The sequence below is a fragment of the Streptomyces sp. NPDC003943 genome, assembly GCF_053605265.1.
This window is the reverse complement of the sequence record NZ_JBSGIW010000014.1, coordinates 55,876-108,556: the sequence shown is the minus strand read 5'-3', so window position 1 is coordinate 108,556 and position 52,681 is coordinate 55,876. Positions and strand designations below refer to the sequence as shown.

Annotated in this window: 67 protein-coding genes (2 of these 67 running past the window's edge); 16 read left to right on the top strand and 51 right to left on the bottom strand. The window is 69.7% G+C overall.

The features are described from left to right. On the bottom strand, nt 1-65 hold the start of the coding sequence (gene glmS, locus ACWEV0_RS09150; protein WP_453147780.1) for a glutamine--fructose-6-phosphate transaminase (isomerizing). The gene continues 1,783 nt to the left of window position 1, outside the view; the window shows 65 of its 1,848 coding nt (coding positions 1-65); its start codon is at nt 63-65; the stop codon falls past the left edge of the window. Nucleotides 66-104: 39 nt separating this feature from the next. Then, nucleotides 105-782, bottom strand: coding sequence for a hypothetical protein (locus tag ACWEV0_RS09145; protein ID WP_453147779.1), 678 nt, complete (start codon nt 780-782; stop codon nt 105-107). Nucleotides 783-1,011: 229 nt separating this feature from the next. Here ACWEV0_RS09145 and coaA point away from each other — a divergent pair, with 229 nt between their 5' ends. Next, nucleotides 1,012-2,016, top strand: coding sequence for a type I pantothenate kinase (coaA, locus tag ACWEV0_RS09140; RefSeq protein WP_403795501.1), 1,005 nt, complete (start codon nt 1,012-1,014; stop codon nt 2,014-2,016). A gap of 95 nt (nt 2,017-2,111) precedes the next feature. Further along, nucleotides 2,112-3,059 (top strand): DUF389 domain-containing protein, encoded by a 948-nt coding sequence (locus ACWEV0_RS09135; RefSeq protein WP_453147777.1) that lies wholly within the window; start codon nt 2,112-2,114, stop codon nt 3,057-3,059. 80 nt (nt 3,060-3,139) lie between these two features. Here ACWEV0_RS09135 and glmM read toward each other — a convergent pair whose 3' ends face one another. The 4 genes from glmM to ACWEV0_RS09115 all read right to left on the bottom strand — a co-directional run bounded on the left by glmM (nt 3,140) and on the right by ACWEV0_RS09115 (nt 6,324). Further along, nucleotides 3,140-4,498 carry a phosphoglucosamine mutase gene (gene glmM / locus ACWEV0_RS09130; RefSeq protein WP_453147775.1) on the bottom strand — a complete coding sequence of 453 codons (1,359 nt, stop codon included), beginning with the start codon at nt 4,496-4,498 and terminating at the stop codon, nt 3,140-3,142. Between the two features lie 213 nt (nt 4,499-4,711). After that, a complete protein-coding gene (rpsI, locus tag ACWEV0_RS09125; RefSeq protein ID WP_403795494.1) occupies nt 4,712-5,224 on the bottom strand; it encodes a 30S ribosomal protein S9 in 513 nt (170 codons plus the stop codon). A 44-nt stretch (nt 5,225-5,268) separates the two neighbouring features. Beyond that, nucleotides 5,269-5,712, bottom strand: coding sequence for a 50S ribosomal protein L13 (gene rplM, locus ACWEV0_RS09120; RefSeq protein WP_453147774.1), 444 nt, complete (start codon nt 5,710-5,712; stop codon nt 5,269-5,271). A gap of 204 nt (nt 5,713-5,916) precedes the next feature. After that, complete coding sequence (locus tag ACWEV0_RS09115) at nt 5,917-6,324, bottom strand: winged helix-turn-helix transcriptional regulator (protein ID WP_453147772.1); 408 nt, start codon at nt 6,322-6,324, stop codon at nt 5,917-5,919. 118 nt (nt 6,325-6,442) lie between these two features. On the opposite strand from ACWEV0_RS09115, the gene ACWEV0_RS09110 reads away from it, so the two are divergent. Then, nucleotides 6,443-7,387, top strand: coding sequence for an NADP-dependent oxidoreductase (locus tag ACWEV0_RS09110; RefSeq protein WP_453147770.1), 945 nt, complete (start codon nt 6,443-6,445; stop codon nt 7,385-7,387). 217 nt (nt 7,388-7,604) lie between these two features. Here the strand turns inward: ACWEV0_RS09110 and ACWEV0_RS09105 are convergent, their stop codons facing one another. Further along, the gene (locus tag ACWEV0_RS09105; protein WP_453147769.1) at nt 7,605-9,227 is read right to left on the bottom strand and encodes an ABC-F family ATP-binding cassette domain-containing protein; all 1,623 of its coding nucleotides are present in this window, start codon (nt 9,225-9,227) and stop codon (nt 7,605-7,607) included. Between the two features lie 56 nt (nt 9,228-9,283). On the opposite strand from ACWEV0_RS09105, the gene ACWEV0_RS09100 reads away from it, so the two are divergent. After that, on the top strand, nt 9,284-10,267 hold the full coding sequence (locus ACWEV0_RS09100) for a hypothetical protein (RefSeq protein ID WP_453147767.1): 984 nt from the start codon (nt 9,284-9,286) through the stop codon (nt 10,265-10,267). Here the strand turns inward: ACWEV0_RS09100 and ACWEV0_RS09095 are convergent. The 36 genes from ACWEV0_RS09095 to ACWEV0_RS08920 all read right to left on the bottom strand — a co-directional run bounded on the left by ACWEV0_RS09095 (nt 10,261) and on the right by ACWEV0_RS08920 (nt 35,142). After that, nucleotides 10,261-11,739 carry a glycosyltransferase family 39 protein gene (locus tag ACWEV0_RS09095; protein ID WP_453147766.1) on the bottom strand — a complete coding sequence of 493 codons (1,479 nt, stop codon included), beginning with the start codon at nt 11,737-11,739 and terminating at the stop codon, nt 10,261-10,263. The genes ACWEV0_RS09100 and ACWEV0_RS09095 overlap by 7 nt on opposite strands. After that, on the bottom strand, nt 11,736-13,265 hold the full coding sequence (locus tag ACWEV0_RS09090; protein WP_453147764.1) for a glycosyltransferase family 39 protein: 1,530 nt from the start codon (nt 13,263-13,265) through the stop codon (nt 11,736-11,738). The genes ACWEV0_RS09095 and ACWEV0_RS09090 overlap by 4 nt, the downstream gene beginning before the upstream one ends. Before the next feature lie 143 nt (nt 13,266-13,408). Next, nucleotides 13,409-14,488 carry a glycoside hydrolase family 26 protein gene (locus ACWEV0_RS09085; RefSeq protein ID WP_453147763.1) on the bottom strand — a complete coding sequence of 360 codons (1,080 nt, stop codon included), beginning with the start codon at nt 14,486-14,488 and terminating at the stop codon, nt 13,409-13,411. Further along, nucleotides 14,488-15,915 (bottom strand): glycosyltransferase family 2 protein, encoded by a 1,428-nt coding sequence (locus ACWEV0_RS09080; RefSeq protein WP_453147789.1) that lies wholly within the window; start codon nt 15,913-15,915, stop codon nt 14,488-14,490. The genes ACWEV0_RS09085 and ACWEV0_RS09080 overlap by 1 nt, the downstream gene beginning before the upstream one ends. Nucleotides 15,916-16,286: 371 nt before the next feature. After that, on the bottom strand, nt 16,287-17,144 hold the full coding sequence (gene truA, locus ACWEV0_RS09075; RefSeq protein ID WP_453147787.1) for a tRNA pseudouridine(38-40) synthase TruA: 858 nt from the start codon (nt 17,142-17,144) through the stop codon (nt 16,287-16,289). 94 nt (nt 17,145-17,238) lie between these two features. Next, nucleotides 17,239-17,712: a 50S ribosomal protein L17 gene (rplQ, locus tag ACWEV0_RS09070; protein WP_453147761.1), complete on the bottom strand. Its 474-nt coding sequence runs from the start codon at nt 17,710-17,712 to the stop codon at nt 17,239-17,241. A 157-nt stretch (nt 17,713-17,869) separates the two neighbouring features. Continuing rightward, nucleotides 17,870-18,892, bottom strand: coding sequence for a DNA-directed RNA polymerase subunit alpha (locus tag ACWEV0_RS09065; RefSeq protein WP_003966937.1), 1,023 nt, complete (start codon nt 18,890-18,892; stop codon nt 17,870-17,872). A gap of 142 nt (nt 18,893-19,034) precedes the next feature. Next, nucleotides 19,035-19,439 carry a 30S ribosomal protein S11 gene (rpsK, locus tag ACWEV0_RS09060; protein ID WP_003956432.1) on the bottom strand — a complete coding sequence of 135 codons (405 nt, stop codon included), beginning with the start codon at nt 19,437-19,439 and terminating at the stop codon, nt 19,035-19,037. 100 nt (nt 19,440-19,539) lie between these two features. Then, nucleotides 19,540-19,920 carry a 30S ribosomal protein S13 gene (gene rpsM, locus ACWEV0_RS09055; protein ID WP_015035595.1) on the bottom strand — a complete coding sequence of 127 codons (381 nt, stop codon included), beginning with the start codon at nt 19,918-19,920 and terminating at the stop codon, nt 19,540-19,542. A 189-nt stretch (nt 19,921-20,109) separates the two neighbouring features. After that, complete coding sequence (gene rpmJ, locus ACWEV0_RS09050) at nt 20,110-20,223, bottom strand: 50S ribosomal protein L36 (protein ID WP_003956441.1); 114 nt, start codon at nt 20,221-20,223, stop codon at nt 20,110-20,112. A gap of 63 nt (nt 20,224-20,286) precedes the next feature. Further along, complete coding sequence (gene infA / locus ACWEV0_RS09045; protein ID WP_003956442.1) at nt 20,287-20,508, bottom strand: translation initiation factor IF-1; 222 nt, start codon at nt 20,506-20,508, stop codon at nt 20,287-20,289. A 239-nt stretch (nt 20,509-20,747) separates the two neighbouring features. Next, the gene (map, locus tag ACWEV0_RS09040) at nt 20,748-21,599 is read right to left on the bottom strand and encodes a type I methionyl aminopeptidase (RefSeq protein WP_453147759.1); all 852 of its coding nucleotides are present in this window, start codon (nt 21,597-21,599) and stop codon (nt 20,748-20,750) included. Nucleotides 21,600-21,696: 97 nt separating this feature from the next. Then, on the bottom strand, nt 21,697-22,344 hold the full coding sequence (locus ACWEV0_RS09035; protein WP_453147758.1) for an adenylate kinase: 648 nt from the start codon (nt 22,342-22,344) through the stop codon (nt 21,697-21,699). Beyond that, nucleotides 22,344-23,663, bottom strand: coding sequence for a preprotein translocase subunit SecY (secY, locus tag ACWEV0_RS09030; RefSeq protein ID WP_453147756.1), 1,320 nt, complete (start codon nt 23,661-23,663; stop codon nt 22,344-22,346). Before secY ends, ACWEV0_RS09035 begins: the two co-directional genes overlap by 1 nt. A gap of 213 nt (nt 23,664-23,876) precedes the next feature. Then, nucleotides 23,877-24,332 (bottom strand): 50S ribosomal protein L15, encoded by a 456-nt coding sequence (gene rplO, locus ACWEV0_RS09025; protein WP_169088488.1) that lies wholly within the window; start codon nt 24,330-24,332, stop codon nt 23,877-23,879. Between the two features lie 2 nt (nt 24,333-24,334). Continuing rightward, complete coding sequence (gene rpmD / locus ACWEV0_RS09020) at nt 24,335-24,517, bottom strand: 50S ribosomal protein L30 (protein ID WP_005313525.1); 183 nt, start codon at nt 24,515-24,517, stop codon at nt 24,335-24,337. Next, nucleotides 24,517-25,122 carry a 30S ribosomal protein S5 gene (gene rpsE, locus ACWEV0_RS09015; protein WP_005313527.1) on the bottom strand — a complete coding sequence of 202 codons (606 nt, stop codon included), beginning with the start codon at nt 25,120-25,122 and terminating at the stop codon, nt 24,517-24,519. Before rpsE ends, rpmD begins: the two co-directional genes overlap by 1 nt. Nucleotides 25,123-25,167: 45 nt before the next feature. Next, nucleotides 25,168-25,551 (bottom strand): 50S ribosomal protein L18, encoded by a 384-nt coding sequence (gene rplR / locus ACWEV0_RS09010; protein WP_030759358.1) that lies wholly within the window; start codon nt 25,549-25,551, stop codon nt 25,168-25,170. Nucleotides 25,552-25,554: 3 nt separating this feature from the next. Beyond that, nucleotides 25,555-26,094: a 50S ribosomal protein L6 gene (gene rplF / locus ACWEV0_RS09005; RefSeq protein ID WP_265864050.1), complete on the bottom strand. Its 540-nt coding sequence runs from the start codon at nt 26,092-26,094 to the stop codon at nt 25,555-25,557. A gap of 20 nt (nt 26,095-26,114) precedes the next feature. Then, nucleotides 26,115-26,513, bottom strand: a complete 399-nt coding sequence (rpsH, locus tag ACWEV0_RS09000; RefSeq protein ID WP_132912404.1) for a 30S ribosomal protein S8 — start codon at nt 26,511-26,513, stop codon at nt 26,115-26,117. A 222-nt stretch (nt 26,514-26,735) separates the two neighbouring features. Next, on the bottom strand, nt 26,736-26,921 hold the full coding sequence (locus ACWEV0_RS08995; RefSeq protein WP_003956452.1) for a type Z 30S ribosomal protein S14: 186 nt from the start codon (nt 26,919-26,921) through the stop codon (nt 26,736-26,738). 5 nt (nt 26,922-26,926) lie between these two features. After that, nucleotides 26,927-27,484, bottom strand: a complete 558-nt coding sequence (gene rplE, locus ACWEV0_RS08990; RefSeq protein ID WP_265864084.1) for a 50S ribosomal protein L5 — start codon at nt 27,482-27,484, stop codon at nt 26,927-26,929. Continuing rightward, nucleotides 27,481-27,792 (bottom strand): 50S ribosomal protein L24, encoded by a 312-nt coding sequence (gene rplX, locus ACWEV0_RS08985; protein WP_030494259.1) that lies wholly within the window; start codon nt 27,790-27,792, stop codon nt 27,481-27,483. Before rplX ends, rplE begins: the two co-directional genes overlap by 4 nt. A gap of 2 nt (nt 27,793-27,794) precedes the next feature. Next, entirely contained in the window at nt 27,795-28,163 is a 369-nt protein-coding gene (gene rplN, locus ACWEV0_RS08980) for a 50S ribosomal protein L14 (protein WP_003956455.1), read from the bottom strand. Between the two features lie 105 nt (nt 28,164-28,268). Beyond that, nucleotides 28,269-28,550, bottom strand: coding sequence for a 30S ribosomal protein S17 (gene rpsQ / locus ACWEV0_RS08975; RefSeq protein WP_386863973.1), 282 nt, complete (start codon nt 28,548-28,550; stop codon nt 28,269-28,271). After that, entirely contained in the window at nt 28,550-28,774 is a 225-nt protein-coding gene (rpmC, locus tag ACWEV0_RS08970; RefSeq protein ID WP_265864047.1) for a 50S ribosomal protein L29, read from the bottom strand. The genes rpsQ and rpmC overlap by 1 nt, the downstream gene beginning before the upstream one ends. Beyond that, complete coding sequence (gene rplP / locus ACWEV0_RS08965; RefSeq protein ID WP_030494257.1) at nt 28,774-29,193, bottom strand: 50S ribosomal protein L16; 420 nt, start codon at nt 29,191-29,193, stop codon at nt 28,774-28,776. Before rplP ends, rpmC begins: the two co-directional genes overlap by 1 nt. Before the next feature lie 5 nt (nt 29,194-29,198). Next, complete coding sequence (rpsC, locus tag ACWEV0_RS08960; protein WP_128985132.1) at nt 29,199-30,026, bottom strand: 30S ribosomal protein S3; 828 nt, start codon at nt 30,024-30,026, stop codon at nt 29,199-29,201. After that, the gene (gene rplV / locus ACWEV0_RS08955; protein WP_030359020.1) at nt 30,026-30,373 is read right to left on the bottom strand and encodes a 50S ribosomal protein L22; all 348 of its coding nucleotides are present in this window, start codon (nt 30,371-30,373) and stop codon (nt 30,026-30,028) included. The genes rpsC and rplV overlap by 1 nt, the downstream gene beginning before the upstream one ends. A 44-nt stretch (nt 30,374-30,417) precedes the next feature. Further along, complete coding sequence (gene rpsS, locus ACWEV0_RS08950) at nt 30,418-30,699, bottom strand: 30S ribosomal protein S19 (RefSeq protein ID WP_030759378.1); 282 nt, start codon at nt 30,697-30,699, stop codon at nt 30,418-30,420. 12 nt (nt 30,700-30,711) lie between these two features. Then, nucleotides 30,712-31,548 (bottom strand): 50S ribosomal protein L2, encoded by an 837-nt coding sequence (gene rplB, locus ACWEV0_RS08945; protein ID WP_282694360.1) that lies wholly within the window; start codon nt 31,546-31,548, stop codon nt 30,712-30,714. Between the two features lie 39 nt (nt 31,549-31,587). Beyond that, complete coding sequence (rplW, locus tag ACWEV0_RS08940) at nt 31,588-31,905, bottom strand: 50S ribosomal protein L23 (protein WP_403795456.1); 318 nt, start codon at nt 31,903-31,905, stop codon at nt 31,588-31,590. Then, nucleotides 31,905-32,555 (bottom strand): 50S ribosomal protein L4, encoded by a 651-nt coding sequence (gene rplD / locus ACWEV0_RS08935; protein WP_403795454.1) that lies wholly within the window; start codon nt 32,553-32,555, stop codon nt 31,905-31,907. Before rplD ends, rplW begins: the two co-directional genes overlap by 1 nt. Before the next feature lie 4 nt (nt 32,556-32,559). After that, nucleotides 32,560-33,204, bottom strand: a complete 645-nt coding sequence (rplC, locus tag ACWEV0_RS08930) for a 50S ribosomal protein L3 (protein ID WP_189948240.1) — start codon at nt 33,202-33,204, stop codon at nt 32,560-32,562. Between the two features lie 13 nt (nt 33,205-33,217). Beyond that, nucleotides 33,218-33,526, bottom strand: a complete 309-nt coding sequence (gene rpsJ / locus ACWEV0_RS08925; protein WP_003948644.1) for a 30S ribosomal protein S10 — start codon at nt 33,524-33,526, stop codon at nt 33,218-33,220. Nucleotides 33,527-33,948: 422 nt separating this feature from the next. Beyond that, complete coding sequence (locus ACWEV0_RS08920; protein WP_453147750.1) at nt 33,949-35,142, bottom strand: hypothetical protein; 1,194 nt, start codon at nt 35,140-35,142, stop codon at nt 33,949-33,951. A gap of 131 nt (nt 35,143-35,273) precedes the next feature. On the opposite strand from ACWEV0_RS08920, the gene ACWEV0_RS08915 reads away from it, so the two are divergent. Continuing rightward, nucleotides 35,274-36,068 (top strand): RNA repair domain-containing protein, encoded by a 795-nt coding sequence (locus tag ACWEV0_RS08915; RefSeq protein WP_453147748.1) that lies wholly within the window; start codon nt 35,274-35,276, stop codon nt 36,066-36,068. A 76-nt stretch (nt 36,069-36,144) separates the two neighbouring features. Further along, nucleotides 36,145-38,136, top strand: a complete 1,992-nt coding sequence (locus tag ACWEV0_RS08910) for a PIG-L family deacetylase (RefSeq protein WP_453147746.1) — start codon at nt 36,145-36,147, stop codon at nt 38,134-38,136. A 24-nt stretch (nt 38,137-38,160) separates the two neighbouring features. Here the strand turns inward: ACWEV0_RS08910 and ACWEV0_RS08905 are convergent, their stop codons facing one another. The 6 genes from ACWEV0_RS08905 to ACWEV0_RS08880 all read right to left on the bottom strand — a co-directional run bounded on the left by ACWEV0_RS08905 (nt 38,161) and on the right by ACWEV0_RS08880 (nt 44,705). Beyond that, nucleotides 38,161-39,360 (bottom strand): N-acetylmuramoyl-L-alanine amidase, encoded by a 1,200-nt coding sequence (locus tag ACWEV0_RS08905; protein WP_453147745.1) that lies wholly within the window; start codon nt 39,358-39,360, stop codon nt 38,161-38,163. Between the two features lie 100 nt (nt 39,361-39,460). Further along, nucleotides 39,461-40,654: an elongation factor Tu gene (tuf, locus tag ACWEV0_RS08900; protein ID WP_365754583.1), complete on the bottom strand. Its 1,194-nt coding sequence runs from the start codon at nt 40,652-40,654 to the stop codon at nt 39,461-39,463. 157 nt (nt 40,655-40,811) lie between these two features. Continuing rightward, on the bottom strand, nt 40,812-42,938 hold the full coding sequence (gene fusA, locus ACWEV0_RS08895) for an elongation factor G (protein ID WP_453147742.1): 2,127 nt from the start codon (nt 42,936-42,938) through the stop codon (nt 40,812-40,814). 39 nt (nt 42,939-42,977) lie between these two features. Further along, a complete protein-coding gene (rpsG, locus tag ACWEV0_RS08890) occupies nt 42,978-43,448 on the bottom strand; it encodes a 30S ribosomal protein S7 (protein WP_389204802.1) in 471 nt (156 codons plus the stop codon). A gap of 2 nt (nt 43,449-43,450) precedes the next feature. After that, nucleotides 43,451-43,822, bottom strand: coding sequence for a 30S ribosomal protein S12 (gene rpsL / locus ACWEV0_RS08885; protein WP_003948652.1), 372 nt, complete (start codon nt 43,820-43,822; stop codon nt 43,451-43,453). Between the two features lie 424 nt (nt 43,823-44,246). Further along, on the bottom strand, nt 44,247-44,705 hold the full coding sequence (locus ACWEV0_RS08880) for a helix-turn-helix domain-containing protein (RefSeq protein ID WP_453147738.1): 459 nt from the start codon (nt 44,703-44,705) through the stop codon (nt 44,247-44,249). Between the two features lie 254 nt (nt 44,706-44,959). On the opposite strand from ACWEV0_RS08880, the gene ACWEV0_RS08875 reads away from it, so the two are divergent. Genes ACWEV0_RS08875 through ACWEV0_RS08865 form a run of 3 tightly spaced genes read left to right on the top strand, consistent with a single transcriptional unit; the run spans nt 44,960 to nt 46,273 of the window. Beyond that, nucleotides 44,960-45,301, top strand: a complete 342-nt coding sequence (locus tag ACWEV0_RS08875) for a WhiB family transcriptional regulator (protein WP_453147736.1) — start codon at nt 44,960-44,962, stop codon at nt 45,299-45,301. Nucleotides 45,302-45,350: 49 nt separating this feature from the next. Next, nucleotides 45,351-46,070: a hypothetical protein gene (locus ACWEV0_RS08870; RefSeq protein ID WP_453147785.1), complete on the top strand. Its 720-nt coding sequence runs from the start codon at nt 45,351-45,353 to the stop codon at nt 46,068-46,070. Beyond that, complete coding sequence (locus ACWEV0_RS08865; protein ID WP_403795431.1) at nt 46,064-46,273, top strand: MerR family transcriptional regulator; 210 nt, start codon at nt 46,064-46,066, stop codon at nt 46,271-46,273. Before ACWEV0_RS08870 ends, ACWEV0_RS08865 begins: the two co-directional genes overlap by 7 nt. Nucleotides 46,274-46,370: 97 nt before the next feature. Here the strand turns inward: ACWEV0_RS08865 and ACWEV0_RS08860 are convergent, their stop codons facing one another. Beyond that, nucleotides 46,371-47,210, bottom strand: coding sequence for a hypothetical protein (locus tag ACWEV0_RS08860; protein WP_453147734.1), 840 nt, complete (start codon nt 47,208-47,210; stop codon nt 46,371-46,373). 307 nt (nt 47,211-47,517) lie between these two features. Here ACWEV0_RS08860 and ACWEV0_RS08855 point away from each other — a divergent pair, with 307 nt between their 5' ends. The 4 genes from ACWEV0_RS08855 to ACWEV0_RS08840 all read left to right on the top strand — a co-directional run bounded on the left by ACWEV0_RS08855 (nt 47,518) and on the right by ACWEV0_RS08840 (nt 49,511). Beyond that, a complete protein-coding gene (locus ACWEV0_RS08855; protein WP_453147732.1) occupies nt 47,518-47,928 on the top strand; it encodes a hypothetical protein in 411 nt (136 codons plus the stop codon). Nucleotides 47,929-48,065: 137 nt separating this feature from the next. Further along, nucleotides 48,066-48,677 carry a phage tail tube protein gene (locus ACWEV0_RS08850; protein ID WP_453147730.1) on the top strand — a complete coding sequence of 204 codons (612 nt, stop codon included), beginning with the start codon at nt 48,066-48,068 and terminating at the stop codon, nt 48,675-48,677. Between the two features lie 130 nt (nt 48,678-48,807). Beyond that, the gene (locus ACWEV0_RS08845; protein ID WP_453147728.1) at nt 48,808-49,098 is read left to right on the top strand and encodes a hypothetical protein; all 291 of its coding nucleotides are present in this window, start codon (nt 48,808-48,810) and stop codon (nt 49,096-49,098) included. Nucleotides 49,099-49,214: 116 nt separating this feature from the next. Beyond that, nucleotides 49,215-49,511, top strand: a complete 297-nt coding sequence (locus ACWEV0_RS08840) for a hypothetical protein (protein WP_453147727.1) — start codon at nt 49,215-49,217, stop codon at nt 49,509-49,511. Between the two features lie 64 nt (nt 49,512-49,575). Here the strand turns inward: ACWEV0_RS08840 and ACWEV0_RS08835 are convergent, their stop codons facing one another. Next, nucleotides 49,576-50,418, bottom strand: a complete 843-nt coding sequence (locus tag ACWEV0_RS08835; RefSeq protein WP_453147725.1) for a hypothetical protein — start codon at nt 50,416-50,418, stop codon at nt 49,576-49,578. Between the two features lie 304 nt (nt 50,419-50,722). Here ACWEV0_RS08835 and ACWEV0_RS08830 point away from each other — a divergent pair, with 304 nt between their 5' ends. From ACWEV0_RS08830 to ACWEV0_RS08820, 3 genes are all read left to right on the top strand, one after another. Continuing rightward, nucleotides 50,723-50,935 (top strand): hypothetical protein, encoded by a 213-nt coding sequence (locus ACWEV0_RS08830; protein ID WP_453147724.1) that lies wholly within the window; start codon nt 50,723-50,725, stop codon nt 50,933-50,935. A 99-nt stretch (nt 50,936-51,034) separates the two neighbouring features. Continuing rightward, nucleotides 51,035-52,138 (top strand): hypothetical protein, encoded by a 1,104-nt coding sequence (locus ACWEV0_RS08825; RefSeq protein WP_453147722.1) that lies wholly within the window; start codon nt 51,035-51,037, stop codon nt 52,136-52,138. 27 nt (nt 52,139-52,165) lie between these two features. Next, nucleotides 52,166-52,681: the 5' portion of a phage tail protein gene (locus tag ACWEV0_RS08820; RefSeq protein ID WP_453147721.1), read on the top strand. The gene runs 687 nt beyond the window's last position; the window shows 516 of its 1,203 coding nt (coding positions 1-516); the start codon lies at nt 52,166-52,168; the stop codon falls past the right edge of the window.

Below are 52,681 nucleotides of genomic sequence, written 5' to 3'. Positions count from 1 at the left end.
TTCAGGCCCGCGATCACCACATCGAGCGCCGACTGTCCGCCGACGTAACCCACGATTCCGCACATGGCGGCAGCCTACGGCGGAACCCGGCCCACCGGCCGGACTCAGCGCAGCTTGGCCGCCTGCGCGTCGGCCACGGCGGTGGGGAGCTCGTCGGCCGTGACGGCGACGAGGCTGTTGCCCTTCCGGAAGACGACGAGGGCGCCGGCGCCGGTCTTCCTGCCGGTGACGGTCCAGGCGAGGGCCTCGTCGCCGGCGGTGGCGGGCTTCGGGACGAGCTTGGTGACGTCCTCGGTCCGGACGGTCGAGGTCAGGTGGAAGCCCTGGGCGCAGGCGGTGCCGGCGGCCCTGAGCGACTCGAACGCCCGCTGCGCCCCCTCCCCGTCGTACGAGCCGAGCGCCACGTCCGTCCGGGCCCCGCCCCTGTCCGCCCTGCGGTGCACGGTGGTCGTCGGCGTGCCGGGCGCCGCCCCGGCCAGCGCCTCGGCGAGCGGCTCGCAGGCCGGCTTGTCGGAGCTGACGTCGCCGACGTTGACGACGCCGGCGCCCTCGACCTTGGTCACCCGGTAACCCCTGAGATCCGCCGGGCCGACGGCCAGCCTGTCGAGGGCGGCGGAGGGCAGCGCCCGTACGTCCGGCCTGGCCGCGGCGGACGCCGAGGCGTCGGCCTTCCCGCTGTCCTCCCTCGGCTTGTCGTCACCGCCACAGGCGGTCAGCACCAGCGCCAGCGTGACGGCGGCGGACGCGGCGACGGCGGTACGGCGGAGCGGGATGGGGCGCATCTGTCATCTCTCGGCAAGGGAATCGGCCAGGGGAAAGCGGAATGGTACGCACCCTATGCGCGCCCTCCGCTGTCATGACCACGCGGTACCCGATCGAGGCGGCAGGCCTGATCACGACCCGGGCCGAGCGGCGGCTCCGGAAGCTGCTGCCCACCCGCACGGCGGCCTGACGCCGCCGAGTGACCCACCCCACCCTCCGCTCGCGCCCCGCACCCACGACAATGGGCGGGTGATCGATTCGCCGCCACGAAGCCCCAAGGGAAACGGGAACGGTGCCGCAGGGCGCCGGGTCGCCGAGCCGACGCCGTATGTCGACCTCACACGGGCGGAGTGGAGCGCGCTGCGGGACAAGACGCCGCTGCCGCTCACCGCGGACGAGGTGGAACGGCTGCGCGGGCTCGGGGACGTCATCGACCTCGACGAGGTGCGGGACATCTATCTGCCGCTGTCGCGGCTGCTCAACCTGTACGTGCAGGCCACCAGCGGGCTGCGCGGCGCCCTCAACACCTTCCTCGGCGAGCGGGCCGAGCAGCGCGGCACCCCGTTCGTCATAGGGGTCGCCGGCTCCGTGGCCGTCGGCAAGTCGACCGTCGCCCGGCTCCTGGAGGCGCTCCTCGCGCGCTGGCCCGAGCACCCGCGGGTGGAGCGGATCACCACCGACGGCTTCCTGTACCCGATGGAGGAGCTGAAGGCGCGCGGGCTGATGTCCCGCAAGGGCTTCCCCGAGTCGTACGACCGGCGGGCGCTGACCCGCTTCGTCGCGGACGTGAAGGCGGGCAAGGAGGAGGTCTCCGCGCCGGTCTACTCGCACCTGATCTACGACCGGGTCCCCGACGAGAAGCTCGTCGTGCGCCGCCCCGACATCCTCATCGTCGAGGGGCTCAACGTGCTGCAGCCCGCGCTCCCCGGCAAGGACGGGCGGACCCGGGTCGGTCTCGCGGACTACTTCGACTTCTCCGTGTACGTGGACGCGCGCGCCGAGGACATCGAGCAGTGGTACCTCAACCGCTTCCGCAAGCTGCGCCAGACCGCGTTCCAGGACCCGTCCTCGTACTTCCGGCGCTGGACCCAGGTCTCCGAGGAGGAGGCCCTGGACTACGCCCGCACGATGTGGCGGACCATCAACAAGGTCAACCTCCTGGAGAACGTGGCCCCGACCCGCGGACGGGCGACGCTCGTCGTGCGCAAGGGCCCGGACCACAAGGTGCAGCGGCTGAGTCTGCGCAAGCTCTGAGCTCCGCGCGCTCCGGGCCTTCGCGAGCCCCGCGGGCTCTGAGTCTCCGTAAGCTCTGGCCTTCCCCGAGCTCTGAGTCTCCGTAAGCTCTGAGGATGCTTCACCTGCGACTGATCGTGCCGCCGGACCGTACGGATTCGGCAGTCGGGCTCATCGAGCGGACCGTCGGCACCACCCATCTGGTGGTGGTGCCGGGCGCGGCCCGCGACCCGGCCGGTGACCTCGTGCTGTGCGACGTGGCCCGCGAGGCCGGGCAGGAAGTCCTGCACGGGCTGCGGGAGCTGGGGATCGACCGTGACGGCTCGATCGCCGTCGAGAACATCGACCTGTCGCTGTCGACCCGCGCCACCGCCGCCGAGGAGGAGGCCCCGGGCGAGGCCGCCGACGCGGTGATCTGGGAACAGCTGACCGACGCCACCCACGAGGAGTCGACGCTCTCCATCACCTACAGCGCCTTCATGATCCTGGCGACGATGATCGCGGCCTGCGGTGTCGTGCTCGACAACGCCATCCTGATCGTGGGCGCGATGGCCGTCGGGCCGGAGTTCGGTCCGCTCGCCGGCATCTGTACGGGGATCGTGCGGCGGGCCCCCAAGCTGGTGCTGCGCTCCTCGTACGCGCTGGTCGTCGGCTTCGCGGCGGCGATCGTCGCGACGACCGTGTTCAGTCTGGGGATGGACGCGCTCGGCCTGTTCAGCGTGGAGCAGCTCGACGCGCCGCGCGCCAACACCAGCTTCATCTGGCAGCCGGACCCGTTCTCCTTCGTCGTCGCCCTGCTCGCGGGCGCGGCCGGCACCCTCTCGCTCACCTCGACGAAGTCGGGGGCGCTGATCGGGGTCGCGATCTCGGTGACGACGGTCCCGGCCGGCGCGAACGCCGCCGTGGCGCTGAGCTACGGCCAGTACGCCCAGATGTGGGGTTCGGTCGAGCAGTTGGCCCTCAACCTGACCGGCATCATCCTGGCCGGCACCGTCACCCTGTTCGGGCAGGTGCTGCTGTGGCGGACCCAGCGCGGCCAGTGGACCCGCAAGGGCAAGGCATGACCGGCGAGGCGTAACCGAAAGGCACGACGAAGGCCCCCGTTCCGGCGTACGGAACGGGGGCCGACAGGGCGTCATACGGGCTAGCCGAGCGCCGACTTCACCGCGTCCGCGAGCCGTCCCGCCACCGACCGGGCCTGCTCGATGTCCGCCGCCTCCACCATGACCCGCACCAGCGGCTCGGTGCCCGAGGGGCGCAGCAGCACGCGGCCGGTGGTGCCCAGCTCGCGCTCGGCGTCGCCGACGGCGTGGGCCAGCTCGGCGGAGGTCTTCACGCGGGTCTTGTCGACGTCCGGCACGTTGACGAGGACCTGCGGCAGCCGCTCCATCACGCCGGCGAGCTCGGCGAGGGACTTGCCGGTGGCGACGACCCGGGCCGCGAGCATCAGACCGGTCAGGGTGCCGTCGCCAGTGGTGGCGTGGTCGAGCACGATGACGTGGCCGGACTGCTCGCCGCCGAGGGCGTAGCCGTGCTCCTTCATCGCCTCCAGGACGTAGCGGTCGCCGACCGCGGTCTGGACGAGCTGGAGGCCCTCGCGCTCCATGGCGAGCTTGAAGCCGAGGTTCGACATGACGGTGGCGACGACGGTGTCGCCGCGCAGGGTGCCGGCCTCGCGCATGGCGAGGGCGAGCACGGCGAGGATCTGGTCGCCGTCGATCTCCGCACCCGTGTGGTCGACCGCCAGGCAGCGGTCGGCGTCGCCGTCGTGGGCGATGCCGAAGTCGGCCTGGTGCTCGACCACGGCGGCCTTGAGCAGGTCGAGGTGGGTGGAGCCGCAGCCGTCGTTGATGTTGAGGCCGTCGGGCTCGGCGCCGATGGTGACGACGGTGGCGCCGGCCCGGGAGAACGCCTCGGGCGAGACGCGGGCGGCGGCGCCGTGCGCCTCGTCGAGGACGATCTTCAGGCCGTCGAGCCGGTTCGGGAGTACGGCGACGAGGTGGGCGACGTACTTGTCGAAGCCCTCGTCGTAGTCACGCACCCGGCCGACGCCCGCGCCGGTGGGACGGTCCCAGGGGGCGCCGGTGCGGTGCTCCTCGTACACGGCCTCGATGCGGTCCTCCAGCTCGTCGGCGAGCTTGTGGCCGCCGCGGGCGAAGAACTTGATGCCGTTGTCGGGCATGGCGTTGTGCGAGGCCGACAGCATCACGCCGAGGTCGGCGCCGAGCGCGCCGGTGAGATACGCCACGGCCGGCGTGGGCAGCACGCCGACGCGCAGCACGTCGACGCCCGCGCTGGCGAGGCCGGCCACGACGGCGGCCTCCAGGAACTCTCCCGAGGCGCGCGGGTCGCGCCCCACCACGGCGGTCGGCCGATGGCCCTCGAACGTGCCCGCCTCGGCCAGCACGTGCGCGGCCGCGACCGACAGGCCGAGCGCCAGCTCCGCCGTCAGGTCGGCGTTGGCCACGCCCCGCACCCCGTCCGTGCCGAAGAGTCGTCCCACAGCTGTCCTCCGAAAGTGCTCCGAAAATGCGATGCCCTGAACGACGCGCCGAACGCCTCTGAACGGCTGATGCCCGTTTTCGCCCGGGACCGCGCGCAGGGTTGTGCCCAGATTATGAAAGCAAGAAGTGAAAAAGCCGTACGCCCCGGCAGCACGGGAGTGCCGCCGGGGCGTACGGACCAAGCCAAGCAGGCCTGGCAGGCCAGCAGGCGATTAGCGCTTGCTGTACTGCGGGGCCTTGCGGGCCTTCTTGAGACCGGCCTTCTTGCGCTCGACCGCACGGTCGTCGCGGGAGAGGAAGCCGGCCTTCTTCAGCGGGCCGCGGTTGTTCTCGACGTCGGCCTCGTTGAGGGCGCGGGCCACGCCGAGGCGCAGGGCGCCGGCCTGGCCGGACACGCCGCCACCGGCGATGCGGGCGATGACGTCGTAGCGGTCGTCGAGCTCGAGCACCTTGAAGGGCTCGTTGACTTCCTGCTGGTGCACCTTGTTCGGGAAGTAGTCCTCGAGGGTGCGACCGTTGATCTTCCACTTGCCGGTGCCCGGAACGATCCGGACGCGGGCGATGGCGTTCTTGCGACGGCCCAGGCCGGCAGCCGGCTGCGGGTCGCCGAAGCGGGACGCGAGGGACTCGGAGGTGTAGTCACCCTCGACGATCTCGGTCTCGGTGGTGTATTCCTCGACGCCCTCGAACTCGTCGACGGGGGTCTCGGGGGTGGTCTCGGCCACGATGCTCCTCAGATTTCTTTCGTTCTTAGGGGGTGTGGCCGGAACTACTGCGCGACCTGGGTGATCTCGAACGGGACCGGCTGCTGGGCAGCGTGCGGGTGGTTCTCGCCCGCGTAGACCTTCAGCTTCGAGAGCATCTGACGGCCCAGGGTGTTCTTGGGGAGCATGCCCTTGACGGCCTTCTCGACGGCCTTCTCGGGGTTCTTGTCCAGCAGCTCGTCGTAGCGGACGGAGCGCAGACCACCCGGGAAGCCGGAGTGGCGGTACGCCATCTTCTGGGTCCGCTTGTTGCCGGACAGGTGCACCTTGTCGGCGTTGATGATGACGACGAAGTCACCCATGTCCATGTGGGGGGCGTAGACGGGCTTGTGCTTGCCTCGCAGGAGGTTCGCAGCCGTCGTCGCCAGACGGCCCAGGACGATGTCCTGCGCGTCGATGATGTGCCACTGGCGAGTGACATCGCCGGGCTTGGGGCTGTACGTACGCACTTCGTAGCCTTCGCTTCTTCAGTGGATGGAGTCCAGACACACCTGAAGCGATCATGCAGCTGGGGCCTACACTGCCGGGATCACTGCCCGTATGCAAGCCACTGGTAACTGCTCCAGGGAACTTGCGCAACGGCCCGTCGCGTGAGAACGACGGAGCCAATACGCATAACAAAGCAGAAGCCTACCCGGGCTCCCCCGAGCGGGTCAAAACGCGGCGGCACCCGCGTCATACGCCTCCCGGGCCGCGGCCACCTCCTCGATGTGGGTGTCCGCCCACCCCTTGATCGCCCGCACCACCGGAAGCAGCGACGCGCCCAGCTCCGTCAGCTCGTAGTCCACCCGCACGGGCACGGACGGGGTCACCGTACGGGCCACCAGACCGTCCCGCTCCAGCCCCCGCAAGGTCTGCGTGAGCATCTTCTGGCTGACGCCGGCGACCTTGCGGCCCAGGTCGCTGTAGCGGTGGGGGCCGTCGGCGAGGGCGGAGAGGAGGAGGGTGACCCACTTGTCGGAGATGCGGTCGAGGAGCAGGCGGGCGGGGCAGTCGGCGAGATACGCGTCGTAGGCGCGGCGGGCATCTTCGCGGCGTTCGGCGGCGGTACGGGTCGCCACGGCGCTCCTTCCGGTGCGGTACGCACTTCCGGGTACGTACTTACCGTTGGAGAGTAGCGCTCCCTAGGTTCGTTCCGTAGCCCTTCTCCTCACGCCCTCCCGGAAGGAACCGCACGCCATGCGCGCTCTCGTCATCGACTCCTTCGGCGGCCCCGAGGCCCTGCGGATCGCCGAGGTCCCCGTCCCTGTCGCCGGCCCCGGCCAGGTGCTGATCCGGGTCGAGGCGGCGACCGTCCACCCCGTCGACCTCGCCACCCGCTCCGGCGTCCTCGCGGAGGCGGGTCTGATGGCCGGGACGGGCCGGACGGGGCTCGGCTGGGACGTGGCCGGCGTCGTGGAGGAGACCGGGCCGGGCGTCGACGGCGTGCGGCCCGGCGACCGGGTCCTCGGGATGAACGACCGGCTCGACGTGGAACTCGGCACCCAGGCCGAGTACGTGGTCCTGGACGCCCACGCGGTGGCCCCGGCGCCCGTCTCGCTCGCGCCGGCGGCCGCCGCGACCCTGCCGCTGGCCGGTCTCACCGCCCTCCAGGCCCTGGACGCGCTCGACCTCCCGGCCGGCGAGACCCTGCTCGTGACGGGCGCGGCAGGCGCGGTCGGCGGCTACGCGGTGCAGCTGGCCGCCGCGCGCGGCCTGCGGGTCGTGGCGGTCGCCCGCCCCGGCGACGACGAGCTCGTACGGGAGCTGGGCGCCGAGCACGTCGTGGCCACCGACCCCGACGCGCCCCGCCTCGGCGCTGCCGTCCGCGCCCTGGTCCCCGGCGGCGTCTCCGGCGCACTGGACGGCGCCGTCCTGGGGGCGTCGGCCCTCGACGCGGTCCGCTCGGGCGGCGTCTTCGCCGCCCTGGTCGCGGGCGGCGCCCCGTATCCCCTGCGCGGCATCCGCGTCCTCCCGGTCTGGGTCCGCGCCGACACCGCCGGCCTCACCCGCCTCGTGGCCCTTGCGGACGCGGGCGGCCTGACGCCGCGCGTCGCCGCCACCCTGCCGCTCGCGGAGGCGGCGGAGGCGCACCGCCGCCTGGCGAAGGGGGGCCTGCGGGGGCGGGTGGTGCTGGTTCCGTAGGTCGGATCCGGGAGCCGGGATCCACGAGTCGGGATCCGAAAGCTGGGATCCACGAGCCGGGATCCAGGAGCTGGGATCCAGGAGCCGGGATCCGAAAGCCGGGATCTTGGATCCACGGCGGCCGCCGGATGTTGGATCCGGGATCCAACATCCCGCCTGCCGGATCACGGATCACGGATCCCGGATCACGGATCCCGGATCCAACATCCGCCTCGGCTCAGCGCGCCCGCTCCACCCGCCGCTCGTCCCACACCGGCTCGCTCGTCTCCCGTACGACCCCGTCCGACCCGAAGACCAGGTAGCGGTCGAACGACCGGGCGAACCAGCGGTCGTGGGTGACGGCCAGCACCGTGCCCTCGTAGGACTCCAGGCCGTCCTGGAGGGCCTCCGCGGACTCCAGGTCCAGGTTGTCGGTGGGCTCGTCGAGGAGCAGGGCGGTGGTGCCCGCCAGTTCGAGCAGGAGGATCTGGAAGCGGGCCTGCTGGCCGCCGGAGAGCTTGTCGAAGGGCTGGTCGCCCTGGCGCTCCAGCTCGTAGCGGCGCAGCATCGACATCGCCGCGCCGCGGTCCTTGGCGTGCTCGGTCCACAGGATGTCGACGAGCGGGCGGCCCTGGAGCTCGGGGTGGGCGTGGGTCTGGGCGAAGTGGCCGGGGACGACCCGGGCGCCCAGCTTCCACGTACCCGTGTGGGCGACCGACTCGTCACCCGCGAGGAGGCGCAGGAAGTGGGACTTGCCGGAGCCGTTCGAGCCGAGGACGGCGACCCGCTCGCCGTAGAAGATCTCCAGCGAGAACGGCTTCATCAGGCCGGTGAGCTCCAGGTTCTCGGCCGTCACGGCCCGCACGCCGGTGCGGCCGCCGCGCAGCCGCATCCGGATGTCCTGCTCGCGCGGCGGCTCCGGCGGCGGGCCGGCCTCCTCGAACTTCTTCAGCCGGGTCTGCGCGGCCGCGTACCGCGAGGCCATCTCGTGGCTGACCGCCGCGGCCTGCCGCAGGTTGATGACGAGCTTCTTCAGCTGCGCGTGCTTCTCCTCCCAGCGCCGCTTCAGCTCCTCGAAGCGGGCGAAGCGCTCCCGCCGCGCGTCGTGGAAGGTGTCGAAGCCGCCGCCGTGCACCCACACGTCGGAGCCGGCCGGCCCGGGCTCGACGGCCACGATCTTCTGGGCGGCGCGGGAGAGCAGCTCGCGGTCGTGGGAGATGAAGAGCACGGTCTTGCGGGTCTCCCGCAGCCGCTCCTCCAGCCAGCGCTTGCCGGGGACGTCCAGGTAGTTGTCCGGCTCGTCGAGCAGCAGCACCTCGTCGTTGCCGCGCAGCAGGTACTCCAGGACGAGCCGCTTCTGCTCGCCGCCGCTGAGCGTGCGCACCTGCCGGAACTGCGCCTTGTCGTACGGCACGCCCATGGCGGCCATGGTGCAGATGTCCCAGAGGGTCTCGAACTCGTACCCCTGCACCTCGGCCCAGTCGCTGAGCGCCTGCGCGTACGCCATCTGCGCGGCCTCGTCGTCGACCGTCATGATCCGGTGCTCGGCCTCGTCGACGGCCTTCGCGGCCGTGCGGATGCGGGCGGGCGCCACCGAGACCAGCAGGTCGCGGACGGTGGACTCGTCGCGCACGGAGCCGACGAACTGCGGCATGACGCCGAGGCCGCCGCTGACCGTGACGGTGCCGCCGTGCGGCTGGAGCTCGCCGGAGACCAGCCTGAGCAGGGTCGTCTTGCCGGCGCCGTTGGCGCCGACCAGGGCGACGACGTTGCCCTCGCCGACCCGGAAGGAGACGTCCCCGAGCAGGACCCTCCCGTCCGGCAGGTAGTACTCCAGATGTGCGGCCTCGACATGTCCCATGCGGGGCATTGTCGCCGCCCGCACCGCTGTCGCCCAACCGGATTAGGATGCCGCGCATGAGCTTCGGGGGACCGCAGTGGCCGCAGCAGGGCCAGGGGCAGGCGCAGGGTCAGGGGCAGCAGCCGTACGGACAGCAGCCGAACGGGCAGCAACCGTACGGGCAGCAGCAGTACGGACAGCAGCAGTGGCAGCCCCAGCAGCCCAACCCGTTCCCGGGCGCCCACGCCCCGCAGGCCGGCGGCCCGACCCCCGACTGGGGCGCCCTCGCCGACGCCTCCGCCGCCCGTGACCAGCGCAAGCGCTGGCTGGTGATCGGCGGCGGCGCGGTCGCCGCGCTCGTCGTGGGCGCGGTCGTCGCGACCGCGATCGTCGCCACGAACAAGAGCAACGACGAGGCGAAGAACGGCGGCCCGACGGCTACCGGCCCGGCCGCCCCCTCGGACACCGCCACCCCGGCCCCGTCGTTCTCCTCGGTAGCCCCGCTGCCGCCGCCGAACCCGCGCGACTACATCTCCGACGCGAAGAAGGACAAGGCTCCGCTGAGCGCCGAGGGCCTGTTCCCGGGCCGGAAGCTGACCATGAACGGCCGCGCCTACGCCAAGAGCGCGACGGCCTCCACCACCAACTGCGCGGCGGTCACCCAGGGCGGCCTCGGCTCGGTCCTCAGCGGCAACGGCTGCACGCGCGTGCTGCGCGCCACGTACGTGAAGGACGGCGTCGCCGTCACCGTCGGCGTCGCCGTCTTCCCCACCGACGAGCAGGCCCTCAAGGCGAAGAAGCAGGCCACCGGCGGCATCGCCCCGCTGACCGGCGCGGGCGTCGGTGACTTCTGCCACGCCACGGTCTGTCTGCGCCGCACCAACTCGATCGGCCGCTACGTCTACCTCACCCAGGCCGGCTTCCTCAACGGCAAGAAGGTGACCACCGGCGACCAGGCCGTCTTCAAGGCCAGCGACGACCTGGGCACCTTCGCCTTCAACCAGATCTACGCCCGCGGCCGCAGCCAGGCAGCGGCCGCGGCCGGGGCTCCCGGTCAGTGAGTACGGCGCTCCAGCAGCTGGACGGTCACATGGCGGAGCCGCTCGGTGCGGGCCACCGTGTAGCCGTCCTTGAGCGCCTTGGCCTTCGCCTCGGGCATGTAGGCGTACGGGTCCTCGTCGTCGCCCGGTGAGACGAACCAGAGGCGGTCGGAGCCGGACAGGCGCCCGCTGGGCCGCTGGTACTCGTGCGCCCAGAACCAGCCGGTCTGCTGCGGCGCCCGCTTCATGAGGATGTCCGCGGGCCTGGTGCCCTCGCGCAGCTGGTACGCCATGGCGAGCCGCGAGTTGAAGCTCCGGTGGAAGACGATGCCGTCACCGGGGCGCTGTCCGGCCTTCACGAGCCGGGCCGCGCCCGCGTAGTCGGGCTCGGTCGGGATGTCCTGGCGGACGCTCCGCAGGGCGGGCAGGGTCAGCACGACGAACCCGGCCACCGCGGCGGCCACCAGGGCCGTGGCGCGCGCCCGACGCCAGAGCGCGCCGCGGCCGACCACGGTCAGCAGGCCCGCGACCCGGACGGCACCGGCCGCCGCGAGGAGCGTCCAGGCCGGGACCGTGAACAGCAGGTACCGGGGCAGGAAGAGGTGCAGCCACTCGCCGGTCGCGGCGGTCACCACCGGCGGCAGCAGGGCCCAGGTCGCCAGCGCGACGGCGCTGGGACGGCCGGCCGCCCACAGTCCGAGGACGGCGAGCCCGAGCACGGTCGTGGCGACGGTCCAGTTCCCGAACAGGTCCGACGCGTACCAGAGCAGGTCGCGGCTGGAGACGTCGTTCCAGGCGATCTGGCCGCTCTGGCCGGTGCTCCGGTACGCCATGGGGACGACCACGGAGGTGCCCATGACCGCGGCGCAGGCGAAGGCCCAGTGCGCGAGCGGGTCGCCGGAGCGCCTGGCCCGCAGCACGAGCACCGCGTGGGCCGCGAGCACGCTCAGCGCGACCAGGTGGCTGAACCCGGTCAGCGCGACGGCGAGCGCGTAGCCCGCCCAGACCCGCAGCGAGGGCCGCTCCAGGGCGCGCAGCAGCAGCACGGTGGCGAGCAGCGAGAAGAACATCGCGAAGGCGTACGGGCGGGCCTCCTGCCCGTACCGGGCGACGGTCGGGAGCAGGGCGAAGAGCAGCCCGGCCGCCACCCCGACGCGCGCGGTGAACAGCCGGCGGCCCACGAGCGCGACGAGTCCGGCCGAGGCGGCCATGGCCAGTGCCTCGGGCAGCCTCAGCGCGGTGGTGGAACTGCCGGCGAGCCACGTCCAGGCGTGCATGAACGTGTAGTACGGCACGAACACGATGTCGACGTGTTCGGTGAGCCGGCCGAAGGCGGCGGACGGCAGGGAGGACGCCCACCAGGTGGCGTACTCGTCGAACCACAGCTGTCGGTTCCCGAGGCGGGTCAGGACGCACACCAGCGCGACCGCCGTGGGCGGCAGGAAGGTCAGGAGCGGCCCGAGCCGGGGGCTCCGCACGGTCGGCGCGGTCATCGCTTCACCCAGATCCGGTAGGAGCCCTGGCCCTCGCCCAGCCGGAACGGCAGGGTGCCGAGGAGGCGGTACTTGTCGCTCTCCTTCAGGGCCGCCGCGATGACCTTGTCCTTCTGCGGGACGGTGACCCCGTCGAGCACGATCAGGTCGAACCAGCCGTCCGCGATGGCCGTGCGGTAGCCGTCGTCGTCGTGGTGCACGGCGCCCTCGGCGTCCTGGTAGCCGATCCAGTAGAGCGAGGTCCAGTGCGTGTGGTCGGTGATGTCCCGCAGGTAGTACACCGGCACGTTGGGCAGCGACGCGAGGTACCGGCCCTCCCCCGGGGTGACGTACTGCCGGAGCGAGGCGGTGAGCCGGCTGGAGTCCGGCCAGGTGGCGAATCGTTCCACCGACTGGCCCATGCCCAGGCACAGCATCACGACCCACAGGGCGCAGGCGAGCTGTGGATGCCGGAAGTGCGCGCCGACGAGCCGGGTCAGCCCGACGCCGGCCAGCGGCGCGGCGAAGAGCAGGCCGAAGCCGAGGTGCTTGTAGAGCGCGACGGACGTGTGGAGGTGGATCTGGTAGGCCGGGGCGAGCAGGGCCGTGCCGCACAGGAGCAGGCCGAGCAGCACGCGCCAGCCCCGGCCCGGGACGGGCAGCCGGCGGGTCTCCGGTGACTCGTTCATCCGGCCGCGCCGGGCGTACGCGACGGCACCGCCGCACGCGGTCAGGAACAGCAGACCGGACCAGACGGCCGACTTCCGCAGCAGGTCGAGCGCCTCTTCGGTGCCGTGCGCGCGGGCCGTGGTGGTGGTCCGTACGCCTTCCAGGACGTCGGTCCCGTACAGCGCGACGGCGAGCAGTCCGGCGACGGTCAGTGCGAACGACCCGGCCCGCCACAGACTCGCCCGGCCGCGGTGCGGCCAGGCGACCAGCGCGGCGAGCACGATCAGGCTCGGCAGGTACAGCGCGGCGGCGTACTTCGTTCCGGCGGCGAGCACGGCGACCGGTGCGGCGAGGGCCGCCAGTGCCGGGTGGGCCCGGTCGGTCCGTACGAGGATCCAGGCCGCGAGGGCGAGCAGGAGGATCGCGGGCGCGTCGTAGGTCGCGAACCAGCCGAGGACGATCGTCGACTGGGTCACCGCGAACAGGGCGGCGGCGGCGAGCGCGGCCCGCTCGTTGAACAGCCTCCGGGTCGTCCCGTAGAGGAGGGTGGTGGCGCCGAGCATGCACACCAGGCTGAGCAGGCGGGCTCCGGTCAGGCCGGACCAGGCGTCCGCCAGGGCGGCCACGACGGGGTAGAGGGTCGGCGAGCCGGAGAAGTAGCTCGCGTAGTCGGTCGGCACCGGAGTGCCGTGCAGCAGATGGGCGAGCTCCAGGTGGCCGGCGGTGAGGTAGAGGGCCTCGTCCGAGTAGGCCGTGTTCTCCAGCCGGAACGAGAGCACCGCCTGCAGGAGCAGGATGCCGAGCAGGATCCCCCGGGCGGCCCAGGTGCGCCGGGGGCTCCCGGCCGTGGTCCAGGCCGTCCGCGCCGGGCGGGGCACGTGATAGCCGACGGGGACTTCGGGCGGTCCGGCCGGCCTGGGTGGTCCGGCCGGTCTGGGCGGTCCCGGTGGTCCCGGTGGCCGGTGCCCGGCGGCCTGGGGGACGGCCGGGAGGGGCGCTCTGGGGCCTGGCTCTGTGGCTGTCATCTGACCTTCCGCACGTCGAAGCCGTAGATGTCGTCTGCTGCCAGTCGCTTGAACTCGGCGGTCGTCGTCGTGCCCTCGTCGAGCCGCCAGTCCGCGCGGGCCGCAACGTGGTCGAACCAGACGAAGCCGAGGACGTCGGGGTGCTCCGCGGCCCCCTTCACCAGGGCCCGCACGTCGGCGTCACGGCGCCAGCCGCGCTCGGCAGCCGTCTCCAGGAGGATGAAGGGCTTGGAGCTGAACGCCCGGACCTCGCTCATCGTCGGGCCGAACAGCTCGTTGAAGGTGTCGGGCGGCTCGTTGTAGGTGAAGTAGCCGATCAGGCCGACCCAGTCGACGAACGCGTCTCCCGGGTAGTACGGCTGGAGGGCGACGTTCCGCACCGGGTTGACGACGTTCGGGGACCACGCCCAGATCACGTTGGCCGCGCCGACGTCCTGGAAGACGTCGTGGATGTGGCGCCATGCCTTCACGTACGCCTTGGGTGTGGTGGCCTCGGTGCCCCAGTTCTCCCAGGCGCCGTTCATCTCGTCGGCGAAGGTGATCGCGACGGGCAGGTTCAGCTTGCGCACCGCCCGCGCGTACTTCTGGATGTAGTCGTCCGACCGGCCGGAGGCGATGTCGTCCAGGGTCGTGTCGAAGGGCTCCCAGGAGACGACGGTCAGCGCGCCGGACCGCCAGGCGTTGCGCACGCCGGTGATGTCGAATCCGTCGCCCCAGGCCGCGTAGTAGCCGATGAGGTTCGGGCGCTTGCCGGTCTTGCGGGTGTACGCGTCCACCGGCTTCATGGAGTTCGGGGCGCCGGCCGTGGAGACGCCGAAGTACTTCTTCGAGGGCCGGATCAGCGGTCTGACGTCGTACGGGACCTCGACCGCGGGCCCGGGGGCGGCCTGCTGCCCCCGCGCCGCGGCCGACCGGCCGCCGGTGTCCGGGGCGCTGCACGCGGTCAGGGCGAGGAGCAGGGCGGCGAGCAGCGGGGCGGCCGCGGGGACACGAAGGCGCGTCGGACGCAGGAGCGTCGTACGGGGGCGCGTCGCACGGAGGCGCAGGGCACGGAGGCGGAGGGCACGGAGGCGCATCAGGCGACGGCCCCCGTCCGCGGCTGCACCAGGGCGCGGGCGACGATCATCGCGTAGAAGAGTCCGGAGGAGAGCAGCAGCGCGAAGTCGTACACGTCCACGGTGGCCATCCGCCAGACCGCGGCCCCGACCCAGAGCAGGGCGGTGCCGCCGCCCCACGCCCACAGGCCGATCCAGAACCGCCGGGTCCCGTTGCGCCTGGCCCGGTCGGAGCCGGTGGCCTGCCAGCCCATGCGGGTGCCGCGGAGGATGTCCCAGATCGCGAAGACGTGCGCCCAGGAGTACATCATCCGGACGGCCCACGCCTCCAGGCGGTACGGGACGCGGTGCCACAGCGGGAAGACGATCGTGGTGTACGCGATGCCGGGCAGCACCAGCCACACGTTCTCGAAGCGGGGCTGGTCGGGGAAGGCGAGCAGCAGCACGATCGGCAGGAGCGGCGCGACGAAGGTGAACAGCGCCGTGTGGATGTAGTAGAAGAACCCGGAGAGATAGCAGAGCCGGCTGCTGAAGCGGAGTCTGGCCTGCCAGAACTTCTTGCTACCGAGCAGGCTCATCGAGCCCGCGCACCAGCGGTACTGCTGGTTGAAGAAGGCCCCCGCGCTGTCCGGGCAGACGCCCGCCGCCACCGCGACCGGCACATAGCGCAGGTCCCAGCCGAGGCGGCGCAGGTCGAAGCCGGTGTGGACGTCCTCGGAGTGCTCGATGAGCGTGGTGCCGCCGTTCTCCTCCAGGGCCGCGCGCCGGTAGACGGCGCAGCTGCCGACGCAGATGGCACCGTCGCGGCCCTGCCGGGAGACCTGGACGGCCCGGTAGAACAGCTCCTGTACGGCTCCGGCGCCGCGCTCGATCCAGTTCTGGGCGTCGAGCACCCGGAAGAACTGCGGCGACTGGACGATCGCGGTCCGGCTGTCCTTCTCCATGTACGGGAGGAGTTCCTCCAGGAGGTCGGCGCGCGGCGCGAAGTCGGCGTCGAGGATCAGGACGTACGTGCCGTCGGTCTGGTCGAAGCCGAAGCGCAGGTTGCCGGCCTTCTTGAACCAGCCGCGCCGGGCGCGGGTGCCGTAACGGAAGCCGAAGTCCTCGGCCATCGCCCGCAGCTCGGGGCTGGCCGAGTCGTCCAGGACGAACGGCACGCAGATGCCCGGATAGCGGTCGGCAAGCGCCCGGACATGGGTCCAGGTGTTGTGCAGGACCTCGATGGGCTCGCCGCACACCGGCAGGAAGACGTCGACCGACGGGTAGTGCTCGGGCCGCCACTCGCGCACCAGGCGGCGGTGCTCGTCGAGGTCGAAGTCGCGGGTGAAGGCGTTCACCCGGAGCGAGACCAGGTAGTAGACCACCGTGAAGGCGAGCAGCGGGGCGAAGAGCCACAGCAGCGGGGTGGCGGCGGCGAGCCGGAACTGGCTGAGCGCAAGGCAGCCCATGCTCAGCAGCGAGGTGGCGGTCAGCACCCACAGCCGGCGCCGGGCGTACAGGTACCTCTCGTCGTCGGACGGCGGCGTCGGCAGCAGCCCGACGGCGCCCGGTCCCGGGTCGTCGTACGGTAGCCGCGGTTCGGCCGGTCGTGTTGCCGTGCCCGCCCCGATCAGGCGGGCCTCAGTTGCACTCATCCCAAGAACTCCCGACACCTTCTCCGCGCAGCGAACGAAGCGACGTGCGGAAACGTAAGCCGGGGCGGGAGGGGCAGGGGCGCGACGCGACCGAAGGATAAGTGCTTTTAGCCCGATTTGCCTTATTTGATGAAGGTCGGCATCAGCCGATCAGCACAAACCGGGCAACGGCTGACCGGCCTCCGTCAGCAGCAGCCGGCGCTGCCCGGCAGCGACCGCTTGTTCCGCGCCTGACGGCTGCGCGCGGCGAGCTGGTCGTCGGCCGGGTAGCCGACCTCCTCCAGGGTGAGGCCGTGCGGCCGTACGACATGCACGGCCGAGTCCCGCACACCCGCGGCCAGCACCTTCGCGGGCCACTCCACCGGGCGGTGGCCGTCGCCGACGAACAGCAGCGCGCCCACCAGCGAGCGGACCATGTTGTGGCAGAAGGCGTCGGCCTTGACCGTGGCCTCCAGGATCCCGTCGGGGCGGCGCTCCCAGCGCAGCTCCTGCAGGGTGCGGATGGTGGTGGCACCCTCGCGCTTCTTGCAGTACGCGGCGAAGTCGTGCTCGCCGACGAGCCGCTCGGCCGCCGCGTTCATGGCGTCCATGTCGAGGGTCCAGTCGTGCCACAGGACGTGGCCGCGGAGCAGCGGGTCGACACCGCCCGGGTGGTCGGTGACCCGGTAGGCGTAACGGCGCCAGATGGCCGCGAACCGCGCGTTGAAGCCCGCCGGGGCCTCGGTCAGGCGCCAGATCCGCACGTCGTGCGGGAGCCGCCCGGCCATCCGCCGGAGCAGCTTCTCGCGGTGCTCCTGCCACAGCTCCTCGGGCAGGTCGACGTGCGCGACCTGCCCGCGCGCGTGCACGCCGGCGTCGGTACGGCCGGCGACGGTCAGCTCGTACGTCTCCTGGGAGCGGGTCACGGTGCGCAGGGCGTCCTCGATCTCGCCCTGGACGGTGCGCTGGCCGCGGGCCTGCTTGGCCCAGCCGGAGAAGTCCTTGCCGTCGTAGGACAGGTCGAGCCGGATCCGTACGAATCCGGGCTGCACATCGTCACGCACGTCAGTCACGCCGTAAATCCTCTCAAACACACGGGAGCGGGCCCGCACCCCTGGGGGTACGGGCCCGCAACACGAGACGAGATCGTCAGAACGCTCAGGCGTCCTGCGCGTCCTCGGCCTTGGTCTCCTCGACCGCGGCGGCCTCGTCGGCCTCCTTGACGGCGCGCTTGGTGGCGGCCTCGGCCTCGGCGACGGTCGCCTTCTTGGCGATCTCGCCCTCGACGAGCTCGATCACGGCCATCGGGGCGTTGTCGCCACGACGGTTGCCGATCTTGGTGATACGGGTGTAACCACCCGGACGCTCCGAGTAGCGCGGGGCGATCTCGGTGAAGAGCGTGTGGACGACGCCCTTGTCCGTGATCGTCTGCAGCACCAGGCGACGGTTGTGGATGTCGCCCTTCTTCGCCTTGGTGATCAGGCGCTCGGCGACCGGACGCAGGCGACGGGCCTTGGCCTCGGTGGTGGTGATGCGGCCGTGCTCGAAGAGCGACTTCGCCAGGTTGGCGAGGAGCAGCTTCTCGTGCGCGGCGGAACCGCCGAGGCGGGCACCCTTCGCGGGACGCGGCATGGTGTTTCTCCTTGAGATCTGCACCGGCCGTATCAGGTACCGGTGTCAGTATCCGAGCAGGCGGTCGCCTGTCGGAGACCCGCGCCCCCGAAGGGGCGCGGGGTGGTATCGATCTGCGGCCGGGCCGCGCGGGCGCGACCGGCCGCAGCCGATGGTCTTAGTACTGCTCGGTCTCGACGAAGCCGGCGTCGGCGTCGTCGTCCGCGCCGAACGCGTCGGCGGCGGCGGTCGGGTCGAACCCGGGCGGGCTGTCCTTGAGGGCCAGGCCCATGCCGGCCAGCTTCGCCTTGACCTCGTCGATCGACTTCGCACCGAAGTTGCGGATGTCGAGCAGGTCGGCCTCGGAGCGGGCGACGAGCTCACCCACGGAGTGGATGCCCTCGCGCTTGAGGCAGTTGTAGGAGCGGACCGTGAGCTCCAGCTCCTCGATCGGCAGCGCCAGGTCGGCGGCCAGGGCGGCGTCCGTCGGGGACGGACCCATGTCGATGCCCTCGGCGTCGATGTTCAGCTCGCGGGCGAGACCGAACAGCTCGACCAGGGTCTTGCCGGCGGACGCCATGGCGTCACGCGGGCGCATGGCCTGCTTGGTCTCGACGTCGACGATGAGCTTGTCGAAGTCGGTGCGCTGCTCGACTCGGGTCGCCTCGACCTTGTAGGTGACCTTGAGAACCGGCGAGTAGATGGAGTCGACCGGGATACGGCCGATCTCCTGGCCCACCTGCTTGTTCTGGACGGCGGAGACGTAGCCGCGACCGCGCTCGACGGTCAGCTCCATCTCCAGCTTGCCCTTGCCGTTGAGCGTGGCGAGGACCAGGTCGGGGTTGTGCACCTCGACACCGGCCGGCGGGGCGATGTCGGCGGCGGTGACCAGACCCGGGCCCTGCTTGCGCAGGTACATCACGACCGGCTCGTCGTGCTCCGAGGAGACGACCAGCTGCTTGATGTTCAGGATGAGGTCGGTGACGTCCTCCTTGACGCCCGGCACGGTGGTGAACTCGTGCAGGACACCGTCGATGCGGATGCTGGTGACAGCAGCGCCGGGGATCGACGAGAGGAGCGTGCGGCGGAGCGAGTTGCCGAGGGTGTAGCCGAAGCCCGGCTCCAGCGGCTCGATGACGAACCGGGAACGGAACTCGTCGACGACCTCTTCGGTCAGCGAAGGACGCTGAGCGATAAGCATGTCTTCGTTTCCTTCGTTTGTGGACGCCCACTATTTGACGTCCGACAGGTACTGCGAGGTACTGCCAAGGGTACGGGCGGCACGTCCCTTTGCAGGGTCGTACCGCCCGGACACTCAAAGACGCACAGGTGCGCCCGCTACGTCAGACGCGGCGGCGCTTCGGCGGACGGCAGCCGTTGTGCGGGGTGGGGGTGACGTCCTGGATCGAGCCGACCTCGAGGCCGGTGGCCTGGAGGGAGCGGATCGCGGTCTCACGGCCGGAGCCGGGACCCTTGACGAAGACGTCGACCTTGCGCATGCCGTGCTCCTGCGCGCGGCGGGCGGCCGACTCGGCGGCCATCTGCGCGGCGAAGGGGGTGGACTTGCGCGAGCCCTTGAAGCCGACGTGGCCGGCGGAGGCCCAGGAGATCACGTTGCCGGACGGGTCCGTGATCGAGACGATCGTGTTGTTGAACGTGCTCTTGATGTGCGCGTGGCCGTGAGCGACGTTCTTCTTTTCCTTGCGGCGCACCTTCTTGGCAGCGCCCTGACGACCCTTGGGGGGCATCTATAACTCCTACGGGAGGTGGTCGGTCCTGCAGCGAAGACCGTTGGAAACGCGGGGGTTCGGGGGTCGCCCCCCGAAAGACCGCAGTGTCCGCTGAGGACTACTTCTTGCCCGGCTTCTTCTTGCCGGCGATGGCGCGACGCGGGCCCTTGCGGGTACGAGCGTTCGTGCTGGTGCGCTGACCGCGGACGGGCAGGCCACGACGGTGGCGCAGACCCTGGTAGCAGCCGATCTCGACCTTGCGGCGGATGTCGGCCGCGATCTCACGGCGGAGGTCACCCTCGGTCTGGAGGTTGGCGTCCACGTACTCGCGGATCTTGACGAGGTCTTCCTCGGCAAGGTCGCGGACACGGGTGGACGGGTTCACGCCGGTAGCGGCGAGGATCTCCTCGGACCGGGTGCGCCCGATACCGAAGACGTAGGTGAGTGCGACCACCACACGCTTTTCGCGCGGGATGTCAACACCGGAAACGCGTGCCATTCAATGGCTCCTGTGTTCTCGGGGGTCTGCTGCAGAACCGCTCCCGGCTGCCGTATGAGGTACAGGTCGGGTCCCCGGCCCCCGCCGGAGGTGTCGTCAGCCGTGGAACACGGCCGGACGGGCTCTGCGTATGTACGTGTTGCTATGCGTCGCGCGAAGAACTGCGATATGCAGGTCGGTCGGCGTGCGTCAGCCCTGGCGCTGCTTGTGGCGCAGGTTGTCGCAGATGACCATGACCCGGCCGTGACGGCGGATCACCTTGCACTTGTCGCAGATCTTCTTGACGCTCGGCTTGACCTTCATGGGATGTGAGGTTCTCCGGGTCAGTGCCACCCCCCGCGCGGAACGGCGGGGTGCGAGCAAGATCTACTTGTACCGGTAGACGATCCGGCCACGCGTCAGGTCGTACGGAGACAGCTCCACGACGACCCGGTCGTCCGGGAGGATTCGGATGTAGTGCATCCGCATCTTGCCGGAGATGTGCGCGAGGACCTTGTGACCGTTCTGGAGCTCCACCTTGAACATGGCGTTCGGCAGGGACTCGATCACGGTGCCCTCGATCTCGATGGCACCTTGCTTCTTGGCCACGCTTCGCCCTTCGAATCGGCTACCTTGATCGACTCTCGCCTCCGGGTGAGGACACACGGGTACACGAGAGCCGACGCATCAGTCTACGTCAGGCCCCGTGAAAAGACGAATCCGGGGAGTTTGCCCACCGTAGAAGATCGTTACGCAGCCGGACCCGAAGGCCCGGCCCGCCCTTACGCCAGCGGGTCCGGCGTGGCCGCGCGCCCCGGCGGAGGGGCCGCCGCGGCGGATGGCGGCGACTACGCCAGCGGGTCCGGGGCCGCCGTGATGCCCATTTCCGCCAGCTTCGCCTTGCCGCCGTCGACCGCCGTGAGGACCAGCGGGCCCTCCTCCGTCAGCGCCACGCTGTGCTCCCAGTGGGAGGACCAGGTGCCGTCGGTGGTGATGACCGTCCAGTCGTCGGCGAGGACCTCGGTCTGCGGGGTGCCCAGCGAGATCATCGGCTCGATCGCGAGGCAGAAGCCGGGGACCAGCTTCGGGCCCTTGCCGCGCTTGCGGGAGACGTAGTTCAGGAGGTGCGGGTCCATGTGCATCTCGGTGCCGATGCCGTGGCCGCCGTAGTCCTCGATGATGCCGTAGCGGCCCAGGCTGTGGTCGCCCACGGCCGGGCGCGGCTGGCGCTTGATGTACGTCTCGATCGCCTTCGAGATGTCGACGAGCCGCGCACCGAGCTTCATGGCCGCGATGCCCGCCCACATCGACTCCTCGGTCACCCGGGAGAGCTCGATCAGCTCCGGCGCGTGACCGGTGCCGACGAAACAGGTGTACGCGGCGTCGCCGTGCCAGCCGTCGACGATCGCGCCGGCGTCGATGGAGATGATGTCGCCGTCCTTCAGGACGGTCTTGTCGTCCGGGATGCCGTGGACGACGACCTCGTTCACCGAGGTGCAGATGGTCGCGGGGAAGCCCCCGTACCCGAGGAAGTTCGACTTCGCCCCGTGGTCGGCGATCACCTTGCGCGCGACCTCGTCGAGGTCCTTCGTCGTGGCGCCCGGCACCGCGACCTCGCGGGTGGCCGCGTGGATGGCCGCGACGACCAGCCCCGCCTCGCGCATCTTCGCGATCTGCTCGGGGGTCTTGATCTGCACCATCTCGGCCGCGGCCTTTCTGTCGACTACAGGGGTCGGAACAACGATACGGCCGCGGCGCCCGTCCCGGGCACCGCGGCCGTATCGCAGCGATCTTGGGTTACTTCTTCAGCGCGTCCATCGCCCGCGCCGTGACCTCGTCCACCTTGCCGAGAGCGGAGATCGTCGCGACGAGCCCCTGCTTCTTGTAGTAGTCGATGATCGGCTCGGTCTGCGTGTGGTAGACCTCCAGGCGCGTGCGGACCGTCTCCTCGGAGTCGTCCGGGCGCTGGAAGAGCTCGCCGCCGCAGACGTCGCAGACGCCCGCGGTCTTCGGGGCGTTGTACGTCACATGGAAGACGTGCGCCGAGTCGTTGCGGCAGATGCGGCGACCCGCGATCCGCTTCACGACCTCGTCCTCGGGGACCTCCAGGTCCAGGACCGCGTCCAGCTGCATGCCGTCCTCCTTGAGGGCGGCGTCCAGCGCCTCGGCCTGGGCCACGTTGCGCGGGAACCCGTCGAGCAGGAAGCCCTTGACGGCGTCCGGCTGCTCCATCCGGTCCTTGGCCATCCCGATGGTCACCTCGTCCGGGACGAGCTCGCCCCGGTCCATGTAACCCTTCGCCGCGAGGCCCAGCTCCGTGCCCTGCGAGATGTTCGCACGGAACAGGTCACCCGTGGAGATGTGCGGGATGTCCAGGTTCTTGGCAAGAAACGCGGCCTGCGTTCCCTTGCCGGCCCCGGGCGGTCCGACGAGGACGATTCGCATCAGCGGAGGAACCCTTCGTAATTGCGCTGCTGGAGCTGGCTCTCGATCTGCTTCACGGTCTCCAGACCCACACCCACGATGATGAGGATGCTGGTGCCACCGAACGGGAAGTTCTGGTTGGCGCCACCGAAGCCTGCCAACGCCATCGTCGGCACGAGAGCGATCAGACCCAGATACAGCGAGCCCGGCCAAGTGATCCGGTTGAGCACGTAGCTCAGGTACTCGGCAGTAGGTCGACCAGCCCGGATACCCGGGATGAAGCCACCATACTTCTTCATGTTGTCGGCGACTTCCTCGGGGTTGAACGAGATAGCCACGTAGAAGAAGGCGAAGAAGACGATCAGAAGGAAGTAGGCGGCGATGTAATACGGGTGGTCACCCTTGACGAAGTGGGCTTCGATCCAGGTCTTCCACCCCGCGGTCGAGTTCGAGAACTGCGCGATGAGCGCCGGGATGTAGAGCAGCGACGAGGCGAAGATGACAGGAATCACACCCGCCTGGTTCACCTTCAACGGGATGTAGGTGGACGTACCGCCGTACGACCTGCGGCCGATCATGCGCTTCGCGTACTGCACCGGGATGCGGCGCTGGGCCTGCTCGACGAAGACGACGAGGGCCACCATCACGAAGCCGATGAGGATGACGGTGCCGAACTCGATCCAGCCCTTGGCGAGCTTGCCGCTCGTCTTGATGGCCCACAGGGCGCCCGGGAAGCCGGCCGCGATCGAGATGAACATGAGGATCGACATGCCGTTGCCGATGCCGCGGTCGGTGATGAGCTCGCCGAGCCACATCACGACGCCGGTGCCGGCGGTCATGGTGATGACCATGACGGCGGTGGTGAAGATCGACTGGTCCGGCACGACCTGGCTCGCGACGGTGCAACCGCTGAACAGCGCGCCGCTGCGGGCGGTGGCGACGAGGCCGGTGCCCTGGAGGATGGCGAGGGCCACGGTCAGATAACGCGTGTACTGCGTGATCTTGGCGGTGCCCGCCTGGCCCTCCTTCTTGAGGTTCTCCAGGCGCGGGATCACGACGGTCAGCAGCTGCAGGATGATGCTCGCCGTGATGTACGGCATGATGCCGAGCGCGAAGATGGTGATCTGCAGCAGCGCCCCGCCACTGAACATGTTGACCAGGCCGAACAGGCTGTTGCTGCCCTGCCTCGCCTGATCCACACACTGCTGGACGGCCTCGTAGCTGACGCCGGGGACGGGGATGTGTGCCCCGACCCGGTACAGCACGATGATGCCGAGCGTGAAGAGCAGCTTCTTGCGCAGGTCGGGCGTCTTGAACGCCCGGGCGAACGCGGTGAGCACGGTGCCTCCTGCGACCCCCGCGCACGTGCGTCAGAGGTGACGGTCTTGAGGTTCGACTGGGTAGTGATCGGTCCGAGCACCCACGGGCATACCGCACGCACTCTAGACAGTGGACGCCACCTTACCGGCGACATAGGTCCCCTAGGAACGACCAACCGGGGATGCCCCTTTTGAGAGGCATCCCCGGTCGGATGTTCAGGCCATCGAGTCGTCTCAGACGAGCTCGGTGACGGTGCCGCCGGCGGCGGCGATCTTCTCCTTGGCGGAGCCGGAGACGGCGTCGACCGTCACCTGCAGCGCCACGGAGACCTCGCCCTGGCCCAGGACCTTGACGAGCTGGTTCTTACGAACAGCACCCTTGGCGACCAGGTCGGCCACCGTGACCTCGCCACCCTGCGGGTAGAGCGCGGCCAGCTTGTCCAGGTTCACGACCTGGTACTCGGTGCGGAACGGGTTCTTGAAGCCCTTCAGCTTCGGGAGGCGCATGTGGAGCGGCATCTGGCCACCCTCGAAGCGCTCCGGAACCTGGTAGCGGGCCTTCGTGCCCTTGGTACCACGACCGGCCGTCTTACCCTTCGACGCCTCACCACGACCAACACGGGTCTTGGCGGTCTTGGCGCCCGGGGCGGGACGGAGGTTGTGGATCTTGAGCGGGTTGTTCTCCGCCATGATCAGTCGACCTCCTCAACCGTCACGAGGTGGCGGACGGTGTGCACCATGCCGCGGAACTCGGGGCGGTCCTCCTTGACGACCACGTCGTTCAGGCGCTTGAGCCCGAGCGAACGCAGGGTGTCGCGGTGGTTCTGCTTGCTGCCGATGTACGACTTCGTCTGCGTGATCTTGAGGCGAGCCATTACGCACCCGCCCCAGCACGCGCACGAAGGAGAGCCGCGGGGGCGACGTCCTCGAGCGGCAGACCGCGGCGGGCCGCGATCTCCTCGGGACGCTGCAGGCCCTTCAGGGCCGCCACGGTCGCGTGCACGATGTTGATCGCGTTGTCGGAGCCGAGCGACTTCGACAGGATGTCGTGAACGCCGGCGCACTCGAGCACGGCGCGCACCGGGCCACCGGCGATAACACCGGTACCGGGGGAAGCCGGCTTGAGCAGGACGACGCCCGCGGCCTTCTCACCCTGGATCGGGTGCGGGATGGTGCCCTGGATACGGGGGACCTTGAAGAAGTGCTTCTTGGCCTCCTCAACACCCTTGGCGATGGCGGCCGGCACCTCCTTGGCCTTGCCGTAACCGACACCCACGGTGCCGTCACCGTCGCCCACCACGACCAGCGCGGTGAAGCTGAAGCGACGACCACCCTTCACAACCTTGGCGACGCGGTTGATCGCGACAACGCGCTCAACGTACGCGGTCTTCTCGGCGGCGGCAGCGCCACCGTCGCGGCCCTTCCGGTCCCGCCGCTCGCCGCCACCGGCACCGCTACCGCGGCGCTGGGGTCCAGCCATTGGAATACCTCTCTCTGTTACGTCCGTTAGTCCCGGAACCGGGGCTTAGAACTTCAGCCCGGCTTCGCGGGCGGCGTCAGCCAGAGCGGCAATGCGCCCGGCGTACCTGTTGCCACCACGGTCGAACACGACGGCCTCGACACCGGCGGCCTTGGCGCGCTCGGCGACCAGGGCGCCGACCTGCTGGGCCTGCGAGGACTTCGAGCCCTCGCCACCGCGGATCGAAGCGTCCAGGTGGGACGCCGACGCGACGGTGTGACCCTTCAGGTCGTCGATGACCTGCGCGGTGATACCGCGGTTCGAGCGCGTCACGACGAGGCGCGGACGCTCCGCCGTACCCGACACGTTCTTGCGGATGCGCAGGTGACGGCGCGCCTTCGCAGCGCGCTTGTAAGCGTCGCCCTTGGCGATCTTGACACCGTATGCCATGGCTTACTTACCAGCCTTTCCGACCTTGCGGCGGATGACCTCGCCCGCGTACTTGACACCCTTGGCCTTGTACGGGTCGGGCTTCCGCAGCTTGCGGATGTTGGCGGCGACCTCGCCGACCTTCTGCTTGTCGATGCCCTCGACCGAGAACTTGGTCGGCGACTCGACCTTGAAGGAGATGCCCTCGGGGGCCTCCACCAGGATCGGGTGGCTGTAGCCGAGCTGGAACTCCAGGTTGGAGCCCTTCGCGGCCACGCGGTAACCGACACCGCTGATCTCGAGCGCCTTCGTGTACCCCTGGGTCACACCGGTGATCATGTTGGCCACCAGCGTGCGGGACAGGCCGTGCAGGGCCTTGTTCTGACGCTCGTCGTTCGGACGGGTGACGTTCAGAACGCCGTCCTCGCCCTTAACGATCTCGATCGGAGCGGCGACGGTGTGCGTCAGCGAGCCCTTGGAGCCCTTGACGGTGACCGTGCGGCCCTCGATGGTGACGTCCACGCCGGCGGGAACCGGGATGGGGAGCTTGCCAATGCGAGACATAGCTTTTCCTCCGTTCCCGACTACCAGACGTAGGCGAGGACTTCCCCACCCACGCCCTTCTTCTGCGCCTGCTGGCCGGTCAGGAGACCGTGGGACGTGGAGATGATCGCCACGCCCAGGCCGCCGAGAACCTTCGGCAGGTTGGTGGACTTCGCGTAAACCCGGAGGCCCGGCTTCGAGATCCGCTTGATGCCCGCGATGGAGCGCTCACGGTTCGGACCGAACTTCAGGTCGAGAACGAGGTTCTTGCCGACCTCGGCGTCCTCGACCTTCCAGCCGGTGATGAAGCCCTCCTGCTGGAGGATTTCCGCGATGTGCGACTTGATCTTGCTGTGCGGCATCGTCACGGTGTCGTGGTACGCCGAGTTCGCGTTACGCAGACGCGTGAGCATGTCTGCGATCGGATCAGTCATGGTCATGAATTGGCCTTCGGCCTCTCTCGCCGGGGTTTCCTGGTGCACCATCCCTCTCCCCGATCCGAGACGGGGCGGGTGCGGTGCGGTGGACCTACGGCGTAGTAAGTCGTAAGGGCGGCGGACGCCCAACCCTGCAAGCCTACGGCATGCGGGGAAGAGCCTCCGCCAACCCAATGCTTACCGAGAGACTCCGGTCATTCCCAACGCCCAGGGGGCGCGGGGGAATTACCAGGAGCTCTTGGTCACGCCCGGCAGCTCGCCACGGTGAGCCATCTCACGAAGGCACACGCGGCAGAGGCCGAACTTGCGGTACACGGAGTGAGGGCGGCCGCAGCGCTGGCAGCGCGTGTACGCACGCACACCGAACTTGGGCTTGCGGGCAGCCTTCGCGATGAGAGCCTTCTTCGCCATCTCGCTTACGCCTCCTTGAACGGGAAGCCGAGGTGACGCAGAAGGGCACGGCCCTCGTCGTCGTTGGTCGCCGTGGTGACCACGGTGATGTCCATACCCCGGACGCGGTCGATCTTGTCCTGGTCGATCTCGTGGAACATGACCTGCTCCGTGAGACCGAAGGTGTAGTTGCCACGGCCGTCGAACTGCTTCGGGGACAGGCCGCGGAAGTCGCGGATGCGCGGGAGCGCGAGCGACAGGGTGCGGTCCAGGAACTCCCACATGCGGTCGCCACGGAGCGTGACGTGGGCACCGATCGGCTGACCCTCACGCAGCTTGAACTGCGCGATGGACTTGCGGGCCTTGGTGACGGCCGGCTTCTGACCGGTGATCGTGGTGAGGTCGCGGATCGCGCCCTCGATCAGCTTCGAGTCACGGGCGGCGTCGCCGACACCCATGTTGACCACGATCTTCACGAGGCCGGGGATCTGCATGACGTTCTCGTACTTGAACTCGTCACGCAGCTTGCCCGCGATCTCCTCGCGGTACTTCGTCTTGAGACGCGGAGTGGTGGTAGCCATCAGATGTCCTCACCCGTCCGCTTGGCAACGCGGATCTTGTTGCCCTCGTCGTCGAAGCGGTAACCGACACGCGTGACGACCTTCTTGCCGTCCTTCTCCACGACCAGCTGGACGTTGGAGACGTGGACCGGAGCCTCGGTCGTCACGATGCCGCCGGCCTGGTTGGGGCCGGCCTTGGTGTGCTTCTTGACCCGGTTGACACCCTCGACGAGGACGCGGTTCTCAGCCGGCATGGCCGCGATGACCTTGCCCTGCTTGCCCTTGTCCTTGCCGGTGATGACCTGTACCAGGTCGCCCTTCTTGATCTTCATGCTTACAGCACCTCCGGCGCGAGCGAGATGATCTTCATGAACTTCTTCTCGCGCAGCTCACGGCCGACCGGGCCGAAGATGCGGGTGCCGCGAGGGTCGCCGTCGTTCTTCAGAATGACGGCGGCGTTCTCGTCGAAGCGGATGTACGAGCCGTCCTGGCGGCGGCGCTCCTTGACGGTGCGAACGATGACCGCCTTGACGACGTCACCCTTCTTCACGTTGCCACCGGGGATCGCGTCCTTGACGGTGGCGACGATGACGTCACCGATGCCCGCGTAGCGGCGACCCGAACCACCGAGAACACGGATGCAAAGGATCTCCTTGGCACCAGTGTTGTCGGCGACGCGAAGTCGCGACTCCTGCTGGATCACGTCTATCTCCTGATTGTCTGCCGGTTCCCGGTGGGGGCCGCTGGTCGATCAGCGGACCCCACCGAGCCTGGCGGAACTGTTCCTAGGGGGTCCCCCTAGGAGGGATTACTTGGCCTTCTCGAGGATCTCGACGACGCGCCAGTGCTTGGACGCCGAGAGCTTCCGGGTCTCCATGAGGAGGACGCGGTCGCCGACGCCGGCCTGGTTCTGCTCGTCGTGAGCCTTGAGCTTGTTCGTACGGCGGATGACCTTGCCGTACAGCGCGTGCTTGACGCGGTCCTCGACAGCGACGACGACGGTCTTGTCCATCTTGTCGCTGACGACGAGGCCCTCACGGACCTTGCGGGCGTTGCGCTCGGTCTTCTCAGTCACGTTGTTCTCGCTCATCAGGCGTTCTCCACCGTCTCGATGCCCAGCTCGCGCTCACGCATCAGGGTGTAGATCCGGGCGATGTCCTTACGGACGGACTTGAGCCGACCGTGGTTCTCGAGCTGGCCCGTCGCCGCCTGGAAGCGGAGGTTGAACAGCTCTTCCTTGGCCTCGCGGAGCTTGCCAACAAGCTCCTCGTTGCCCAGCTCGCGCAGCTCGGACGCCTTGGTACCGGCCGACATCACAGCTCACCTGCCTCGCGCTTAACGATCTTGCACTTCATCGGCAGCTTGTGAGCCGCACGAGTCAGAGCCTCACGCGCGATCTTCTCGTTCGGGTAGGACAGCTCGAACATCACCCGACCGGGCTTGACGTTCGCGATCCACCACTCCGGGGAACCCTTACCGGAACCCATGCGGGTCTCGGCAGGCTTCTTCGTGAGCGGACGGTCCGGGTAGATGTTGATCCAGACCTTGCCGCCACGCTTGATGTGGCGGGTCATCGCGATACGCGCGGCCTCGATCTGGCGGTTGGTCACGTAGGCCGGGGTGAGGGCCTGAATGCCGTACTCGCCGAACGCAACCTGCGTGCCACCCTTGGACATACCGTTGCGCTTCGGGTGGTGCTGCTTGCGGTGCTTGACCCTACGGGGGATCAGCATTTCGGTCAGGCCTCCGTTCCGGTGCTCTCAGCAGCCGGAGCGGCGGCGGCGTCGGCCTTGGGGGCCTCGGCAGCGGGAGCCTGCTGCGGCTTGCGACCGCGACCGCCACGCTCGCCACCGCGGCCACCACGGGCCGGGCGGTCAGCGCCACCACGGGCCGGGCGGTTGCCGGCGCGGGCAGCAGCGTTCTCGGCGCGGACCTCGGCGATGTTCTTGACGTCGCCCTTGTAGATCCAGACCTTCACGCCGATGCGGCCGAAGGTCGTCTTGGCCTCGAAGAAGCCGTACTCGACGTTCGCGCGGAGCGTGTGCAGCGGCACACGGCCCTCGCGGTAGAACTCCGAGCGGGACATCTCGGCGCCGCCGAGACGGCCACCACACTGGATCTTGATGCCCTTGGCGCCGGCCTTCATGGCGGACTGCATGCTCTTGCGCATGGCCCGACGGAAGGAGACGCGGGAGGACAGCTGCTCGGCGACGGCCTGGGCCACCAGCTGAGCGTCGACCTCGGGGTTCTTGACCTCGAGGATGTTCAGCTGGACCTGCTTGCCGGTCAGCTTCTCCAGCTGGCCACGGATCTTGTCGGCCTCGGCGCCACGGCGACCGATGACAATGCCCGGGCGAGCGGTGTGGATGTCAACGCGGACGCGGTCGCGGGTGCGCTCGATCTCAACCTTCGAGATGCCGGCGCGCTCCATGCCGGACGTCAGCATCCGGCGGATGGCGACGTCTTCCTTGACGTAGTCCTTGTACAGCTTGTCGGCGTACCAGCGGGACTTGAAGTCCGTGGTGATGCCGAGCCGGAACCCATGCGGGTTAACCTTCTGGCCCATTACCGGGTTCCTTCCTTGCTGCTGACGACCACGGTGATGTGGCTGGTCCGCTTGCGGATCCGGTAGGCACGGCCCTGGGCACGCGGACGGAACCGCTTCAGGGTCGGACCCTCGTCGACGAACGCCTCGCTGATGAACAGCGAAGAGGCGTCCGTGTGGTCGTAGTTGTGCGCGGCGTTGGCGATGGCGCTGTCGAGCACCTTGCCGACCGGCACGGAGGCTGCCTGCGGAGCGAATCGCAGAACAGCCTGAGCCTCCGTGGCATCCATGCCACGGATAAGGTCCACCACGCGGCGGGCCTTCATGGGCGTAACGCGGATGTACCGCGCCTGGGCCCTGGCTTCCATGGTTGTCCCTCTCAGTTACTTACGAATCTGAATGCGATCCGCTACTAGCGGCGCTTCGACTTCCGGTCTTCCTTGACGTGACCCCGGAAGGTGCGCGTCGGCGAGAACTCGCCGAGCTTGTGGCCGACCATCGACTCGGTGACGAACACCGGGACGTGGGTCTTGCCGTTGTGCACCGCGATCGTGTGCCCGAGCATCGCCGGGATGATCATGGAGCGACGGGACCAGGTCTTGATGACGTTCTTGGTACCGGCTTCGTTCTGGGCGTCCACCTTCTTGATGAGGTGGCCGTCGACGAAGGGTCCCTTCTTGAGACTGCGCGGCATCTAAACCCGCTCCTAGCGCTTCTTGTTCGTCTTGCGGCGGCGGACGATGTACTTGTTCGAAGCCTTCTTCGGCGAACGAGTACGACCCTCCTTCTGACCCCACGGGGAGACCGGGTGACGACCACCGGAGGTCTTGCCCTCACCACCACCGTGCGGGTGGTCAACCGGGTTCATCGCCACACCGCGAACGGTCGGGCGAACGCCCAGCCAGCGCTTGCGGCCGGCCTTACCCCAGTTGATGTTCGACTGCTCGGCGTTGCCGACCTCACCGATGGTGGCGCGGCAGCGGGCGTCGACCAGACGGATCTCGCCGGAAGGCATGCGGAGGTGGGCCATGGTGCCCTCCTTCGCGAGCAGCTGCACGGAGGCACCTGCGGAGCGGGCGAACTTGGCGCCACCGCCGGGACGGAGCTCGATCGCGTGGATCGTGGTACCGACCGGGATGTTGCGGAGGGCCAGGTTGTTGCCGGGCTTGATGTCGGCCGTGGGGCCGTTCTCAACCCGGTCGCCCTGCGAGAGACCACGCGGGGCGATGATGTAGCGCTTCTCGCCGTCCGCGTAGTGGAGCAGCGCGATGCGCGCGGTGCGGTTGGGGTCGTACTCGATGTGAGCGACCTTGGCCGGCACGCCGTCCTTGTCGTGACGACGGAAGTCGATCACACGGTAGGCGCGCTTGTGGCCACCGCCCTGGTGACGGACGGTCACACGACCGGTGTTGTTACGGCCACCCTTGCTGTGCAGCGGGCGGACCAGCGACTTCTCCGGCGTGGACCGCGTGATCTCGACGAAGTCGGCTACGGAGGCGCCACGACGGCCCGGCGTAGTCGGCTTGTACTTGCGGATACCCATTTCTCAGTCCTCGTCCGATATCGGACGACTCGACCGCCCTTAGGCGGCCGGGCCGCCGAAGATGTCGATTCGGTTGCCCTCAGCAAGGGTCACGATGGCGCGCTTGGTGTTGGCGCGCTTGCCGAAACCGGTGCGGGTGCGCTTGCGCTTGCCCTGGCGGTTGATCGTGTTGACCCCGGCGACCTTGACCGAGAAGACCGCCTCGACGGCCTGCTTGATCTGGGTCTTGTTGGCGGTGGGCGCGACGATGAACGTGTACTTGTTCTCGTCGAGCAGCGCGTAGCTCTTCTCGGAGACAACCGGCTTGACGAGGATGTCGCGCGGGTCCGTGAAGGTCTTGCTGGTGATCTCGGCCATCAGGCTTCGTTCCCCTCGTTGTCAGCGGCCTTGGGGCCAGACACGAAGGACTCGAACGCGGCCTGGGTGAAGACCACGTCGTCAGAGCGCATCACGTCGTACGTGTTCAGCTGGCCCGGCTCCAGGATGTGCACCTGGGGCAGGTTGCGGGCGGACAGCCACGCGGCCTCGTCGGTGCGCTCGGCGACCAGGAGCAGGTTCTTGCGCTCCGAGATCTTGCCGAACAGCGTCTTGGCGGCCTTGGTGGAGACGCCACCCTCGACCACGCCGGAGACGACGTGGATACGGGAGTGGTTCGCCCGGTCGGAGAGGGCACCGCGGAGGGCGGCGGCCTTCATCTTCTTCGGGGTCCGCTGCGAGTAGTCACGCGGCACGGGACCGTGCACGACGCCACCACCGGCGAACTGCGGGGCGCGGGTCGAACCCTGGCGGGCGCGGCCGGTGCCCTTCTGGCGGTAAGGCTTCTTGCCACCACCGCGGACCTCGCCACGCGTCTTGGTCTTGTGGGTGCCCTGGCGGGCAGCCGCAAGCTGCGCGACGACGACCTGGTGGATCAGCGGAACGCTGATCTTGGCGTCGAAGATCTCGGCCGGGAGCTCGACGGTCCCGGTCTTGTCGCCGGAGGGCGACAGAATGTCAATGGTGCTCATATCCTCAGGCCCCCTTGGCCGCGGTGCGGACCAGGACGAGGCCGCCGTTCGGACCAGGAACCGCGCCCTTGATGAGCAGCAGGCCCTTCTCCGCGTCAACGGCGTGAACGGTCAGGTTCTGGGTGGTCACGCGCTCGTTGCCCATGCGGCCGGCCATGCGCATGCCCTTGAAGACGCGGCCCGGGGTGGCGCAGCCACCGATCGAACCGGGCTTGCGGTGCACGCGGTGGGCACCGTGGGAAGCCTTGCCACCACGGAAGTTGTGGCGCTTCATGACACCGGCGAAGCCCTTGCCCTTGCTCTTGCCGGTCACGTCGACCTTGATGCCCGCCTCGAAGACCTCGGCGGTGATCTCCTGGCCGAGGGTGTACTCGCTGGCGTCAGCGGTACGGATCTCGACGAGGTGACGGCGCGGGGTGACGTCGGCCTTGGCGAAGTGGCCCTTGAGGGGCTTGTTCACCTTGCGCGGGTCGATCTCGCCGAAGGCGATCTGGACCGACTCGTAGCCGTCGACGTCGTTCGTACGCACCTGGGTCACGACATTCGGGCCGGCCTTGACGACGGTCACCGGGACGACCCGGTTGTTCTCGTCCCAGACCTGCGTCATGCCGAGCTTCTCGCCCAGGATGCCCTTGATGTTCTTAGCCATCTCGCGCGTCACCTCAGAGCTTGATCTCGATGTCGACACCAGCCGGCAGGTCGAGGCGCATGAGCGAGTCAACCGTCTTCGGCGTGGGGTCGAGGATGTCGATGAGGCGCTTGTGCGTGCGCATCTCGAAGTGCTCGCGCGAGTCCTTGTACTTGTGCGGCGACTTGATGACGCAGTACACGTTCTTCTCAGTGGGCAGCGGCACCGGGCCCGCGACCGACGCACCAGTGCGGGTCACCGTCTCGACGATCTTCTTCGCCGAGGAGTCGATGACCTCGTGGTCGTAGGCCTTGAGCCGGATGCGGATCTTCTGTCCCGCCATGGCTACTCAGTAGTCCTTTGTCTCGTAAAACGCTCTGGAACCCGGGGGTTCTACCGACTCCTCCTCCGACCCACGCGGTCGGGCGTGTCGCACTCCCTCTACGAAGAACTCCCGAAGGATTTCCCAACCAAGGGGGTACGGGCCCTGAAAACCCGCGAAGCCGGGGGTGGAACACCCACCGGGCGCCTGGCTGGTACCCCGCTGACACTTCCCGGAAGATTCCCGTACGTCCGCCCCTGAGCAGGGGCGACGAGTACTGTGGGACTCGCTTCCAGTCCTCCCGGCGGGAGGCGCGCAGCATCGGCACTCAACCGAGCAACCCCGTTAGTCTGCCATACGGGGGCTAGTGGCCGCCAATCGGGGCGAAGACTGTACCCCACGTCACGGTGGGGTACACACAGGGTCCGGCTGGGGGCGCGGCGTCAGCTGCGCGTGACGGTGCCGCACTCGCGCGGCAGCTCGTCGAGGGCCTTGCTCCGGTCGTACGGGTCGACCGCCGGGCCCGACTGGCTCGGCTGCGGCAGCGCGGCGCGGTCCTCGTCGAAGGTGGGCCGGAGGAAACCGTTGCCCGGACGCCCGCAGTCGTTGTTGCCGAACTGCGCGTCCCAGTCGGTCACGCCCAGCTTGCCCGGGGTGACGCGGAACCTCGCCGGGTCGGCGAACGAGAACGTGAGCTCGCGACGGATGATCGACCGCTCCACCGCGTCGGCGCCCGGCCGCGCCTTCACGACGGGGTACACGAAGGTGTAGTCGGTGTGGACGAGCACCTGCCCGCTGTCCTTGCCCGTGCCCTTCTCCACGCTCATCCGCCCCCGGGTCTTCACGACGGAGCCCACGACCCGCACCTCGGACGGGTCGAACCGGCTGAAGGCGATCGTGGGGTCGTGCTTCTCCGTGGGCCGGGCCAGCGCCTGTTCCAGCTCGGACCGCACGGTCCCGTACTTCGGGTCGATCAGCTTCAGCGCCGCGCTCGGCCTGCCGCCCTTGAGCACCGCCGGGTCCAGGTTCGCCTCGACCAGGAACTCCTTGGAGAGCTTCAGGGCGTCCGCGACCTGCTTCTTCGACATCCAGCCCGTCGCCTTCGCCTCCGGCAGTTCGATGCCCGCCGCGCCGTCCGCCCAGCGCAGGGCCGGGGAGCCCTTGAAGGGTTCCTTCAGGGTCGGGCGGTCCGGGTCGACCTCGTCCGGCGCGGCCGTGGGGCGGGCGGTCTCGGCGGCGAGGGGGGTGGTGTCACCGGGGTGGTCGGTCCAGCTGCTCGGGAGCGCCGAGGTCACGCCGTCCGGCAGCACGCCGGTGACCAGCTGCGGGCGTACGGCGACGATCGCCACCGCGGCCGCCAGGGCGATGCCCAGGACCCCCTTGAGCCTGCGCTTGCGGGCGGCGCGGCCGTTCATCTCCTGCCAGGCCGGGCCGGTGCGCCAGCCCGCCGGTTCCTGGCGCTTCGGCGCCTTGGGCGCCTTCGCCGGCCTCGGCGGCTTCGGCGGCTTCTTCGGCTTGACCTTGCGCAGCGCCTTCGACTGCTCCTCCGTGCCGAGGCCCTGCTCGCGCGCGCTCTCGACGAACGAGGCCCATTCCTCGTCGGAGACCGACGGCTTGTCCGACGGCTTGTCACTCATGTCGCGTCCCACCCCTGTGCTGCGTACCGCGTACTGCGAAGCGGACGCTCTCACACCGCCGGACGGGCGGAAAACGCAGGTCAGAGCTCTTGATCAGTTCGTGACCGGTCGAATCCGGGCAGACCCGGAGTATGCGCACCAGCGACGAGGTCTACCACCGGGTGCTCTGGGATCCGCGCCTCGACGCCGAGCGCTTCGTCATGGGGATCGCCGAGCGCGGCGGCGCCGGGCCGACCCGCGTGGATCTGGTCGACTTCGTGCCCGGCGGCGAGATCCCGTGGCACCGGGTGGTGTTCTTCGAGGCGGACGGAGAGGTCGTCTGGGACCGGGCGGCGCATGTCGACCGGCTCGACGAGTCGGCGGCGGGCCGGGTGCACGCCGACGTGCTCGCCGCGGCGCCGACGTACCGGACCGCCGTCGCCTGGCTGCCGCCGGACTGGCTGTGGCCGGCGATCCAGGACATCCGGCGGGTGCACGACCGGCAGATCCGGCGCTGGCCGCCGCACGTCAACGTGGTGTACGGGTTCGTGCCCGAGTCCGCGTTCCTGCAGGCGATCCCGCTGGTCGCGGCCGCGCTGCGGACCGTGGAGCCGTTCCGGGCCCGGCTGCAGGGCGTGCGCTGGTTCCGGCACCGCACGGACGCCACGGTGTGGCTCGACCCGGCCGCGGCGGGGAACGAGCCCTGGCTGCGGATGCGGGAGGCGCTGGAGGAGCGCTTCCCGCTCTGCGTCGACACCCGGGCCTTCACCCCGCACCTGTCCCTCGGCCGCTCCCGTACGCCCGCCGCCCTCGCCGCCGAGTGCGCGGACCTGTTGGGGACGGCGAGCGTCCGCGTGGACGAGCTGGTGCTGCTGGCCAGGCGCGGCGACGAGCCCATGCGGGTGCGTGCCACGGTGCCGCTCGGCGGAGCCTCCGCAGCGGGTTGAACCCCTGACCCCGAAAATCCGTCTAGCCAGGCGCACGAGCTCGGCACGGAACACGCACACGGGGGACACAGGACCGGTGGACAGCAGAAGAGTGGCGCGGCGCACCGTGCTCGCGGGAGCGGCCCTCGCGGCCGTCGCCGGATGCTCCGTACCCCAGCCGCCGCGGACCACCCGGTCCGCCGATCCGGCGCCGGGCCGGCCGATAGCGACGGGCCGCCGGGCACTGCTCATGCAGTTCGCCGCGCACCCGGACGACGACCTGTACTTCATGAACCCGGACAGCCAGCGGCTGCTCGACGCCGGGGTGCCGCTGGTCTCCGTGTACGTGACCGCGGGCGAGCACATCGGCAAGAACGGGCTGCCGGGCATGCCGCAGGCCAAGCCCGACAAGGCCGCCTACTCCTCCGCGCGCCACCAGGGCCTGCGCCAGGCGTACGCGGAGGCGCTCGGACTGGACAGGTTCACGGCCTGGGACCGGCGGACGATCGCGCTGGCGGGCGGGCGGCACGCCGAGCTGGACGTCCTGGAGCACGCCGGACGCCGGGTCGAGCTGGTCTTCCTGAACCTGCCCATGCACACCCCGCGCCACTACATGGCCGTGCCCGCGCTGTGGCAGGACCGGGCCCTGGAGCTGCGCACGCATCTGTCCGCCGGCTCCCCCGTCACCCGCGCCGACACCTACGACCACGAGCAGCTGATCGAGGTCCTGGCCGGGCTGCTCGCCGCGTACCGGCCGACCGTGGTGCACACCCTCGACCCGGACCCGGACATCCAGACCGGTGACATCGCCTCCGCCAAGCGCGACAGCGAGCAGCCCGGCTACTCCGACCACGGCGACCACACCGCCGTCGCCTGCTTCACCTGGGCGGCGCTGCTGCGCTGGGTCGCCGACGCCACGGCGGACGGCGGGCCGGTGCCGGCGTTCACGACGACCGGCTTCCGCGGCTACTACAACCGCCACTGGCCCAAGAACCTGCCGCCGCGGGTCCTGAAGGAGAAGGCCGCGCATCTCGTCCCGTACGGCGGCGACCCGTCCTGGCAGTGCGGCAATCCGGGCGGCTGCGGCGACTACGGGCAGGGCGGCGACCGGCCGCTCACCAACCGCAAGGGCTGGGTGCGCGCCACCCACCACCGCTGGCCCGGTGCCCGTCCGGCGCTCACCGAGGAGCCGGGCGGCCGGCTCGCCGCGTACGGGGTGCTGGGCCTGCGCGCGGTCCGCTGGCGGGAGACCGCGCCGCACTCCGGGGTGTGGGGCGAGCCAGAGGACCTGGGCGGCGGGCCGCTGGTGCCCGCGCTCGGCTCGGCGGTGCTCGGCGACGGGCGGCTGCTGCTCTTCGGCGTGCGGTTCGCGGCGCTCGAAGGGCGTGGCGGCGCCGACCGGCGCGAGCTGGTGCTCCTGGAGCAGCGCTCCCCCGGCGGGCCCTTCCTCGCCTGGCGGGGTCTCGGCAACCCGGAGCGGGACGCCGACCGGGGCCGCCGAATCGGTTCGCCGGTGGCGGTGGCGGCGCCGGACGGCCGGGTCCACCTCTTCGTGCGGAACGCGGACAAGGGTGTCTCCACCCGCGTCCGGGCCGCCGACGGCGGCTGGGGCCCGTGGCGGGACCTGTCGGCTCCGGAGGAGATCCAGGACGGTCTGACGGCCCTGGTCGACACGCGTGGCCGGGTGCATCTGCTCGCGGCAGGCCGGACGGGCGTACGGCACTGGGTGGACGGGCGTCTCGTGGCCCCGCTGCCGCTCGCGGGCGACCCGGTCGCGGCGGTCCCGGCGGCGGGCCCGGACGGCGTCCAGGTCTTCTACCGCGCTCCCGCCGAGGGCCGGCTGCGCGCCACGCAGGGTGCGGCGCCCGCCTTCGACGGCTACGGCGACCTCGTCGCCGCCCCCGGCCCCGGCCCGGACCCGGTCCTGCTCGGCCGCGATCCGCGCGGCCGGATCCAGCTGCGCCGGGCGCGCACGCTCTTCGTCCGTACCCAGGGGATGGTCCCGGCCGGCGATCCGGCGCTGTACGGGGCCGGCACGGTGGTCGGGTTGGGGGCGGACGCTCGGCCGTGGGTGTGGCGGCCGCGCTGACCCCCGACTCGCCTCGTGCCGGCGTCACCCGAGCAGGTCGAGGACTCCCCCGCCGCCGGCCGCGCGGTCCCGGATCCCGGGCAGCTGCGGATACAGGCTGTTGCCCGGGCACTCGGTCGCGAAGCCGTCGCGGTGGCCGGAGACGGCGTTGAACTCGTAGACCTGCCCGAGCTCGAACGCCTCGCCGAAGTAGTTCTTCTGCGTCGCGCCGGCCGTCAGCCGCACCCGGCCCCGCGGGTCGACCCCGTACTGCCCCAGCTTGTACGCGATCACCCGCGCCGCCGCCGCGAGCGCCGCGTCCGGCGCGGACTGCGCGGTGAAGTCGCCGATGAGGGCGACGCCCGTCGACTCGGTGTTCCAGCCGTAGGTGTGGGCGCCGAGGACCGGCTGGTCGATGCCGCCCTTGCGGCCCTCGAAGACCGTGCCGCACTTGTCGACGAGGAAGTTGTAGCCGATGTCCCGCCACTTCTCGACGTCCACGTGGTAGTCGAGGATGCTCCGCACGACGCTCGCCGACTCGGCGCAGTCGTACTCCGCGCTCGTCGTGTGGTGCACGAACGCCGCCTTGATCCGGCCGCCCGGCAGGTACTGCGCCGGCTCCGGCGTCTTCTCCTCGATCTCCTCGCCGCCCCACTCGGCGCGCGAGACGATCTCCGGGCGCGGGGCACTGGAGGGCGGGCCGTCCGTGCGGGCGGCGGCCGTGAAGGCGGCCGGCTCGGCGTCGAGGGCCGTGGCTCCGGCGCCGCCCGGGTCGATCATGTTCAGCGTGAGCCCCGCGGGCAGCCGCCCCGGGACGCCGCCGTCACCGTCGCCATCGCCGTCACCGCCGCTGATCCGTACCTCGGCACCGTCCGAGGCGCCGACCCAGACGGGCTCGGTGGAGCCGGGCGCGCCCGGGCGCCGGCCGTCCAGGTCCGCCGGGTGCGGTTCGAGCGCGATCCAGTCGGACCACTCGCCGTCGTCGGCGTCCCGGGTGCGCACCTCGATCCGGCCGCCGAGCTCCTCGTACGGATCGGTCCAGGTCACGCCGAGCAGCTCGAAGGGCTCGGTGGACCGCCGGGTGAGCACGGCCTCACCGCCGCCCAGGTCGGTCAGCGCGAGCCGGTGCAGCTCGTCACCTCCGGCATGATCGCCCGCGCCCCTGGCGGCGGCCTGCACACCGAGCACCGCGACGACCCCCAGGGCCGTACCCAGCGCCGTACGACGTACCCATCTCAGTCCCATACCCGGAAAACGCGGAGGGCCCCGTACCACCGAAGTGGTACGGGGCCCTCGCAGCAGCTCAACGAGCTACCAGGTCAGACCGTAACGTTCGCGAGGAACCTTACTTCGTGATCTTGACGACCTGGCCGGCGCCGACGGTGCGACCACCCTCACGGATGGCGAACTTGAGGCCCTCCTCCATGGCGACGGGCTGGATCAGCGCGACGCTCATGGAGGTGTTGTCGCCCGGCATGACCATCTCGGTGCCCTCGGGGAGGGTCACGACGCCGGTCACGTCCGTGGTACGGAAGTAGAACTGCGGGCGGTAGTTGTTGAAGAACGGGGTGTGACGGCCACCCTCGTCCTTCGACAGGATGTAGGCCTGGGCCTCGAACTCGGTGTGCGGGGTGACCGAACCGGGCTTGATGATGACCTGGCCGCGCTCGACGTCCTCGCGCTTGATGCCACGGAGGAGCAGACCGACGTTCTCACCGGCCTGGCCCTCGTCGAGCAGCTTGCGGAACATCTCGATGCCGGTGACCGTGGTGGTGGTCTTCTCGGTCTTGATGCCGATGATGTCGACGGTCTCGTTGACCTTGAGGACACCACGCTCGATACGACCGGTGACGACGGTGCCACGACCGGTGATCGTGAAGACGTCCTCGATCGGCATCAGGAACGGCTTGTCGACGTCACGCTCGGGCTGCGGGATGGACTCGTCCACGGCCTTCATGAGGCCGAGGAGCTTCTCGCCCCACTCCTTGTCGCCCTCGAGCGCCTTGAGCGCCGAGACGCGGACGACCGGCAGGTCGTCGCCCGGGAACTCGTACTCGGTGAGGAGCTCACGGACCTCGAGCTCGACGAGCTCGAGGATCTCCTCGTCGTCCACCATGTCGGCCTTGTTCAGGGCGACGACGATGTACGGAACGCCGACCTGGCGGGCCAGGAGCACGTGCTCCTTGGTCTGCGGCATCGGGCCGTCGGTGGCGGCGACCACGAGGATGGCGCCGTCCATCTGCGCGGCACCGGTGATCATGTTCTTGATGTAGTCCGCGTGACCCGGGCAGTCGACGTGGGCGTAGTGACGCGACTCGGTCTGGTACTCGACGTGCGCGATCGAGATCGTGATACCGCGCTGGCGCTCCTCGGGAGCCTTGTCGATCTGGTCGAAGGCCGAGGCCTCGTTCAGGTCCGGGTACGCGTCGTGCAGCACCTTGGTAATGGCGGCCGTGAGGGTCGTCTTACCGTGGTCAATGTGACCGATGGTGCCGATGTTGACGTGCGGCTTAGTCCGCTCGAACTTCGCCTTCGCCACTGGGGTCCTCCTGTGGAGTGGTTCTGTACGCCTTGGTTCATCGGCGCCAGGTGATCTTTGCTGGGGTGCCGCCCGCGGGGATCTTCCCTTGCGGGCCGACCCCCACGGTCGGTGTCAAGCCTAAGGCGTGTGAACGCGCTGCGTTAAACGCGGTGCGTTACTCGCCCTTGGCCTTCGCGATGATCTCCTCGGCGACGTTCCGCGGAACCTCGGCGTAGGAGTCGAACTGCATCGAGTAGCTTGCGCGACCCGAGGTCTTGCTGCGGAGGTCGCCGACGTAGCCGAACATCTCCGACAGGGGCACGAGGCCCTTCACGATGCGGGCACCGTGACGCTCCTCCATGGCCTGGATCTGGCCACGGCGGGAGTTGATGTCGCCGATGACCTCACCCATGTAGTCCTCGGGCGTGGTGACCTCGACGGCCATCATCGGCTCAAGGAGCACGGGAGAAGCCTTGCGCGCGGCCTCCTTGAAGGCCTGCGAGCCGGCGATCTTGAAGGCGAGCTCGGAGGAGTCGACCTCGTGGTAGGCACCGTCGTGCAGGATCACACGGACGCCGGTCATCTCGTAACCGGCGAGGATGCCGAACTGCATGGCCTCCTGGGCACCCGCGTCGACCGAAGGGATGTACTCCTTCGGGATGCGGCCACCGGTGACCTTGTTCACGAACTCGTACGAGGTCTCGCCGCCCTCGATCGGCTCGATGCCGATCTGGACCTTGGCGAACTGGCCCGTACCACCGGTCTGCTTCTTGTGCGTGTAGTCCACGCGCTCGACGGCCTTGCGGATCGTCTCGCGGTAGGCCACCTGCGGCTTGCCGACGTTGGCCTCGACCTTGAACTCACGGCGCATGCGGTCGACCAGCACCTCGAGGTGCAGCTCGCCCATACCACCGATGATGGTCTGGCCGGTCTCCTCGTCCGAGTGGACCTGGAAGGAGGGGTCCTCCTCCGCGAGACGCTGGATGGCGACACCCAGCTTCTCCTGGTCGCCCTTGGACTTCGGCTCGATGGCGACCTGGATGACCGGGGCCGGGAAGTCCATGGACTCCAGGATGACCGGGTTCTTGTCGTCACAGAGCGTCTCACCGGTGGTGGTCTGCTTGAGACCCATCACGGCGATGATGTCGCCGGCGCCCACCGAGTCGATCTCCTCACGCTTGTTCGCGTGCATGCGGTAGATCTTGCCGATGCGCTCCTTCTTGCCCTTAACGGAGTTGAGGACAGAGGAACCGGCGTCGAGGCGGCCGGAGTACACGCGGACGAAGGTGAGCTTGCCCAGGTGCGGGTCGCTCATGATCTTGAACGCGAGGGCCGACAGCGGCTCGTCGTCGGACGGCTTGCGCTTGACCACGACCTCCGGGTCCTTGACGTCGTGGCCCTCGATGGCCTCGATGTCAAGCGGGGAGGGGAGGTAGCGCACGACCGCGTCGAGCAGGGGCTGGACGCCCTTGTTCTTGAACGCGGTGCCACAGAACACCGGGGTGACCGTGGTGTTGTCCGGGTTGCCGGAAGCGATCGTGATACGGCGGATGGCCGCGTACAGCTGCTCCTCGGTGGGCTCGACGCCCTCGAGGAAGAGCTCCATGATCTCTTCGTCGTTCTCGGCGACGGCCTCGACCAGCTTGCCGCGGTACTCCTCGGCGAGCTCGGTGTGGGTGTCCGGGATGTCGACGACGTCGTACATCTCACCCTTGGTGGCCTCGGCGGACCAGACAAGAGCCTTCATGCGGACGAGGTCGACGACGCCCTGGAAGTCGGCCTCGGCGCCGATCGGGAGCTGCATGACGATCGGGGTCGCGCCGAGGCGGTCCACGATCATGTCGACGCAGCGGAAGAACTCGGCACCGGTGCGGTCGAGCTTGTTGACGAAGCAGATACGCGGAACGCCGTAGCGGTCCGCCTGACGCCAAACGGTCTCGGACTGCGGCTCGACGCCAGCCACGCCGTCGAACACCGTCACAGCACCGTCGAGCACGCGCAGCGAACGCTCCACCTCGACGGTGAAGTCGACGTGGCCCGGCGTGTCGATGATGTTGATCGTGTGGTCGACGTCCTCGAGCGGCCAGTGGCAGGTGGTGGCAGCAGAGGTGATCGTGATGCCACGCTCCTGCTCCTGCTCCATCCAGTCCATCGTGGCAGCGCCGTCGTGGACCTCACCGATCTTGTACGAGACACCGGTGTAGAACAGGATCCGCTCGGTGGTGGTCGTCTTGCCCGCGTCGATGTGGGCCATGATGCCGATGTTGCGCACCTTGGCCAGGTCAAGCGAAGTGGTAGCCATAAGGCTTCAGTCTTCTCTCGGTCTCGATGTGGGTTGCGACTACCAGCGGTAGTGCGCGAAGGCCTTGTTGGACTCGGCCATCTTGTGCGTGTCCTCGCGCTTCTTGACCGAAGCACCGAGGCCGTTCGAGGCGTCGAGGAGCTCGTTCATGAGGCGCTCGGTCATGGTCTTCTCGCGACGGGCGCGGGAGTAGCCGACCAGCCAGCGCAGCGCCAGCGTGGACGCGCGACCCGGCTTGACCTCGATCGGCACCTGGTAGGTGGCGCCACCGACACGGCGGGACTTGACCTCGAGGGACGGCTTGACGTTCTCGAGCGCGCGCTTCAGCGTGACGACCGGGTCAGCACCGGTCTTCTCGCGGAGGCCCTCCATGGCGCCGTAGACGATGCGCTCGGCGGTGGAGCGCTTGCCGTCCAGCAGGATCTTGTTGATCAGCGACGTGACAAGAGGAGAACCGTAGACCGGGTCGATGATGACCGGGCGCTTCGGGGCGGGGCCCTTACGAGGCATTCTTACTTCTCCTTCTTGGCGCCGTAGCGGCTGCGAGCCTGCTTGCGGTTCTTGACACCCTGGGTGTCGAGCGAACCGCGGATGATCTTGTAACGAACACCCGGCAGGTCCTTCACACGGCCACCACGCACGAGCACGATGGAGTGCTCCTGCAGGTTGTGTCCCTCACCCGGAATGTAGGCCGTGACCTCGATGCCCGAGGTCAGACGCACACGCGCGACCTTACGGAGGGCCGAGTTCGGCTTCTTCGGGGTGGTCGTGAACACACGCGTGCAGACGCCGCGGCGCTGAGGGGAACCCTCGAGTGCGGGCGTCTTGTTCTTCTCGACCTTGTCCTGCCGGCCCTTACGGACCAGCTGCTGGATCGTAGGCACTACTTCTCCGGTTTCTGTGTGCCGTTCGGTAAAACTAACCTGGAACTTCACCGACCCACGCGGTCGGGTGTGTCGGATAGCGCGGACCTCCGCCGAGGGCGGAAAAGGGCGCTGATCGCGGTGGCCGGTCTCGGAGACCCAGTGCGGTTGAGGACACGCACACGGCTCCGGGCACACCCCAGGCACAAGGCATGAGCGTACCTATCGCATGCACTCCGGTCAAAACAAATGCCCACGCGCACGACGGGCCGGGCGACAGGGGAGAAGCCGGTCCGAGGCGGGGCCGGGGCAAGTCCGGGAGGACTCCCGGAAGCCCGCGGCCGGGTACGGGGCGGGATGCGGAGCGGTGTGCGGGAAGGGTACGCGAAGGGGTGCGACGCCCGGAGACCGGCACCGTCCCGGACGTCAGGTCCGGGACCGCGGATCAGTCCTGCGCGGCGCGGCGCGCCTCGACGGCGGTCGCGGCCCGGCTGTCACCGGCGTCGGCCGGCTCGGGCTCCAGGAACTGGTGCACGACCTTGACGAAGACGTCCATGCGCTCGTCGGGGACCCCGAGCCAGCGCGCGAAGTCCTCCATGGTCGGCTGCCAGTCGCTCGGCGGCAGCAGGTCGGCGGCGGCCGGAAGCTCTTCCGGGGTCACCCGGCCCGACCGGATCAGCATGTCGCGGACGGACACCCCGAGAAGCGGGGCGATCCTGCGCATGGTCTCCAGGTCGGGCATGCTCTGCCGCTGCAGCAGTCGCGTCACGGCCGCGCGGTGCACGCCCGCCTCGTCCGCGATCCGCGACTTGCCCCCTCCACGGGGGCTGTCGATGTCGTAACCGCGCGCGCGCATGAGGCCTTCGACCCATGCCGCGAACTCGTCGAGCCCTTGAGTGCTCATCTGTACCGCTCCCTGTTTATTCCCCCACCCTTCGGGCCCCTTACTTTAGCGTGCTTGCGCGCACGGAATTACGTGCTTTCGGGCACGCAACCGTGTCGAATCGGTGAAGAGGCCGCCAAGGGTCCACCACGAAGATAGTTGCGAGCTCGCACGCAACATGTCTATGTTGCTGGCCGCCGCACTCGTCGGCCTCACGAGTCCCACAGGCCCCACCGGCCTCAGGGGCAACGGGGCCCCGGAACGTGGAGAACCCCTTGCTCCAGCCCGACACCTCCCCCTGGCAGGCCGCCGCCGCATGCGCCGGCCTCGACCCGACCGTCGTCTTCTCCCGCCGCGGCAAGGAGGCGGCCCCGGCCCTGCGGGCCTGCGCCGTCTGCCCCGTGAGCCGCGAGTGCGAGGCGACCGTGGCCCCCGCCGAGAGCTGGTTCGACGGCGTCTGCGCGGGCCGCCTGTGGCGCAACGGCCGCCCGGTGAAGCCCCGCAAGCGCCGCGGCCGCACGTCCGAGGCCGCGGAGGCGACGGAGTTCGCCTCCGCCCTGGACGAGGCCGGCGCCCGACTGCCGCTCGCGAGCGTGGGCGGAGGCGGCCGTGGCTGAGACGGAGGACGCGATGGAGGGCGTCGAGCAGGGACCTGCCGCGCCGCGGATGGCCGACGAGCGGGTCGTACGGGACATCACGCTCTGGGCCGCCTCCCTCGTACGGCAGTTCCCCGAGCTCGCCGAGGAGCTCGCGCCCGGCCGCAGGGCCCCCGCCGGAACCGCGCCGACCGCCCCGCACCCCGGCCGCGACGAGCTGATCCGCGCCGAGCGGCGCGAGGCGCTGCTCCTGGAGCAGCGGCACGGTCTTTCCGTCCCCGGCCACGGGGCCGCCCCGATCCGGCTGCACATATCCGACGCCATCCGTGACATCACCGACGGCGTGGTGGAGCTGGAGGAGGCGGTCTGCGCCCGCCTCGGACTGCCCCGGCCGCGCCGGGCCGGGGTCGTGGAGCGGCTGCGCCGGGTCGTCGGGTTCCTCGACGAGATCGCCGCGCACCCGGTGCTCGCCCGCCACGTGCGCGACGAGGTCCGCCGGATGGCGCGCCGCTGCGCGCGGACGCTCGGCGACGCGGAGACGGTGGTCCGGGTGTCGGGGCGCTGCCCCTGGTGCGACTCGGTGTCGCTGCGGGCCTTCCCGGACCGGCGGGCGGTGCTGTGCGTGAACCCGGCGTGCGTGTGCACGGACGCGGCCTGCGGCTGTCAGGACGACCCGTCGTACCGGCACCTGTGGCCGGAGGCGGAGTGGGCGGAGCTCGCGGACGCGTCCGGGGCGCGTACGGACGAGATCGAAGCGGCGATGGACGACACGAAGGAGACCTCATGCTGAGCTCGACCGCGCTTTCCCTGCCGGCCCTGATCCCGGGCCCGCTCGCCGCCGAGGAGGCGGGGGTGGCCCCGGCGACCATCCGCAAGTGGGTCCAGCTGGGCCACCTGCGGGCGGCGGGAAAGGCCGGCCGGGCGCAGCTGTTCCGCCTGGAGGACGTGTTCGCGGCGGAACGCGCGGCGCGGCGGCGGCCTCGTACCGCCTGAGCCGTAGACGTACGGATGTGAGAAGGGCCCCTGTCCCGGGTGGGACAGGGGCCCTTCGTCATGCCGTCACGGCGTCACACCGTCACGCCTCACGCCTTCACGCCTTCAGGAAGGCGCGGAGTGACTCCGCCATGTCGGCGACGAAACGGTCCCTCGTCTCCTCCGGCACCCGGTCGAGCGACAGGTACGGGTTGAGGTCCTCCAGCTCGACGAGGAGCAGCTCGCCCTCGGGCGTGCGGCAGGCGTCGACGCGCTGGATGCCGTGGTCGAGGGTGTTCCAGTCGACGAAGCGGCGGGCGAAGCGCAGGTCGTCCTCGGTGGCCTCGTACGGCTCAAGGACCCAGCGGCGCTCGGGGTCGGGGGCGTGGAGGGCGTACTGGAAGCGGTCGTCGACGAAGTAGAAGGACACCTCGTAGCGGAAGTCGATCCGCGGCTGGACGAGGATCTCGCCGTACGGGAGTCCCGCCAGCTCCTCGTACGGGACGAAGCGCAGCCCTATGGAGTCGGCGCCGGCCTTGGGCTTGACCGCGTACGCCTCGGCGGCGGGCAGCCGGTCGAGGTCGGCGGCGCGGTCGACGGTGGGGATGACGGGCAGTCCGGCGGTGGTGAGGTCGAGCAGGTACTGCTTGCCGGCCATGTCGCCGCGCCCGTGGAGCGGGTTGTAGACGCGGGTGCCTGCGGCCTCGGCCCGGGCGCGGAAGGCGTCGTAGGCGTCCTGGTAGTGGAGGACGGGGCCGCTGTTGCGGACGACGACGGCGTCGAAGCCGGCCATGAGGGCGGCGGCGTCGCGCGGGTGGCACAGGGCGAGGTCGAACTCGGCGCGCAGCCGGGCGGTGAGGTCGATGTCCTCGTCGCAGTAGCGGCGGCCACGGGCGGGGTAGGCGAGGTCGGTGACGTAGAGGAGGCGGGGGCGGGGGGCTGCGGATATGGGCGGCACGGCGGCTCCTCTGTTCGGGGGAACTCAACCTATCGCGGCCGCCTCGCCCACATAACCCCAGGTCAGAGGCGTATCACCGACTCGGTGACCGCTCTTTCCAGAACTGATCACCGAACTAGTTGCGTGCGCGCACGCTCTCTGTCACAGTTGGTGCAGCGGCGGAGCTGTGCCCGCGAGACGGGCCGCAGTCTCCGCCGTCCGCCGTCCGGGAGCGCTCCGCGCCCCCGCCCCCTTCCCCGCGTCGAGCGCCCCGGGCGGCCCCCGCACCAACCCGCCTCATCTCCCCCTATCCCTGAGGAGAACCGTCATGACCACTCCCCCGAGTGCGTTCCCGGACGTCGAGAAGCTGGTCGTCGACGTCCTCAAGGCCGACCCGGCGCTGGCCGGCGCCACGGTCGCCGCCCAGGCCCCGAGCGGCTTCGACGGGACGCAGACCGCGGTCCTCGTCAACCGCCGCGGCGGCGCCTGGATCGGTGACCTGCACCTGGACAAGCCGCTGATCGAGTTCGAGGTCTACGCGCCGACCAAGCCCGCGGCCCACATCCTCGCCAACGCCGCCCGCAAGTCGCTGCTCATGACGCTCGGCAAGGTGATCGGCAACAACCTCGTCCAGGACGTGGAGGAGATGGACGGGCCGCGCTGGACGCCCGACTACCTCTACCGGGGCGCCAACCGCTACCTCTGCCTGATCCAGCTCTCCCTGACCGTCGCTCCGTAACGGTCCCTCGCACGGCCGTCCCCTCGTGACGGTCGCCCCACAGACCAGGCCTCGCCGTCCGGCGGGGCCTTTGCCGTACCCGGTCCTGACGGCCCGGGGCGGTGCCCTCACCCCTCTCATCAAGGAGAAACACCACCATGGCTGGAAACAACGCCGCCGAGATCCGCGTCGCCGGTGCCGGCAAGCTCTACGTCGCCGCCGCCGGTACGTCCGCCCCCGCCACCTTCGGCACGGACTCCGCCGCCGACTGGTCCGGCGCGGGCTGGAAGGACCTCGGCTTCACCACCGGCGACGGTGTCACCTTCTCGAAGAAGGACAAGCTGGAGGCCGTCGACTCGTGGCAGTCGGTCTCCCCGGTCCACTACATCTACTCGGCGCGTGACCTCTCGCTGAAGTTCGCCATGCTCCAGTTCAACGAGGACACCCTGCCGTTCTTCATGGGTGGCGACGCGGTCAAGGCCGAGCCGACCCCGGCGGTCGACACCTACCGCTACGAGATCGCCGAGCGTCCGTTCGTGGACGTGCGCGCCCTCGGCCTGGAGTTCACCGACGTCAAGGCCGGTGGCACGACCGTGGTCAAGTACCGCTTCATCATCCCGAACGGTCAGGTCACCGCGACCGACGACATCAAGCTGGCCCGCAAGGCCGCGTCCACGCTGGGCGTGACCTTCTCGGCCATGTCGAAGGGCGACGGCAAGCCGCTGGCGACCTTCCTCATGAAGGACAGCCAGTACTCCGCCACCGTCTGATCCGTCTGATCGACGGTCGGCTGAGTCGGCCTCACCCGGGGCGGGGCGGTGAGAACCGCCCCGCCCCACCCCTCACGCCCCGTTCCACCCTCTCCTCTCTTCACCCACTCGAACACAGGAGTACGCCACCATGGCCCGTTTCGACGTCAACGCCGCTCGTGCCCAGCGCCTGGAGGCCTCCGGCCGCAGCTGGAGCTTCGAACTGGACGGCGAGACCTACACCCTCCCCACCGAGCTCTCCCGCGCGACGGCGAAGGCCCTGCGCAAGCTCGACGACAACGACGTGGACGGGCTGCTCGCACTCCTGATGGGTGAGAAGCAGTTCGCGAACTTCGAGCAGCACGAGATCACCATGCAGGACGTCGCCGCCATCCTGGAGGCCTACGGCAAGGAGACCGGGCTCGGCCTGGGGGAAAACTGAGCCTCGTCGAGTTCGTCGACGAACACGCCGAGGCACTAGAGGCGGACCTGCTCCGCTACTTCAGCACCGACCTGCTCGACTGGTACCGCGGTGAGCTGTCCAGCCGGCGCCTGGCGGTGCTGATCAAGCATCTGCCGGCCGACGGCGCCGTGCTGACGCAGATGCACGGCGAGGCCGCGCAGTGGTCGGTCACCGACCACCTCCTCGCCGCGGCGGTGGACCACCTGGCCGCCGCCAACTGGATGTTCCTGTGCGTCAATTCGGAGGAGGGCGACCAGCCCGATCCGCCGGAGCCCATCCCGCGCCCGAGCCTGCCAGGCGAGGACGACGGGGACGAGCAGGACGGTGGCGCCATGGGAGCGGGCACCGGCGAGGCCATCTCCCCCGACGCCCTCGCCCGCTTCTTCGGCTGACCCCTCGGCCGACCCCTCGGCTGAGACCCCGCCCCCCACGGCCCTCGGAGCCCGTTCCCTGCTTTCAGGGAGCGGGCTCCGGGGGCGCTTCCTGTGCTCGCTCGGCGGCCAGCTCCTCCTCCAGTGCCCTGGCCCGGTCGGAGAGCCGCCGCCCCCGCCCGCCCGCGCGCCCGCCCGGCTCACCGAACTCGGCGTCACGGCGGTCCGCGGCCGTTCCCGTCTGTGTGGGGACGCCGCTGAGCGGCGGCACTATCGGCCGGCCGCCCTTGCCCCGTACCACCTTCCGCACCGGCTGGGCGTTTCTGCGCGCACGGCTCTCCTGAGCCGTCACCAGGACGTCCGGCTCCGGCGCGGGATCGGGTACGGGCTCGGGCGCGGCTTCCGGTACGCGCGCGGGCGCGGGCGGCGGCGGCGAGGGAGCGGGTGCGGGAGCCGGAGCCGGGGCGGCCGGTACGGGGTCGGGCTCGGCCCGCTGCTCGAACAACTCGCGCTCACGGCGGACGCGTTCCTCGGCCTCGACCACGACGGCCGGCGGTTCGAGCAGCCGGGCGAAGGGCAGCGGGATGACCCGGGCTCCGTCGCCCGAGGCGCCGTCCGTGCGCCGCTGCGGCCTGCGTATACCACGGGCGTCGCCCTGGCCCTGCGCGTACGCGTCGGCGACCCGCTTCTCGTACTCGCGGCGGATGCGCGGGAGTTCGTCGGAGACGGCCTCGGCCCAGCCCGCCGTGAACGCGGCGGTCTCGCGCCGGTCCACCTCGGCGCGGGGCATGACGACGAGGTCCTCCGGGGCGTACCCGGCGACGTGGACGAGCTCGCTGAGACGGGCGAAGAGGTGGGGGAGGTCCGGATGGGCTTCGAGCCAGTCGATGACCCGCTCCCGCCGGCTAGCGCCCGGCTCCGTTTCCATGCGTCCGCACTGCCTTCCAACCCCCTGGGGTCCCCACGCGCCCCTACGCGCCCCTCGCCCCCCGACTGTGTCAGGTGCAGGGAACGCGCCATCCAGAGTACCCCGGTCGAACACCAGCCCCGATCGAGGACCAACCCGCTCGGACAACCGACAAGAAGACACACCGTCAGGTGTTTCCCGCTCGACAAACACCGAACAGATGTTCCAAACTCTGTTCGCACAGAAGTTCGATAACGTGGTGCCCCCGCCTCACTCCGCGGCGCCGCCACGCACGCAAGGGCAAGCAACCGGAAGGCAGGCGTCCATGACCCAGCAGGCCGAGGCATCGCGACCGCTGATCCCGCTCCACGACCGCCTCGCCCAGCTCTTGGACGGACCCGCCGCGCTCGACAAGAGAGCGCTGCTCGGCACGCTGTACGCCGAGGTCAACCGCCGCGAGGCGGTCGCGTACGCGGCGGGCTGGAACGACGCCCTCGCGACGCTGCGACGCGGCTCCCGCCAGGAGGACGACGCCTAGCCGCCCGAACGCCCTTCACACGCACGAGCCCCTGCCGAAGTTCCTTGCGGCAGGGGCTTTTCGGCGCTTGGCCGCTAGCGGCCGGAAGCGGAGCCATCCATGGCGAAAACAATCGACGACATCTCCAATGAGATCTTCTCGCTCAGGAACGCCCTGGTCACGGGCACCATCACGCTCAACTACAAGGTTCCCGACGAGAACGACGACAAGAAGACGACCGACAAGCAGGCGATCGTCTCCCAGCTCAAGCACTCCCTCATCGGCGAGGCCCCCAAGATCCTCACCGAGGAAGCCGCCGCCCCGTGGATCAAGCAGGTCGGTGACATCCACGAGGAGGTCACGAAGAACCCGGTGTCGGAGTACCTCGAGACCATGGGTCTCGACGGCGTCGCCGCCGGCGTGGAGAAGATCTACGAGGGGAAGAACTTCTCGGTCGTCTGGCCGTACTTCGCCTCGGCCTTCGTGGGCCTCTTCGTGCCCTTGGTCGGGGGCATGCTGCTGGCCAGCTCCACGCTCATGCAGCGGCGGCTCCAGAACGCGCTCCTCGACAGAATGGCCACCCGGTTCCCCAGCCTGACCAACCGGACGATCGCCATGAACGACAACGGCACACGTCCCGGCCTGGTCGACCGCAACCATCTCCAGCAGCGCGAGGACGCCGCCGCAGGCGGACTGGCCTCCATCCCGACGGGAGCGAACTTCGGCCCGCTGCGCCGCCAGCTCCAGCTGCTGAACCCGCACCTGGAGGCGTTCAACCAGCACGCCCCCGGCTTCGTCACGAACTACCACAAGCTGCCGAGCTCGCGCGCCGTGACCAAGATCGGGGTCGCCATCAAGAAGCTCAAGGAAAGCATGGTGGGCGTCAATGCCGACGACGTCGGCAAGGTCGCCGACGCGCTGGACAAGTTCCCCACACCGCTCCCCGACGCGCGCAAGCTCGCCAAGATCAACAAGGTCGTCAAGGACGCCAACCCCCAGGCCATGAAGGACGTCGCCAAGGGCGCCGGCAAGCTCGTCGGCGTCCAGCAGCACCTCGATCCAGCGCGCTGGCAGGCGCTCCCCAAGGCCCGCACTCTCTCCTCCGCCGCCAAGTCCGCCGAGCGCCTCGCCAAGGCCGGCCGCGACGTCGGCCACGCCTTCGACGCCCTCAAGCTCGCCGCCTCGCAGGCATTGACCGTCATCGGCCCGCCCGCCACCAGCTGACCCACCCACCCCGAAAGGAGGTAACCCATGTCTCTCAACAGCTCCCTGAAGGGCGCGTCCGACGCCCTGCGCCACCTCAAGACGCAGGCCTCCGGCGCCGGCAGCGACCTCAAGAAGGTCGGGGACGCCGGAAACGGAGCGTCCAACCAGCTGAAGAACCTCAAGACCAACGCCGACGGCTCCAACGCCCAGCTCAAGAACCTCAAGACCGCCTCGGACAACGCCGAGAAGGCGATGACCAAGGCCGGCAAGACCGGTGAGTCCGCCGGGACCAAGCTCGGCAAGTACGAGTCCGGCGCCGGCAAGGCGTCCAAGGGTCAGGACAAGCTCAACAAGTCGATGAAGGGCAATCTGCTCGCCCGGCTCGTCGAGCTCTTCATGCCTCTCATCGAAAAAGTCGTCGACATGGCGATGCAGTCGAAGACGATGCAGAAGGTCATCAAGAAGGCGTTCGACGCGATCAAGGTCGTGATCAGCGCCGTCATGAAGGCCATCGGGCCGATCATGAAGCAGGCCGGAGCCCTGATCAAGAAGGTCTGGGAC

What these genes read in the sequence shown, in the direction of transcription:
- ACWEV0_RS09145 (WP_453147779.1), bottom strand. Translation starts at nt 782, where the DNA reads ATGCGCCCCATCCCGCTCCGCCGTACCGCCGTCGCCGCGTCCGCCGCC.
- ACWEV0_RS09135 (WP_453147777.1), top strand. Translation starts at nt 2,112, where the DNA reads ATGCTTCACCTGCGACTGATCGTGCCGCCGGACCGTACGGATTCGGCA.
- ACWEV0_RS09110 (WP_453147770.1), top strand. Translation starts at nt 6,443, where the DNA reads ATGCGCGCTCTCGTCATCGACTCCTTCGGCGGCCCCGAGGCCCTGCGG.
- ACWEV0_RS09105 (WP_453147769.1), bottom strand. Translation starts at nt 9,227, where the DNA reads ATGGGACATGTCGAGGCCGCACATCTGGAGTACTACCTGCCGGACGGG.
- ACWEV0_RS09100 (WP_453147767.1), top strand. Translation starts at nt 9,284, where the DNA reads ATGAGCTTCGGGGGACCGCAGTGGCCGCAGCAGGGCCAGGGGCAGGCG.
- ACWEV0_RS09095 (WP_453147766.1), bottom strand. Translation starts at nt 11,739, where the DNA reads ATGACCGCGCCGACCGTGCGGAGCCCCCGGCTCGGGCCGCTCCTGACC.
- ACWEV0_RS09085 (WP_453147763.1), bottom strand. Translation starts at nt 14,488, where the DNA reads ATGCGCCTCCGTGCCCTCCGCCTCCGTGCCCTGCGCCTCCGTGCGACG.
- ACWEV0_RS09080 (WP_453147789.1), bottom strand. Translation starts at nt 15,915, where the DNA reads ATGGGCTGCCTTGCGCTCAGCCAGTTCCGGCTCGCCGCCGCCACCCCG.
- rplQ (WP_453147761.1), bottom strand. Translation starts at nt 17,712, where the DNA reads ATGCCGCGTCCCGCGAAGGGTGCCCGCCTCGGCGGTTCCGCCGCGCAC.
- ACWEV0_RS09065 (WP_003966937.1), bottom strand. Translation starts at nt 18,892, where the DNA reads ATGCTTATCGCTCAGCGTCCTTCGCTGACCGAAGAGGTCGTCGACGAG.
- rpsK (WP_003956432.1), bottom strand. Translation starts at nt 19,439, where the DNA reads ATGCCCCCCAAGGGTCGTCAGGGCGCTGCCAAGAAGGTGCGCCGCAAG.
- rpsM (WP_015035595.1), bottom strand. Translation starts at nt 19,920, where the DNA reads ATGGCACGCGTTTCCGGTGTTGACATCCCGCGCGAAAAGCGTGTGGTG.
- rpmJ (WP_003956441.1), bottom strand. Translation starts at nt 20,223, where the DNA reads ATGAAGGTCAAGCCGAGCGTCAAGAAGATCTGCGACAAGTGCAAGGTG.
- map (WP_453147759.1), bottom strand. Translation starts at nt 21,599, where the DNA reads ATGGTGCAGATCAAGACCCCCGAGCAGATCGCGAAGATGCGCGAGGCG.
- ACWEV0_RS09035 (WP_453147758.1), bottom strand. Translation starts at nt 22,344, where the DNA reads ATGCGAATCGTCCTCGTCGGACCGCCCGGGGCCGGCAAGGGAACGCAG.
- rplO (WP_169088488.1), bottom strand. Translation starts at nt 24,332, where the DNA reads ATGGCGGAGAACAACCCGCTCAAGATCCACAACCTCCGTCCCGCCCCG.
- rpmD (WP_005313525.1), bottom strand. Translation starts at nt 24,517, where the DNA reads ATGGCTCGCCTCAAGATCACGCAGACGAAGTCGTACATCGGCAGCAAG.
- rpsE (WP_005313527.1), bottom strand. Translation starts at nt 25,122, where the DNA reads ATGGCTGGACCCCAGCGCCGCGGTAGCGGTGCCGGTGGCGGCGAGCGG.
- rplR (WP_030759358.1), bottom strand. Translation starts at nt 25,551, where the DNA reads ATGGCATACGGTGTCAAGATCGCCAAGGGCGACGCTTACAAGCGCGCT.
- rplF (WP_265864050.1), bottom strand. Translation starts at nt 26,094, where the DNA reads ATGTCTCGCATTGGCAAGCTCCCCATCCCGGTTCCCGCCGGCGTGGAC.
- rpsH (WP_132912404.1), bottom strand. Translation starts at nt 26,513, where the DNA reads ATGACCATGACTGATCCGATCGCAGACATGCTCACGCGTCTGCGTAAC.
- ACWEV0_RS08995 (WP_003956452.1), bottom strand. Translation starts at nt 26,921, where the DNA reads ATGGCGAAGAAGGCTCTCATCGCGAAGGCTGCCCGCAAGCCCAAGTTC.
- rplX (WP_030494259.1), bottom strand. Translation starts at nt 27,792, where the DNA reads ATGAAGATCAAGAAGGGCGACCTGGTACAGGTCATCACCGGCAAGGAC.
- rpsQ (WP_386863973.1), bottom strand. Translation starts at nt 28,550, where the DNA reads ATGAGCGAGAACAACGTGACTGAGAAGACCGAGCGCAACGCCCGCAAG.
- rpmC (WP_265864047.1), bottom strand. Translation starts at nt 28,774, where the DNA reads ATGTCGGCCGGTACCAAGGCGTCCGAGCTGCGCGAGCTGGGCAACGAG.
- rplP (WP_030494257.1), bottom strand. Translation starts at nt 29,193, where the DNA reads ATGCTGATCCCCCGTAGGGTCAAGCACCGCAAGCAGCACCACCCGAAG.
- rpsC (WP_128985132.1), bottom strand. Translation starts at nt 30,026, where the DNA reads ATGGGCCAGAAGGTTAACCCGCATGGGTTCCGGCTCGGCATCACCACG.
- rplV (WP_030359020.1), bottom strand. Translation starts at nt 30,373, where the DNA reads ATGGAAGCCAGGGCCCAGGCGCGGTACATCCGCGTTACGCCCATGAAG.
- rpsS (WP_030759378.1), bottom strand. Translation starts at nt 30,699, where the DNA reads ATGCCGCGCAGTCTCAAGAAGGGACCCTTCGTCGACGGCCACCTCATC.
- rplB (WP_282694360.1), bottom strand. Translation starts at nt 31,548, where the DNA reads ATGGGTATCCGCAAGTACAAGCCGACTACGCCGGGCCGTCGTGGCGCC.
- rplW (WP_403795456.1), bottom strand. Translation starts at nt 31,905, where the DNA reads ATGGCCGAGATCACCAGCAAGACCTTCACGGACCCGCGCGACATCCTC.
- rplD (WP_403795454.1), bottom strand. Translation starts at nt 32,555, where the DNA reads ATGAGCACCATTGACATTCTGTCGCCCTCCGGCGACAAGACCGGGACC.
- rplC (WP_189948240.1), bottom strand. Translation starts at nt 33,204, where the DNA reads ATGGCTAAGAACATCAAGGGCATCCTGGGCGAGAAGCTCGGCATGACG.
- rpsJ (WP_003948644.1), bottom strand. Translation starts at nt 33,526, where the DNA reads ATGGCGGGACAGAAGATCCGCATCCGGCTCAAGGCCTACGACCACGAG.
- ACWEV0_RS08920 (WP_453147750.1), bottom strand. Translation starts at nt 35,142, where the DNA reads ATGAGTGACAAGCCGTCGGACAAGCCGTCGGTCTCCGACGAGGAATGG.
- ACWEV0_RS08915 (WP_453147748.1), top strand. Translation starts at nt 35,274, where the DNA reads ATGCGCACCAGCGACGAGGTCTACCACCGGGTGCTCTGGGATCCGCGC.
- ACWEV0_RS08905 (WP_453147745.1), bottom strand. Translation starts at nt 39,360, where the DNA reads ATGGGACTGAGATGGGTACGTCGTACGGCGCTGGGTACGGCCCTGGGG.
- fusA (WP_453147742.1), bottom strand. Translation starts at nt 42,938, where the DNA reads ATGGCTACCACTTCGCTTGACCTGGCCAAGGTGCGCAACATCGGCATC.
- rpsG (WP_389204802.1), bottom strand. Translation starts at nt 43,448, where the DNA reads ATGCCTCGTAAGGGCCCCGCCCCGAAGCGCCCGGTCATCATCGACCCG.
- ACWEV0_RS08880 (WP_453147738.1), bottom strand. Translation starts at nt 44,705, where the DNA reads ATGAGCACTCAAGGGCTCGACGAGTTCGCGGCATGGGTCGAAGGCCTC.
- ACWEV0_RS08870 (WP_453147785.1), top strand. Translation starts at nt 45,351, where the DNA reads ATGGCCGACGAGCGGGTCGTACGGGACATCACGCTCTGGGCCGCCTCC.
- ACWEV0_RS08865 (WP_403795431.1), top strand. Translation starts at nt 46,064, where the DNA reads ATGCTGAGCTCGACCGCGCTTTCCCTGCCGGCCCTGATCCCGGGCCCG.
- ACWEV0_RS08855 (WP_453147732.1), top strand. Translation starts at nt 47,518, where the DNA reads ATGACCACTCCCCCGAGTGCGTTCCCGGACGTCGAGAAGCTGGTCGTC.
- ACWEV0_RS08850 (WP_453147730.1), top strand. Translation starts at nt 48,066, where the DNA reads ATGGCTGGAAACAACGCCGCCGAGATCCGCGTCGCCGGTGCCGGCAAG.
- ACWEV0_RS08845 (WP_453147728.1), top strand. Translation starts at nt 48,808, where the DNA reads ATGGCCCGTTTCGACGTCAACGCCGCTCGTGCCCAGCGCCTGGAGGCC.
- ACWEV0_RS08835 (WP_453147725.1), bottom strand. Translation starts at nt 50,418, where the DNA reads ATGGAAACGGAGCCGGGCGCTAGCCGGCGGGAGCGGGTCATCGACTGG.
- ACWEV0_RS08830 (WP_453147724.1), top strand. Translation starts at nt 50,723, where the DNA reads ATGACCCAGCAGGCCGAGGCATCGCGACCGCTGATCCCGCTCCACGAC.
- ACWEV0_RS08825 (WP_453147722.1), top strand. Translation starts at nt 51,035, where the DNA reads ATGGCGAAAACAATCGACGACATCTCCAATGAGATCTTCTCGCTCAGG.